The organism is Nocardia australiensis, assembly GCF_020733705.1.
In the GTDB taxonomy this organism is placed as follows: Bacteria; Actinomycetota; Actinomycetes; order Mycobacteriales; family Mycobacteriaceae; genus Nocardia; species Nocardia australiensis.
Genome location: NZ_JAJFZM010000001.1, coordinates 2,992,206 through 3,047,929 on the forward strand (window position 1 = coordinate 2,992,206; position 55,724 = coordinate 3,047,929).

General features: G+C 63.8%; 55 protein-coding genes, 1 tRNA gene and 2 pseudogenes (2 of these 58 cut by a window edge). 31 read left to right on the plus strand and 27 right to left on the minus strand.

Going from position 1 to position 55,724, the window contains the following annotated elements:
- Positions 1 to 314, plus strand: partial view of a GntR family transcriptional regulator gene (locus tag LKE06_RS13535; protein WP_227998984.1) — the 3' end only. It extends 358 nt beyond the left edge of the window; 314 of the gene's 672 nt are visible here — the last part of the coding sequence; its start codon lies beyond the left edge, outside the window; it ends in the stop codon at positions 312 to 314.
- A gap of 56 nt (positions 315 to 370) precedes the next feature.
- Here the strand turns inward: LKE06_RS13535 and LKE06_RS13540 are convergent.
- Positions 371 to 568: pseudogene (locus LKE06_RS13540) on the minus strand (IS30 family transposase); the annotation flags it as partial.
- A 91-nt stretch (positions 569 to 659) separates the two neighbouring features.
- Entirely contained in the window at positions 660 to 1,028 is a 369-nt protein-coding gene (locus tag LKE06_RS33445) for a helix-turn-helix domain-containing protein (protein WP_227999434.1), read from the minus strand.
- A gap of 211 nt (positions 1,029 to 1,239) precedes the next feature.
- Between LKE06_RS33445 and LKE06_RS33150 the strand changes: the two genes are divergently transcribed.
- A complete protein-coding gene (locus tag LKE06_RS33150) occupies positions 1,240 to 1,554 on the plus strand; it encodes an integrase core domain-containing protein (RefSeq protein WP_227998985.1) in 315 nt (104 codons plus the stop codon).
- A gap of 23 nt (positions 1,555 to 1,577) precedes the next feature.
- On the opposite strand, the gene LKE06_RS13555 is transcribed toward LKE06_RS33150, so the two are convergent.
- The gene (locus LKE06_RS13555; protein WP_227999435.1) at positions 1,578 to 2,225 is read right to left on the minus strand and encodes a TetR/AcrR family transcriptional regulator; all 648 of its coding nucleotides are present in this window, start codon (positions 2,223 to 2,225) and stop codon (positions 1,578 to 1,580) included.
- 712 nt (positions 2,226 to 2,937) lie between these two features.
- Here LKE06_RS13555 and LKE06_RS13560 point away from each other — a divergent pair.
- The 3 genes from LKE06_RS13560 to LKE06_RS13570 are packed head-to-tail and all read left to right on the plus strand — an operon-like array spanning position 2,938 to position 9,861.
- A complete protein-coding gene (locus LKE06_RS13560; RefSeq protein ID WP_227998986.1) occupies positions 2,938 to 3,252 on the plus strand; it encodes a hypothetical protein in 315 nt (104 codons plus the stop codon).
- 57 nt (positions 3,253 to 3,309) lie between these two features.
- Positions 3,310 to 3,843 carry a YbaB/EbfC family nucleoid-associated protein gene (locus tag LKE06_RS13565; protein ID WP_227998987.1) on the plus strand — a complete coding sequence of 178 codons (534 nt, stop codon included), beginning with the start codon at positions 3,310 to 3,312 and terminating at the stop codon, positions 3,841 to 3,843.
- Between the two features lie 30 nt (positions 3,844 to 3,873).
- The gene (locus LKE06_RS13570; RefSeq protein ID WP_227998988.1) at positions 3,874 to 9,861 is read left to right on the plus strand and encodes a nucleotidyl transferase AbiEii/AbiGii toxin family protein; all 5,988 of its coding nucleotides are present in this window, start codon (positions 3,874 to 3,876) and stop codon (positions 9,859 to 9,861) included.
- A gap of 11 nt (positions 9,862 to 9,872) precedes the next feature.
- Here LKE06_RS13570 and LKE06_RS13575 read toward each other — a convergent pair whose 3' ends face one another.
- Positions 9,873 to 10,715: a type IV toxin-antitoxin system AbiEi family antitoxin domain-containing protein gene (locus LKE06_RS13575; protein WP_227998989.1), complete on the minus strand. Its 843-nt coding sequence runs from the start codon at positions 10,713 to 10,715 to the stop codon at positions 9,873 to 9,875.
- Positions 10,716 to 10,838: 123 nt separating this feature from the next.
- Here LKE06_RS13575 and LKE06_RS13580 point away from each other — a divergent pair, with 123 nt between their 5' ends.
- The gene (locus LKE06_RS13580) at positions 10,839 to 11,393 is read left to right on the plus strand and encodes a hypothetical protein (protein WP_227998990.1); all 555 of its coding nucleotides are present in this window, start codon (positions 10,839 to 10,841) and stop codon (positions 11,391 to 11,393) included.
- Positions 11,394 to 11,409: 16 nt separating this feature from the next.
- On the opposite strand, the gene bcp is transcribed toward LKE06_RS13580, so the two are convergent.
- Positions 11,410 to 11,883: a thioredoxin-dependent thiol peroxidase gene (gene bcp / locus LKE06_RS13585; protein ID WP_227998991.1), complete on the minus strand. Its 474-nt coding sequence runs from the start codon at positions 11,881 to 11,883 to the stop codon at positions 11,410 to 11,412.
- 104 nt (positions 11,884 to 11,987) lie between these two features.
- On the opposite strand from bcp, the gene LKE06_RS13590 reads away from it, so the two are divergent.
- Complete coding sequence (locus LKE06_RS13590; protein WP_227998992.1) at positions 11,988 to 12,209, plus strand: DUF3618 domain-containing protein; 222 nt, start codon at positions 11,988 to 11,990, stop codon at positions 12,207 to 12,209.
- 75 nt (positions 12,210 to 12,284) lie between these two features.
- On the opposite strand, the gene LKE06_RS13595 is transcribed toward LKE06_RS13590, so the two are convergent.
- Together LKE06_RS13595 and LKE06_RS13600 are read right to left on the minus strand one after the other, a co-directional pair.
- Complete coding sequence (locus LKE06_RS13595) at positions 12,285 to 12,581, minus strand: excalibur calcium-binding domain-containing protein (protein WP_227998993.1); 297 nt, start codon at positions 12,579 to 12,581, stop codon at positions 12,285 to 12,287.
- A gap of 114 nt (positions 12,582 to 12,695) precedes the next feature.
- Entirely contained in the window at positions 12,696 to 13,673 is a 978-nt protein-coding gene (locus LKE06_RS13600; protein WP_227998994.1) for a pirin family protein, read from the minus strand.
- Positions 13,674 to 13,731: 58 nt separating this feature from the next.
- Between LKE06_RS13600 and LKE06_RS13605 the strand changes: the two genes are divergently transcribed.
- Positions 13,732 to 14,196, plus strand: coding sequence for a MarR family winged helix-turn-helix transcriptional regulator (locus tag LKE06_RS13605; RefSeq protein WP_227998995.1), 465 nt, complete (start codon positions 13,732 to 13,734; stop codon positions 14,194 to 14,196).
- A gap of 21 nt (positions 14,197 to 14,217) precedes the next feature.
- Here LKE06_RS13605 and LKE06_RS13610 read toward each other — a convergent pair whose 3' ends face one another.
- From LKE06_RS13610 to LKE06_RS13620, 3 genes are all read right to left on the minus strand, one after another.
- Positions 14,218 to 14,529 (minus strand): hypothetical protein, encoded by a 312-nt coding sequence (locus LKE06_RS13610; RefSeq protein ID WP_227998996.1) that lies wholly within the window; start codon positions 14,527 to 14,529, stop codon positions 14,218 to 14,220.
- Between the two features lie 136 nt (positions 14,530 to 14,665).
- A complete protein-coding gene (locus LKE06_RS13615) occupies positions 14,666 to 15,328 on the minus strand; it encodes a transglycosylase SLT domain-containing protein (RefSeq protein ID WP_227998997.1) in 663 nt (220 codons plus the stop codon).
- 532 nt (positions 15,329 to 15,860) lie between these two features.
- Entirely contained in the window at positions 15,861 to 16,331 is a 471-nt protein-coding gene (locus tag LKE06_RS13620; protein ID WP_227998998.1) for a MarR family winged helix-turn-helix transcriptional regulator, read from the minus strand.
- Between the two features lie 75 nt (positions 16,332 to 16,406).
- Between LKE06_RS13620 and LKE06_RS13625 the strand changes: the two genes are divergently transcribed.
- On the plus strand, positions 16,407 to 16,781 hold the full coding sequence (locus LKE06_RS13625; RefSeq protein ID WP_227998999.1) for a cupin domain-containing protein: 375 nt from the start codon (positions 16,407 to 16,409) through the stop codon (positions 16,779 to 16,781).
- Positions 16,782 to 17,240: 459 nt separating this feature from the next.
- Here LKE06_RS13625 and LKE06_RS13630 read toward each other — a convergent pair whose 3' ends face one another.
- The gene (locus LKE06_RS13630) at positions 17,241 to 17,681 is read right to left on the minus strand and encodes an NUDIX hydrolase (protein ID WP_227999000.1); all 441 of its coding nucleotides are present in this window, start codon (positions 17,679 to 17,681) and stop codon (positions 17,241 to 17,243) included.
- A 71-nt stretch (positions 17,682 to 17,752) separates the two neighbouring features.
- On the opposite strand from LKE06_RS13630, the pseudogene LKE06_RS13635 reads away from it, so the two are divergent.
- Positions 17,753 to 17,884, plus strand: a pseudogene (locus tag LKE06_RS13635) (SDR family oxidoreductase); the annotation flags it as partial.
- Between the two features lie 162 nt (positions 17,885 to 18,046).
- Here the strand turns inward: LKE06_RS13635 and LKE06_RS13640 are convergent.
- A complete protein-coding gene (locus LKE06_RS13640) occupies positions 18,047 to 18,937 on the minus strand; it encodes an alpha/beta fold hydrolase (protein ID WP_227999001.1) in 891 nt (296 codons plus the stop codon).
- A gap of 82 nt (positions 18,938 to 19,019) precedes the next feature.
- Here LKE06_RS13640 and LKE06_RS13645 point away from each other — a divergent pair, with 82 nt between their 5' ends.
- From LKE06_RS13645 to LKE06_RS13655, 3 genes are all read left to right on the plus strand, one after another.
- Entirely contained in the window at positions 19,020 to 19,505 is a 486-nt protein-coding gene (locus tag LKE06_RS13645; protein ID WP_227999002.1) for a CGNR zinc finger domain-containing protein, read from the plus strand.
- Between the two features lie 563 nt (positions 19,506 to 20,068).
- On the plus strand, positions 20,069 to 20,545 hold the full coding sequence (locus tag LKE06_RS13650; protein WP_227999003.1) for a DUF4232 domain-containing protein: 477 nt from the start codon (positions 20,069 to 20,071) through the stop codon (positions 20,543 to 20,545).
- Positions 20,546 to 21,097: 552 nt separating this feature from the next.
- Positions 21,098 to 22,720, plus strand: a complete 1,623-nt coding sequence (locus LKE06_RS13655; protein WP_227999004.1) for an FAD-dependent monooxygenase — start codon at positions 21,098 to 21,100, stop codon at positions 22,718 to 22,720.
- A 257-nt stretch (positions 22,721 to 22,977) separates the two neighbouring features.
- Here the strand turns inward: LKE06_RS13655 and LKE06_RS13660 are convergent, their stop codons facing one another.
- Positions 22,978 to 23,655 carry a methyltransferase family protein gene (locus LKE06_RS13660; protein WP_227999005.1) on the minus strand — a complete coding sequence of 226 codons (678 nt, stop codon included), beginning with the start codon at positions 23,653 to 23,655 and terminating at the stop codon, positions 22,978 to 22,980.
- 714 nt (positions 23,656 to 24,369) lie between these two features.
- Positions 24,370 to 24,442 (minus strand) — tRNA-Lys (locus tag LKE06_RS13665).
- A gap of 310 nt (positions 24,443 to 24,752) precedes the next feature.
- On the opposite strand from LKE06_RS13665, the gene LKE06_RS13670 reads away from it, so the two are divergent.
- Positions 24,753 to 25,967 (plus strand): L,D-transpeptidase, encoded by a 1,215-nt coding sequence (locus tag LKE06_RS13670; protein ID WP_372477333.1) that lies wholly within the window; start codon positions 24,753 to 24,755, stop codon positions 25,965 to 25,967.
- Between the two features lie 53 nt (positions 25,968 to 26,020).
- On the opposite strand, the gene LKE06_RS13675 is transcribed toward LKE06_RS13670, so the two are convergent.
- Together LKE06_RS13675 and LKE06_RS13685 are read right to left on the minus strand one after the other, a co-directional pair.
- Positions 26,021 to 26,293, minus strand: a complete 273-nt coding sequence (locus tag LKE06_RS13675) for a hypothetical protein (RefSeq protein WP_227999006.1) — start codon at positions 26,291 to 26,293, stop codon at positions 26,021 to 26,023.
- Between the two features lie 839 nt (positions 26,294 to 27,132).
- Positions 27,133 to 28,332, minus strand: coding sequence for a helix-turn-helix domain-containing protein (locus tag LKE06_RS13685; RefSeq protein ID WP_227999008.1), 1,200 nt, complete (start codon positions 28,330 to 28,332; stop codon positions 27,133 to 27,135).
- A gap of 886 nt (positions 28,333 to 29,218) precedes the next feature.
- On the opposite strand from LKE06_RS13685, the gene LKE06_RS13690 reads away from it, so the two are divergent.
- Complete coding sequence (locus LKE06_RS13690; RefSeq protein WP_227999009.1) at positions 29,219 to 30,472, plus strand: helix-turn-helix domain-containing protein; 1,254 nt, start codon at positions 29,219 to 29,221, stop codon at positions 30,470 to 30,472.
- Positions 30,473 to 30,547: 75 nt separating this feature from the next.
- Here LKE06_RS13690 and LKE06_RS13695 read toward each other — a convergent pair whose 3' ends face one another.
- Both LKE06_RS13695 and LKE06_RS13700 read right to left on the minus strand, forming a co-directional pair.
- Complete coding sequence (locus LKE06_RS13695; RefSeq protein ID WP_227999010.1) at positions 30,548 to 30,814, minus strand: hypothetical protein; 267 nt, start codon at positions 30,812 to 30,814, stop codon at positions 30,548 to 30,550.
- A 357-nt stretch (positions 30,815 to 31,171) separates the two neighbouring features.
- Complete coding sequence (locus tag LKE06_RS13700) at positions 31,172 to 31,339, minus strand: hypothetical protein (protein ID WP_227999011.1); 168 nt, start codon at positions 31,337 to 31,339, stop codon at positions 31,172 to 31,174.
- 34 nt (positions 31,340 to 31,373) lie between these two features.
- Here LKE06_RS13700 and LKE06_RS13705 point away from each other — a divergent pair, with 34 nt between their 5' ends.
- The 3 genes from LKE06_RS13705 (at position 31,374) to LKE06_RS13715 (ending at position 34,008) form a co-directional block, all read left to right on the plus strand.
- Entirely contained in the window at positions 31,374 to 31,934 is a 561-nt protein-coding gene (locus tag LKE06_RS13705) for a GNAT family N-acetyltransferase (protein ID WP_227999012.1), read from the plus strand.
- 459 nt (positions 31,935 to 32,393) lie between these two features.
- On the plus strand, positions 32,394 to 32,564 hold the full coding sequence (locus LKE06_RS33160) for a recombinase zinc ribbon domain-containing protein (protein ID WP_227999013.1): 171 nt from the start codon (positions 32,394 to 32,396) through the stop codon (positions 32,562 to 32,564).
- Positions 32,565 to 33,522: 958 nt separating this feature from the next.
- Positions 33,523 to 34,008, plus strand: a complete 486-nt coding sequence (locus LKE06_RS13715) for a hypothetical protein (RefSeq protein WP_227999014.1) — start codon at positions 33,523 to 33,525, stop codon at positions 34,006 to 34,008.
- Between the two features lie 222 nt (positions 34,009 to 34,230).
- On the opposite strand, the gene LKE06_RS13720 is transcribed toward LKE06_RS13715, so the two are convergent.
- Positions 34,231 to 35,313, minus strand: a complete 1,083-nt coding sequence (locus LKE06_RS13720; protein WP_227999015.1) for a serine hydrolase domain-containing protein — start codon at positions 35,311 to 35,313, stop codon at positions 34,231 to 34,233.
- Positions 35,314 to 35,578: 265 nt separating this feature from the next.
- On the opposite strand from LKE06_RS13720, the gene LKE06_RS13725 reads away from it, so the two are divergent.
- Both LKE06_RS13725 and LKE06_RS13730 read left to right on the plus strand, forming a co-directional pair.
- Positions 35,579 to 35,818 (plus strand): hypothetical protein, encoded by a 240-nt coding sequence (locus LKE06_RS13725; protein WP_227999016.1) that lies wholly within the window; start codon positions 35,579 to 35,581, stop codon positions 35,816 to 35,818.
- A gap of 227 nt (positions 35,819 to 36,045) precedes the next feature.
- Positions 36,046 to 36,213: a hypothetical protein gene (locus LKE06_RS13730; protein ID WP_227999017.1), complete on the plus strand. Its 168-nt coding sequence runs from the start codon at positions 36,046 to 36,048 to the stop codon at positions 36,211 to 36,213.
- 1,875 nt (positions 36,214 to 38,088) lie between these two features.
- On the opposite strand, the gene LKE06_RS13735 is transcribed toward LKE06_RS13730, so the two are convergent.
- The 5 genes from LKE06_RS13735 to LKE06_RS13755 all read right to left on the minus strand — a co-directional run bounded on the left by LKE06_RS13735 (position 38,089) and on the right by LKE06_RS13755 (position 43,150).
- Positions 38,089 to 38,766: an HXXEE domain-containing protein gene (locus LKE06_RS13735; RefSeq protein WP_227999018.1), complete on the minus strand. Its 678-nt coding sequence runs from the start codon at positions 38,764 to 38,766 to the stop codon at positions 38,089 to 38,091.
- 7 nt (positions 38,767 to 38,773) lie between these two features.
- Positions 38,774 to 40,360: an MFS transporter gene (locus tag LKE06_RS13740; protein ID WP_227999019.1), complete on the minus strand. Its 1,587-nt coding sequence runs from the start codon at positions 40,358 to 40,360 to the stop codon at positions 38,774 to 38,776.
- Positions 40,361 to 40,613: 253 nt separating this feature from the next.
- A complete protein-coding gene (locus LKE06_RS13745) occupies positions 40,614 to 41,471 on the minus strand; it encodes an ABC transporter permease (RefSeq protein WP_227999020.1) in 858 nt (285 codons plus the stop codon).
- The gene (locus LKE06_RS13750) at positions 41,468 to 42,499 is read right to left on the minus strand and encodes an ATP-binding cassette domain-containing protein (protein ID WP_227999021.1); all 1,032 of its coding nucleotides are present in this window, start codon (positions 42,497 to 42,499) and stop codon (positions 41,468 to 41,470) included. The genes LKE06_RS13745 and LKE06_RS13750 overlap by 4 nt, the downstream gene beginning before the upstream one ends.
- A gap of 12 nt (positions 42,500 to 42,511) precedes the next feature.
- The gene (locus LKE06_RS13755; protein WP_227999022.1) at positions 42,512 to 43,150 is read right to left on the minus strand and encodes a TetR/AcrR family transcriptional regulator; all 639 of its coding nucleotides are present in this window, start codon (positions 43,148 to 43,150) and stop codon (positions 42,512 to 42,514) included.
- A 145-nt stretch (positions 43,151 to 43,295) separates the two neighbouring features.
- On the opposite strand from LKE06_RS13755, the gene LKE06_RS13760 reads away from it, so the two are divergent.
- From LKE06_RS13760 to LKE06_RS32525, 3 genes are read left to right on the plus strand one after another with little or no spacing between them, the layout of a single operon-like run.
- A complete protein-coding gene (locus LKE06_RS13760) occupies positions 43,296 to 44,111 on the plus strand; it encodes an SDR family NAD(P)-dependent oxidoreductase (protein ID WP_227999023.1) in 816 nt (271 codons plus the stop codon).
- A gap of 40 nt (positions 44,112 to 44,151) precedes the next feature.
- The gene (locus LKE06_RS13765; protein WP_227999024.1) at positions 44,152 to 44,988 is read left to right on the plus strand and encodes an SDR family oxidoreductase; all 837 of its coding nucleotides are present in this window, start codon (positions 44,152 to 44,154) and stop codon (positions 44,986 to 44,988) included.
- Positions 44,989 to 45,043: 55 nt separating this feature from the next.
- Positions 45,044 to 45,178 carry a hypothetical protein gene (locus tag LKE06_RS32525; protein ID WP_255648578.1) on the plus strand — a complete coding sequence of 45 codons (135 nt, stop codon included), beginning with the start codon at positions 45,044 to 45,046 and terminating at the stop codon, positions 45,176 to 45,178.
- A gap of 67 nt (positions 45,179 to 45,245) precedes the next feature.
- Here LKE06_RS32525 and LKE06_RS13770 read toward each other — a convergent pair whose 3' ends face one another.
- Positions 45,246 to 46,403: an acyl-CoA dehydrogenase family protein gene (locus LKE06_RS13770; RefSeq protein WP_227999025.1), complete on the minus strand. Its 1,158-nt coding sequence runs from the start codon at positions 46,401 to 46,403 to the stop codon at positions 45,246 to 45,248.
- Positions 46,404 to 46,755: 352 nt separating this feature from the next.
- On the opposite strand from LKE06_RS13770, the gene LKE06_RS13775 reads away from it, so the two are divergent.
- The 6 genes from LKE06_RS13775 to LKE06_RS13800 all read left to right on the plus strand — a co-directional run bounded on the left by LKE06_RS13775 (position 46,756) and on the right by LKE06_RS13800 (position 53,423).
- Positions 46,756 to 47,514 carry an SDR family NAD(P)-dependent oxidoreductase gene (locus LKE06_RS13775; RefSeq protein ID WP_255649156.1) on the plus strand — a complete coding sequence of 253 codons (759 nt, stop codon included), beginning with the start codon at positions 46,756 to 46,758 and terminating at the stop codon, positions 47,512 to 47,514.
- A 744-nt stretch (positions 47,515 to 48,258) separates the two neighbouring features.
- On the plus strand, positions 48,259 to 48,711 hold the full coding sequence (locus LKE06_RS13780) for a MaoC family dehydratase (RefSeq protein WP_227999027.1): 453 nt from the start codon (positions 48,259 to 48,261) through the stop codon (positions 48,709 to 48,711).
- Positions 48,708 to 49,589 carry an HpcH/HpaI aldolase/citrate lyase family protein gene (locus LKE06_RS13785; RefSeq protein ID WP_227999028.1) on the plus strand — a complete coding sequence of 294 codons (882 nt, stop codon included), beginning with the start codon at positions 48,708 to 48,710 and terminating at the stop codon, positions 49,587 to 49,589. Before LKE06_RS13780 ends, LKE06_RS13785 begins: the two co-directional genes overlap by 4 nt.
- Positions 49,590 to 49,957: 368 nt before the next feature.
- Entirely contained in the window at positions 49,958 to 51,652 is a 1,695-nt protein-coding gene (locus LKE06_RS13790) for an AMP-binding protein (protein WP_227999029.1), read from the plus strand.
- Entirely contained in the window at positions 51,649 to 52,449 is an 801-nt protein-coding gene (locus LKE06_RS13795; protein ID WP_227999030.1) for a PaaI family thioesterase, read from the plus strand. The genes LKE06_RS13790 and LKE06_RS13795 overlap by 4 nt, the downstream gene beginning before the upstream one ends.
- Positions 52,446 to 53,423 carry a quinone oxidoreductase family protein gene (locus LKE06_RS13800; RefSeq protein WP_227999031.1) on the plus strand — a complete coding sequence of 326 codons (978 nt, stop codon included), beginning with the start codon at positions 52,446 to 52,448 and terminating at the stop codon, positions 53,421 to 53,423. Before LKE06_RS13795 ends, LKE06_RS13800 begins: the two co-directional genes overlap by 4 nt.
- A 112-nt stretch (positions 53,424 to 53,535) precedes the next feature.
- On the opposite strand, the gene LKE06_RS13805 is transcribed toward LKE06_RS13800, so the two are convergent.
- Together LKE06_RS13805 and LKE06_RS13810 are read right to left on the minus strand one after the other, a co-directional pair.
- A complete protein-coding gene (locus tag LKE06_RS13805) occupies positions 53,536 to 53,952 on the minus strand; it encodes a MaoC/PaaZ C-terminal domain-containing protein (protein ID WP_227999032.1) in 417 nt (138 codons plus the stop codon).
- Positions 53,949 to 54,398, minus strand: a complete 450-nt coding sequence (locus LKE06_RS13810; protein ID WP_372477365.1) for an FAS1-like dehydratase domain-containing protein — start codon at positions 54,396 to 54,398, stop codon at positions 53,949 to 53,951. Before LKE06_RS13810 ends, LKE06_RS13805 begins: the two co-directional genes overlap by 4 nt.
- Before the next feature lie 83 nt (positions 54,399 to 54,481).
- Here LKE06_RS13810 and LKE06_RS13815 point away from each other — a divergent pair, with 83 nt between their 5' ends.
- Complete coding sequence (locus LKE06_RS13815) at positions 54,482 to 55,669, plus strand: acyl-CoA dehydrogenase family protein (protein ID WP_227999034.1); 1,188 nt, start codon at positions 54,482 to 54,484, stop codon at positions 55,667 to 55,669.
- A 13-nt stretch (positions 55,670 to 55,682) separates the two neighbouring features.
- Positions 55,683 to 55,724 carry the 5' end (the start) of an AMP-binding protein gene (locus LKE06_RS13820; protein ID WP_227999035.1) on the plus strand. Its footprint extends 1,908 nt past the window's final position, so only the first 42 of its 1,950 coding nucleotides appear in the window; it begins with the start codon at positions 55,683 to 55,685; its stop codon lies off the right edge, out of view.

Genomic DNA, 55,724 nt, shown 5'->3' on the forward strand with positions numbered 1-55,724 from the left:
ACTCCTACAAGCGGTTCAGCGCCCACGACGCCCGACTGCACGCACTGATCCTGGAAATTGCAGGGAACAGCTTGATTTCGCAGGCAATCGAGCGCACGCACTTTCACCTTCATGCCTTCCGGCTGAGCTATGACGCCTCCGCCGGCACCCACACCTTGGACGAGCATTCTGCCGTGGTGCAAGCGATTGCTGCAGGCGACAACAAGGCTGCTGTTCGCGCTATGAGCAATCACCTCGAGAGCTCCAGAAACCGGCTGCTCCCAAGAGCTTCAGACGAATCCTCACCGCTCGACGACGCCGCAACGAGCAGGTAAACCGACAACGGTTACCCATTCGCCGGGACGGCGCGGCTCCACGGCGTCAAACCTCCGGCGATCGCGTCGAGTTCGGTCTGGCTGTAGGCGCTGAGGTTGGTGCCCTTCGGTAGGTATTGGCGTAGCAGCTTGTTCGTGTTCTCGTTCGTTCCGCGTTGCCAAGGACTGCGTGGCGCGGCGAAGAACACGTCGATACCTGTTGCAGCACTGAGTATTTGAAGATCCGCCAGTTCCATTCCGCGATCCCACGTCAGGTGCGACGCAGTGCCGGATCTGTCATCGCGAATCGATCGATGAGCGCCCCGACGACCGTTTCGGTGCGCCGGTCGGCCAGTTGCACGGCCGTCAGATAACGGGTCTTGCGATCGACGAGGGTGGCGATCTGGCTGGTGGTTCCACCGACCACCAACTCGCGCAGCACATCGTTGCGGTCCAGGAGAGGCTGTTTCGGGCGGCGGCGCTGATCGTCGGCACGCATCTGCGCCGCGAGCGCACGGTATTCGGTTCGGCCGCCGTACGTTCGACTTCCCGGCTGACGGTGGATGCCGGACGACCCAGGCTCGCGGCGATCGTGCGGAACGACTGACCAGCGCTGATGCCACGGGAAATCGTCTCGCGTTCTTGCCCTGTGAGCTGGCCCGCGCGAGCGACGCGCACCGCCGGTGCGATCCCGCCATGATGCTCGAGCACCGTGAACACCGACCCTGGCGGCATGCTCAGCGCACGAGAAATCACGCTGATCGATTCACCGGACCGCCACCGCCGCCACAATCGTCCTTCATCGCATCCGACATCCCCGGACGCCCAACCCTCGCCACGAACCCAAAGCCCTTCACCAGCACCGTTGCATTGACCCGTTGAACCTGCTCAATTCACATCCGGGGCCTTCACCGACAGGGCCCGCAAGTCCGGGCTGGTGCCGTCGATGGGCTCGATCGGCGACTGCTACGACAACGCCGTCATCGAATCCTTTTGGGGCAGAATGCAAACCGAGCTACTGAACCGGCAACGGTGGAGAACCAGAATCGAGCTGGCCAAGGCGATCTTCGAATACCTGGAGATCTTCCACAACCGTCGACGCCGTCATTCGGCCCTCGGTATGCGATCTCCGATCGAGTACGAGATGATGCAGTCATCCATCCAACCGTGGCCTGAAGTCCAGTATCCCGACCCTACGAAACCCGGGGAACATCACGCTCTCCGGTCAAGCGGGGGAACCTCAGCCGGCCCGCAACGCTGAATTTCGCGCCCCTGACTTGTCCGCTAACTACTCGGAGAGGCGGGGGAGGCGGGCGAGCCGCTTGCGCTGCGGGATTCTTTTTCGGCGACCAGCAGGTAGGCGACCATCAGTCGCTTCAGCTCGGCAACAGCCTCTTCGTGGCTCTGTTCGTCCTGGACCGAGAAGTTCAGCATCGAATACACGACGTGCACGAGCACCTCGGCCATCATGGAACGCCGCGCCCGTGGGGTGCGCGGGGTCAGCGGCCGCAGCATCCGCGAGATAACCTCGGCGAATTCCTTCTCATGGATCGCGCCGGTGGCCCGCGTCGACGGCGTGGACTGCATCGCCAGCCAGACCTCGCGCCGGGACGGGTCGGTCATCCAGAGGTTGGCCATATGGTCGACGAACTGGTTCATGTGCCGCAACCAGTCCAATGACGGGACTTCGCCGTGGAAGTCGGCCAGTTCCTGCGAAACGGCAACGAGATCTTGGCGATTCAGCTCGCAGACGATGACGTATTTGTTGGCGAAGAACTGGTAGAGCGTGCCGATCGGCACCTCGGCACGCGCCGCGACCTCTTCACAGGTGAACGATTCGAATCCGACCTCGACGAGCAGTTCGCGGGACGCCTGCAACAGTGCGTCGAACTTTCGTTTGCTGCGTTCCTGCGTCGGTCGACGCCGGGGCATGAGCTCCTGTGGGTCGTCCTGCAGGTCCAACGCAGGGTCCAGACGTCGGTTCGACCTGGCCTCCGTGCGTACATCCACGTATCCAGGCTAGCGGTATCGGCACGTACTCGATACGCGCACGGGGTTTGCGTGTTCTGGTTCTGTCACTTTTCATGACCCGCACCAATCGTTCGTGGTGCCGACCATAGCGCTGCGGCCAGTCACGACACGGCAGGTTCTCGGTTCTAAACCGTATATGACATAAACATTTTTCAGACAGTACGCAGTTTTAGAACGGGGGCCAAGAGGCAGCGACAGGCAGGATCGACACCGATGGAAACGCCGGACGCCGCCGCGGTGCCCAAGTCGTTCGCGCTGATGTGGAGGCTCGACGGAGCCGGACCCCGCGGGCCGAAGCGCGGACTGACGCTGGATCAGGTCATCGACGCGGCGCCATGTCCGAACAAGCCGTCGACCTCGACGAGGTCAGCTGGCGGGAGACCGACCTGCGATTCGGCCTCGACCGGCTGCTGGACGGTTGTGAACAGTTCATCCGATCATTCGAGAAGTAAGGATGTGCCGCAACGGATCCGCGCCACCGCACACGCAGGCCACCTGGCTGAAACCAGGTGTCACTGGTATTGAGGATAGGAGAAAGTCTTTGTCTATCCGTCGAGGATCGTTCGTGCGATGATCGGACAAAGCTCATCGGGATGGGATCGAGGACACGGGGATGGCTGACGAGGTGAAGGCGCTCGCGCCGAAATTGCGTAGTGTCGCCGGTGATCTGGACGATGCCGCCGGTCATGTGCAGGACATTCTGACAACGTTGCGCGCGGCGCGGGCCAAGCATTGGGGGAAGTGGGGTAGCGACGACTTCGGAAAGAACTTCGCCGGTGGCGAGGGTTACGAAAAGTCGGACGCGAACCTCATCTCCGCGGTCGAATCCAAAATCGCTCTGCTGAAGTCGTATTCGACCGGGCTGCACGATGCGGCCAAGGAGCTCGATCGGATGGAGGACGCGAACCGAACCGACTTCGAGACATAGCGCCCGGTCGCTCGGGAGGTCTCAGCACAGTGCGTCAGGGGAGTAGGGGACAACTATATGACGAACGACGCGGCGCGTGAGCGCTTGACGGACCTGATGGAATCCGTCCAGGCGGGCATCGCATCGATTGCGCAGGCGCAGCAGGAGCACGCCAAGCTGACCGCGACCGCCTCCGCGGCCGGCAAACGGGTGACCGTCGTCGTCAATGCCGACGGTGTCGTCATTCAGACTCGTTTCGGTTCCGGTATCGGAGACTTGACCTACGAGGAGATCGCGCGAGCTGTCACCACCGCCGCCCAGGACGCCGCCATACAGATGAAGCGCAAAACAACCGCGATCATCGATGGGCTGCGCAAGGACCAGTCGCGCCTGCCGCGGCTGTCGGAGTTCATTCCCGGCATGCCCGACGTGCAGGACAGCTTCCCGACACCCCCGGAAGCGTCGACCGCGCCGCCTGCCGCACGCACCAAGGTGGCGGTCGCGGACGCCGATGAGATCGATGGAGCCATGGAGTTCACCGACGTGGTACCGGTGGATCATGTCCAGCTGGGCGCGAATGCCGATTCCGATGTCACCGAGTCGGGTTGGTAGGGTGCGGAATTCGCGTGGCCGGGGTAGCTGATGTCGAAGATTACGGCACTATGGGAATGGATTCCGTCGGACATTCTCACGGCCCTCAATTTCGGCATGGCCTATCCGGATGGCGACGAGGATGACCTGTTCGATCTCGGCGACGCCTGGAAGGCGGCTGCGGATGCCCTGGTGAAGGCGGAGCCGCAGCTGCGGCAGGTCACCGACGCGACGCAGAAGTTCTATACCGGTGACGGAGCCGTCGAGGCAAAGCGAGAGTTCGATAAGCTGTTCAGCGGCGAGCATTCGATCCAGCAGACCGCGCAGGCGCTGCAAGAACTCGGCCGCTACGTCCGCAAGGGCGGAACCGATCTCGAGCACACCAAGATCATGGAAGCCACCTTCGCGGGCATCACGGTCTATGCCGTCTATCAATTGCTCGCGTCATTGCCGTGGGGGCCGGCGGCAGTGCCGCTGGCGCTCGGTACTGGGCGGGTCGCTGTCGGCCGCGCCGCCGAGGAGGGGCTCGGCAGGCTGGCACTGGAGGCAGGCAAGGTCGGCCTGAAAAATACGTTGAAGCCCTATCTCAAGCAGATCGCGATTGCCGGACTGAAAATGGGCGGGGCGGGGGCCGGGCTCGATTTCACGATTCAGGCCGGGCAGATCCTGGCCGGCCATCGGGACGACGGATTCGATCTCGCGCAGACCTTGAGCACCGGCGTCCAGTGGGCGGCGGGCGGGTTGGTCGGCGCGCCGGTCGGCATGGGTGTGCAGCGTCTGCTCGGATCGAGGCTGACTCCGGCGTTGCGGGGGCTGATCAGCGGCGTGACCGGTGGTGCCGCAGGCGGTTTCGGCATGTACGGAGCCGGTATCGGATACCAGATCGCCGATCAGTGGGTACGCACCGGGCACGTCGACATGAGCAAGGTCGATACGAAGCTGCAGTGGCAGATGATCGGCGCCGGTGCGGCCCTCGGCGGGATGCATGGCGTGCGCGCCGGTGCCCGGCCGCAACCGGCGCCGACGATGAGCGCGGAGTCGCCCGGTACTTCGACAGCCGGTGCCCACTCGAAGAATCCGGGGGTCGTCACACCGGACAGTATGAGCGAGGGTAAGCAGCTCTTCCGCGAAGTCAGCAAGAACGTCCACCCCGACAAGTTCGATCCGGGGCGCGAACATGATCGTGCGGAGGGCTTGTTCAAACGGGCTTCCGAGGTCAAGGCGGAGGCAAACCAGGGCGGCAAGGGCGACCAGTACAGCGACGTGCATGTTGCCGCGCTGAAGGGCATTCTTACGGAATGGCATGAGCGCACGCCGTTCGACGGCAGCACGGTGCGTCCCGACACCGGCACCACCGGAACTGGCGCGGAATCGTCTGCTCGGACCACCGATTCCGGTGCCAGGCCGGCACCCGCCGATCGCGGCACCGCAGTCGCTCCGGTCGACGGCGGCCCGAAGTCGGCGCCTCCCGTGGAAAAAGGACCGAGACCCGTAGGGCCGCAACGGGGTCCCGGGTTGCGGGGCACCTCGACCGACGTGCAGCCGAGCTCGGCTGCGAAGCCGGTGCCCCTGGCCGGGGTGAGCGGCGAAGCAGTTGGCAAAGGCGACTCGAATCTCGTTGCTGGACAACAAGATAAACCCGTACCGCTCAACCCGGCCGAGCTCGGAGCGCAGCAGCTCGGTACGCCCGTCGAGCCCGAATCCCATGGTGCGGGTCTTGCGCCCGAGCCGGGCTCCGAGCGTGACCTCGTCGGCGCCGGTGACCGAAATTCCGGTGCCGCGAGCAATGTCGATGAGTTTCGTGGTGACTCGCGCCGGGGTATCGAGGATCTCAACGACGCGACCGTGCGGCGCGAGATCGACAACAATCTGCAATTGATCACCGCCGACCGGATGCCGTGGGTTCCCGAGGAAAAAGCCTTCGTCATGGAAGACGGCCGCAGGATCAATATCCGGGTCGCCGAGCACGCACTGGAGAACAAGGTCGCCGAATTCGCGCAGCGCGAGGATGGCGGATATGACGTGCAGATCTCGCCGCGGGCGCGGGACGGGGATGTGGCACGGGCGGTCGCGCACGAGCTGGAAGAGATACGGCTGGCCGAGGATCCGTTGGTGCTGACCGACCCGACCACTGAGCGACCATCGGTGATGACATCGCACCTCGGTGGCCGCTTCGCGGAGTTGAGGGTGCTCGACGGGCAGCTCAGCCACGCCATGTTCGATTCGGCGCGGGCAGCCGAATTATTCGGGCGGCGTAGCGATCTCGCGGATCTGATGAGACGTCTGGGCCTGCGGCTCGGCCCGGAGTCCGCCGATCGATGGGCGTTGCTCGCCGGGCACAGTCCGGAACTGGCCGGTCGGCTGAAATCCGGGCTCGAGCGCGATCCGCTACTCAGTACGCCGGAGCAGTCCGGTGTCGACCCGCACTCGTTGGACCAGCAACCCATCGCTGAATTCGGTCTCGATGACGGCCGGGTGCCGACGGATTTCTCCGACACGCGTGCGGTGATCGGGTTCTACAATGAGCTGCTCGACGCGGCGAAGGTGGCGTGCGAAGGCACCGGCCGTGGCGCCCTCGAGGAGGTTCAGCAGTTCACGCTGCAGCGTGTGTTGTCGCGTATTTTCACCGACAACCCGGACGTCTGGGTACTCAAGGGCGGGCAATCGATGCTGGCCCGCATCCCTGATGCTCGTCCGAGCACGGATATCGATCTGGTCCGGATCGACGGCGGCGACCGGGAGACGATGGCCCGCGACTATTACGCGGCACTCGAGCGTGACCACGGCGACTACCTGAGATTCGAATTGGTCCCGGATGCCAGGTTGGATCTCGACAGCGGGGGCGTCCGCTTGTTCCATAAAGCCTTCATCGGTGACCGAGAAGTGATGACGTTCGGCATCGACCTCAACGGCGAGCGTGAAATCCCGATGCACGCCGCCCCGGAGATCCTGCCTTTTCCGGAGCAGATTTTCCGCACCGACAGCATGGGACTCGAACCGCGGCTGCGCCTGCTTTCGGTCCAGGATGCGTTGGCGCACAAGGTCGCCGGAATGTACACCTACGGATACCGGAACGAGAAGCCCCCGAACTGCAACGACTGTGTATTCAAGGAGTCTATCGGCAAGTGGGCCTGCCAGAAGGCCGGAAGCGAGCTGCCGTATCGTCCGCAGGACCTGGCCGATGTGCTTGTGCTTGCGCAACATTCGTCGTTCGACGGCGAAACGATGCAGAACTATCTGCGCAAGGAGATCGCCTGGCGGCAGAGCACTGGAGTCATGGTGCCGGTGCCCGAGCGGTTCGAACTGCCCAACCAGGATTGGGCGCACTGGTTCGGTGAGCATCTCAAAGCGACCGACGCGCTTCCGTTCCGCACGCTGCAGGAGGCTTTGCCCCTAGCGGACGAATTTCTCTCGCCGCTGTTCAGCCGCGAGCCGTTACACGGGCAGTGGGATCCCCAGCAGCGGCGCTGGGTCGTCGAAAATGACATGCCCGCAAGTGATTCGACCTCCAGCGTCGAGGCTCCTGGTGCACACTCGGAGGTACTCGCCGCAGATGTCGAGGCAACCAAGACCCCGGCGGAGCCGGAAGGTGTTCGCATCATCGAGGGCACTGGTGAAGGTCCGCCATCGCCGGTCGTCGTCGGACCGCGACGAATTGCGAAGCTGGACGCGCTTGCGGGACACGCGAACCCGGCCCGTAGCCTGGATGCCTTCCTCGACCGACTCGCGGCCGATAACACGAAGTCCGTCGAGGACAAGGTTTTCGCGGTAAAAAAAGAGCTGATAGCGGTCGGTGAGGCACCCGCGGAAATATCGAGCATGGATAACAAACACCTCCGCTTCTACTCGCACCAAAGCGGTGAGGAATACATCCATAGCTTGGCGCTGATCGCCGACCGGGGGACCACGGTCGAAATCGCCTACCAGTCCGTTCGATCGTTCGACGCGAACCGGTCCGACGCCCACCAATCCCACATCGGCTATCTCGGCGAGCTTCCCGAAGGTATGCGGGCCGATCAGGGCAATGCCGTGGCATTTTCGCGCTGGTCGCGTGGCCTGGAGACCCAGAACATCCCGCATGCCGAGATGGTCAGGGACCTGCTCGGACTGCAGGCCGAGCCACTGCGATCGGCGCTGCGGATCCGGGATCGCCTCATCGCGGACTACGGCATCGATCCCAGCCGTATCCAGGTGGTGCGCGGCGAGGAGGGCCGCGACCCCACCTACACCTCGTCGCGCTGGCAGCGCGCGCACCTGTTCACGCTCAGTGAGATCCGCGACCATCCCATCGAAACGCGTCAGGCCATCGTCGACGCCATACTCGGCGAGGGAGAGACTGCGGAAAGCCACAGTGCGCGTGTGAGATCGGTCCTCGATCGACTGTTCGACGCACACGAGGGCGGCAATGCGGGTGCGAAGAAGTACACGCTGGTGTGGGTCCGTGACTCGCGGCCGTTCGGGCAGCGCGGAGCCGAGCTGGATACCAGGCCGCAGCATGTTCGTCTGCTGGTCGAATATCTCGGTGCTAAGCAACCGGACCGGCGGATCGTGCTCGTCGGTGACAATCTCTTCGAAGGCAGGCCCGAACTGCGCGATGAGTGGGAAAACGCCGGGCTATTGGACGTTGTCGATACGAAAACACTCGTCAAGTTCTGGGAGCCGGAAGGTCTGACGCGTGCCGAGCAAGCACTGTTCTTCCACCGGCTGACCAGTGAGCGCAATGTGGTGCAGATCGGTATGGAGAGCGGGGCGTTGGAGACGCCGACGGTTCTCGGCGTCCCGACGGCGTACACCTCGGCGACGGAATACGGTGGCAACAAGGCGAACCGGTGGATGCACTACTCCGAACCTTGGGAGTACGGCCACCACGTCGCAGTGACCGACGGCCACGGCAACCCCGTCTACGATCGCGACACCGGCGCGCCGAGAACGCAGTTCCATCCCGAGGGTGAGCAACGGCGAGCGCCGCTCAACACGATCGAACGCGTCCCCGTCGGACCGGACCTGCCCGATCCGGCGAATCGGCGCGGTCAACCCGTCGCGGTCTATCGGCCTGCCAAGGTCTCGGTCACCGCAAGCCGAATCCTGAGCCTGATCGAGACCGGCGAGTTGGACCGCTGGTCGCAGCGGCTGGGGCGGTCCGCGGAACTCAAGAGTGAGCAGTGGCAGCCGTGGAGCGATCGGGACTGGAACAACAGCCGACGGTACGCGGACCAATTGAATCGCTGGCTGCACACCGAGGCGACCACGCCCGAACAGATCGCCACCAAGTGGGATGCCATCCGGTTGGCACTGAAAGGCGTTGTCGAGCCGGGATATACGGCCGACGAAACCTATCACGGCCCCTCGATCGTGCACCCTTACTTCACGTTGTACACCGAACACGAGGCGCCCGCCCATACCGCGAACCGGATTGCCACTGCCTACGCCGCCGACCCACCGGCGCGTGCCGGGGCCGTTGCCGATGCGCTCGCGGAGACCTTCGACGCCGCGGGATTGCGTGATCAGGCCGCGAAGGATCTGTCGGCCTTCCGGCTGGAGCCCTCGGAGCTCGAGCATCTGCACGAAGCGATCGACCGTGTGGTCGCGCGCAATCCGATCTTCCGGATCGAGCCGTACGACGCGCCGCCCGGCGGTTCGGCGTGGGAGGCGCCGGGAGCGGCGACGCATTCCAAATTCCCACAGCTGGACCGGCTTTCGGTGCCCGACTACTACCTCACGCACATCTTGGATGGTGATACCGGTGGTGGGCACCGCTACGGAACGGGCGCGCCGGGCAAGACGGAGTTCCCCGAGCGCTGGGACGACGACACCGTCGTTTCGTACATCAAGGAGATCGCCGCCGCGCCGGACCGGGCGCTGTTCCAGGCCAACGGGTATTGGAACGTCATCGGCGCGCGCGACGGTGTGACGATGACCGTGATCGTTCGGCCCGACGGCCGGGTTCGCGCGGCTTGGCCCGAATACGGCACCGGGGTGTTCCGGAATCCGCCACCCGGATCGTCGGCTGGGCGAAGTGAGGTACCAGGGCCTGCGTGACCGGCAGCGGGTCAGTGTCGGTGCGCTCCGCGGGCTCGCCCGATGATCTCGGCAGCGATATCCGCGCTGATCCGCTGATTGCCGGGTGCGGCCGAATCCGGTGAGCCGTCACGCAATTCGAGCAGAATTTGATCGACCTGTGGTCGGACCTCGGCAATCTTCTCGGGATACATCAGTTCGGCGTAGGTGCGCAGATTTCGCGGCGACAACGACTCCGGACGCAAATCCGGCATGAAATAGTCGACGAAATGCACCCCACCGGTCGGCAGGCCGTACTCGTCGGCGATATATGCCAGATCCTCGAACAGGGTGCGCAGATTCACCAGGTCTCGCCGGACGGCATCGCTGAAGACTCGGCTGATGTCGTCTCGCGCGGTCCATTCCGCGACGAGGTCGAGAATGATGCGGTGCGGTGTCGTAACCGGCACGCCTTCGTGAATCCCGACCTCGTCGGGGGTCAACGGCGCGACGGTGATACGCACCGCCCGTGGCGCGGTACGTTCCACCGGTGCGGTGAATCGGACGCCGGTTGATTTCACGGCACCGAGACCCATGAGGGCGCAAGCGGATTCGTGCGACAACACCGCGTCCTCGTGCAGGTTGGCCGATCGCTCCCAACGGTATGTCTCGGGTGAAATCGCGAGCCAAGCCGCGTAGGGATAGGCGAACCTCGGGCCGTAGGAGCTTCCCGAAATCTGGTAGACGGACCAGTCGAGCTCGCGGATGAGGCCGAATTCCGTGAAACGGCCGAGCATTACGTCATCCACGCCCGCCCGTTTGGCTTGCGCCGCGGTGATCAGACCGTTTTGGCGCGCTGCCGTAATCGACAATTGGTAGAAATGTTCCTCCCACATCGAATCCTCCAGGCACGCGAGCGATATCGGTAGCGCTGCCAACACTACTGTAGAGCCCGCCGAGTGGGCGCGTAGGCTGTGAACGAGGTCGAGCGTCCCGTTGTCGCAGGGGAGGATCGCACGATGTCGAATGGCTTGCCGCTGGCGCGCACGAATGCCGAAGCGCATTTGTTTCTGAAGCTACAACTGTGCAGGCAGTGTGGGGAAAGCCGGTGCGAGTTCCGTAGCTCGGTGGTCTACGTCGGTGACGTGCTCGCCAGTCGCTACACCGGCCGTTGCCCACGCTGCGACGTCGAGCGAGTCTACGAATTCCAGCTGCCCGACGAGGTACCGCCGCCCCATGGCGATGGCGTGCGGTTCGGCGGCGACGAGCCCTCGCAGCTCATGGATCCCGGTGTCTGGCTGTGGTATTCGGATGTCGCCGCGAAACAGGCACCGCTCGATACCAAGGGGCTCGACGAACAAGCCATACGTTCGGCCCGGCATGCCCTGGCTACCGCGCTGGCTGCCGTCGAGGAGGTGCTGAAGTTCATACCGCCGGGTGCGGACGCGGTAGCCGCTTCGGCCTTCACCTCACCCGACGGCCGGGCCGTATACGACAGTGAACCGGGCAGATTCTCGCGATCGAGACTGTCCGCGATCCGTGATTATTACGCCGACCAGCGCGCGAACGGTTGACACACCCGTCTCGGGCCTAGATCGACAGGTCGCGGCGCAGCTTGGCGACGTGACCGGTGGCACGCACGTTGTATTGGGCGACTTCGATCTTGCCCGCCTCGTCCACCAGGAAGGTGGAGCGGATGACGCCGACGACGGTCTTGCCGTACATCGTCTTCTCGCCGAACGCGCCCCACGCGGTCAGCGTAGTGCGGTCGGGATCCGACAGCAGCGGGAAGGTGAGCTTCTCCGCGTCACGGAATTTGGCGAGCTTGGCCGGTTTGTCCGGCGAGATGCCGACCACCTCGATGCCCGCCCCCGCCAGTTCGGCGAGGTTGTCGCGGAAATCGCAGGCCTGTTTGGTGCAGCCCGGGGTGCTTGCGGCAGGGTAGAAGTAGACGATCACCTTCCGGCCCCGATAGTCCGACAGCGATACGTCTTTGCCGTCCGCGTCGGGCAGAGTGAAGTCGGGGGCGGGATCACCGGGGGAGAGTCGATGTTTGTCGGTCACGTCTTGCACGGTAACCGAACGTCCCGACAGTAAGTAGCTCGTTAGACTCGTGCGCGAGCCCTGGGTGACTCGCGGCGCGGCACATCGGACACAGGAGGATATACGTGGCTAGGGATACCGAGCGGATCGAGCGGGAGATCGAGACCGCGCGCACGCGGTTGGCGAGCACGCTCGACGAACTCGCGGTGCGGGCAGATCCGCAGCGGATCGCTGAGGACACCAAGCACCTGGTGCTTGCGAAGCTGAACGAGCCGAAGGTGAAGTACAGCCTGATCGGTGCGGGCGCGGTGGCCGTCGGATTGGTGCTGTTCAAGATCTTCCGCTGATCGGAGACGAAAACACCCGGTGTGGTCTGGCCACACCGGGTGTTTTTCTTTTGCGCGAGTAACTCGGCCTGGCGATCAGACCGTCGGGCAGGCGAAACCATCGCCGTCGGGGTCCAGATAGGGTGCGTAACCCGGTTCCCCGCGGAACAGTGGAGCCCGACCGGCCGCGCGGGCGTCGTCACAGTTGGCGAAGGCGCCACCCGCCGACCCGGTCTGCGACATACCGGCCGAACCGGTCGCGGCCGAGCCGGTGTCGATGGCGGAAGAGCCGGTTCCTGCGGATCCGGTGGGGGCGGCGGCCAGAGCGGTGGGCGCCGCAAGGAGTGTCAGTCCCGCGGCGGCAGCGCTGACGATGAGCCGGCGAACGTTCATGTATTCCTCAATGTGTCTGCTGCGGTGGAGTGGCGCCCAAAGGATGAGACGCCGCACCCACTGTTGTGACGGCCCGCTCAAATGTCAACCGGGCCCCTGGGCGCAGCATCACGACTACTCGCCCAATCGCTTGCCTGCCACGTGTTCGGCCGGGATGTTGCCCATCCGCCCGGCCTGGAAATCCTCGACGGCTTGGATGATTTCGGCGCGCGTATTCATGACGAACGGTCCGTACTGTACGACGGGTTCGTTGATCTGCCGGCCACCGAGCAGCAGTACTTCCAGCTCGCCGGTTGGATTGTGTTGTCGCGCATCGGCGGAAACGGTGATCGCGTCGCCCGGGCCGAAGACCGCGAGCTGTCCCTCTGCGATCGGCCTGCGGTCGGCGCCGACCGTGCCGCTTCCGGACAGCACGTAGGCCATTGCTGTAAACTGTTGTGGCCAAGGGGTTTCCAGCTGCCCACCCGGACTGATCGACGCATGCGCGTAGGCGATCGGCGTGTGGGTCGAGCCGGGGCCCTCGAATCCGCCGATATCGCCCGCGATGATTCGTACCAGCGCACCGCCGTCATGCGAACTGACCAGGGTCAATTCGGTGCCACGCAAATCCTGATAGCGGGGCGTGGCCATTTTGAGCGCGCGCGGCAGGTTGACCCAGAGCTGAATGCCGTGGAACCAGCCACCGGAAATCACCAGCTCTTCCGGCGGCAATTCGTCGTGCAGGATGCCGGATCCGGCTGTCATCCACTGGGTGTCGCCCTCGCTGATGGTGCCGCCGCCGCCGTTGGAATCGTGGTGCACCATGGTGCCGTCGAGCATGTAGGTCACGGTCTCGAAGCCGCGATGGGGATGCCATGGAGCGCCCTTGGCCTCGTACGGCTCGTAGGCGACCGGTCCCATCTGGTCGAGCAGGATGAACGGGTCGGCCGACTGTAGATCCATGCTCGGGAACGGCCTGCGCACTTCGAAGCCCGCGCCCTCCTGCTGCTTGTGTGCGGTAATGATGCCGCGTGGCGGCCGGGTGCGCATTTGCTCGGTCGGCCGGGGCAGGCGGGGCAGAACCATGATGTCGGGGACGGTGATGGCGGCCATGTGATCCTCCTGAATCTTTGGTGTCCATGTCAACCAATGAGTCGCTAGGATCATTCCCGTGGTCCGATGGTTGAGCGATGACGAGCAAACTACCTGGCAAGCCTTTATTCGGCTGCGCCAGCGCGTGGACGCGGCGGTGGCCGCAGGTCTCGCCGGTGATGGCCTGTCCAGTGCGGATTACGAAATCCTCGTCCCGCTGTCCGCGGCGCCCGGCGGCTGCCTGCGGGCCAAGGAACTCGGCGCGGAGATCTGCTGGGAGAAGAGCAGGCTGTCCAAGCATTTGGCCAGGATGGCGGCCCGCGGCCTGGTCGAGCGACGTCCCGCGAAGGAGGACGCTCGCGGCATCCTGGTCGAACTCACCGCGGCCGGTCGTGCCGCGCTGGAGGACGCGGCGCCGAATCACGTCGACCTGGTGCGCCGCCTGTTCATTGACGTGATGACTCCGGCGGAGGCTCGAGCGCTACGATCACTGGCCGACAAGGTGGTAGCCGAGGCCGAAGGCGGTACCGATGTCAGCACCTGAGTGGCACCGAGTCGGTGATCGTCACCAGGGAGTAATCGGCGGCTTCACCCACAGCAACTTCTCGTCGGAGTGATTACGTTGTGCCGCAGGATGATTCGGATTTCGCGCGACCCAGGTGTCCTTCTCGTCGAGTAGTCGGGCGACACTTGCCCAAGTTTCGTCGGTGCTCGGGGGATTCGTGTCCGCCGCGCGTGCCAATTTGCGCCGGATGGCGCTCGGCATCTCGAGCAGCTCGATTCCGGTGATACCGCGATCCCAGATGTAGCCCGCGAGCCGCCGCGCCTTCTCGGCGCGGCTCTTGGACGCGGCGTCGGAATGTGCGTAATCGGTCATGGCGCAATCCGCATCGGTGGTGGTTGGTCCCGGTCGACCCTAGCGGACCGGCCGTGGCCGTCGGCAGGCCGTCGTAGATACGCCGAACGCCTCCCCGTCGGTGCGACGGAGAGGCGTTCGGAGACGGTGGACGAACTCAGTAGGCCGAGTTCACGTTGTCCATGCTGCCGTACCTGTGCGCGGCGTAGTTGCACGCGGCGACGATGTTGGCGACCGGGTCCCAGACGTCGTACGGGGTGCCTTCGACGTGGTAGGCGGCGAAGGTCGGGTCGATGACCTGGAGCAGGCCCTTGGAGGGGATGCCCGCGGCAGCGTTGGAGTCGTAGAGATTGATCGCAGTCGGGTTGCCGGTGGATTCGCGCATCACGTTGCGGTAGATGCCGTCGTAGCTGCCGGGGATGCCGTTGACGTGCATGATGTCGAGCGCCTGCAGGATCCAGCCGTTGAGGTTGTCCTCATAGACCGGCGGCGCGGGCTCGGGCAGGAGCTCGGGCATCGGTGCGGCGATCGCGGCGGCCTCGAGGGCAGGCGCGGGGGCTGCGGCGGCAGCAGGGGCCGTGGCGGCCTCGACTGCCGCGGGGGCCTCGACTGCTGAGGGGGCTGCGGCGGCTGAGGGGGCTGCGGCGGCCTCGACCGGCTGCTCGTCGGCGACCATGGCAATGCGAGACGAGACACTGTTGTCGGCGACCGAGACTGCGGACGAGGCCGCGACGGAAACAATGCCTGCCGCGGCAATGGCGAAGGTTATGCCTTCGCGCAGCGAACGGCGGCGGATGGAGGGGAAGCGTCTGTCAGGCATTTCGAATTCAGTCCCTTGATCGGTGTCGGTTCGGTCCGAGCCGCGTAGGCAGCAAGGATCCACGGCAGGCGACCAGTGCGGACGCTCGCCAAATTCGGCCGATATGCTGTTTTCGGGTTTTGTTGTGAATGACGGAATTCGGTTTTCCATCGGCGCGATGCGGATTGGTTCCCGGGGCAATTGGCCACGTGGGTGTCGCTATCGCATAGGGGTGGAGTATTGCGGTCACCTTCGGTGCCGCGCGGTACTCCATCGACCGCGATTGATTCTTTCCGTTGCGGTCGTTTTCCGAATGTGTGTGTGTTGCTCCTCGGTCTAACCAAACTGCTGGTCTGTTACGAACCGGGTCTCAGGATGGTCACGACTGGTTAACACAGGGTAAACGAAAAGCGAATGAAAGGTATTACCGATCTTGGTTCGCCAAGATCATGCAGGTCGAAACGACGCGTACGCGGGGAGTTTGCTCCTAAACTTGATGTGATGCAGGACACGTAAGTTTCTTGGTAACAATCGAAAAATTGCCGCTTTCTCGTTACCAAGAGGTCGGGCGGACCCTTCCCAAGGTCACGACACGGGTCAATGCATTGCGCAATTCGGTGACTGTGGATTCCCCGAGAATGGCTGCCCACTGGTTGGCGAAATCTGCGGCGGCGGCGTCGGCGGCACGTGTGCAGGACCACCCCTTCTCGCTCAATGTGATCAAGCGTGCACGGGCGTCGTTCGGATGCGCGTTGCGTTCGGCGTAGCCCTTGCGTACCAATTCCTCCACCAACTGACTGGCGGCCTGTTTGGTTACACCGAGGTAATCGGCGATCTCGCCGACGGTCGCTCCATGGGGCGCGAGGCGCGCGAACACGAACCCGTGTGTCGGCCGCAGGTCGGTGAATCCGGCCGCCTGGGTCCCGGCATGGATGGTGTCCGTGGCCGCGGCGCTCGCGGCGAGCAGTAGCACGGCCAGGTCGTGGTAGGGGCGCGGGCCGGTGGCGAACTCAGAGTCGCTCATGAATCCCATCTTGACACAGACGGGCAAGTGGATTGACTATATAGTCAAGTGACTTGACTACTTGAGGAGTGGAACATGCCCGTTATCCGTGCCGCCGACGCACAGATCCATGAAATGCACAACGCGCGATTCGTGGCCTACGTCCGGCCCGATGCCGGCAGTGCCGAACTGTGTCTATGGCAGACCCACATCTCGCCCGGCACCGAAGGCGTTGGGCACAAGATCCTGCGGGAGGAGGCGTTCCTACTCATTCAGGGGGTGGTGACGTTGTCGATCGACGGCGAGCCGTCGGAACTCGAGCCGGGGGATGCGGCCGTCGCACCCGCCGGCTCGGTCATCAGCCTGGGAAACCCCGGCGCGCAGCCCGCCATCGTTGTCGTGACCGCGCCGGTCGGCTTCGCGGCGGAACTCGCCGATGGAACTGTGATCACGCCACCCTGGGCGGGCTGAGGGGTCGAAGCCCTTCCGCTGGTTGCGGATTCGCGCGCACCGGCGCGGGTATCGACACCGAACCGGCCAGTCTTGCACTGCTCGGTCTGGCCGGAAAGTGCGGAGTACAGCGGAGTACATGTGTCAGGTACACCTGATGGAACTCACCCCTGAGCGCGCTCGGCAGCTCCTCGAGATCCACCGCTACCACTATCCGGATGACTGCGTCGTGCATGCGGAGGCGGCATATCTGTTTGTCTGCGAGGACGAATCCTGAACGATGCCAACGCTGTTCGACGCCATCCAGTGGGGCCGCTCAGTCGTCTTCACAGCCGTAACGCCGGTGGTCGAAGACGCCGCAGATGACCAGTGGCTCGAATATGCGCCATCAACCTAGCCCGCTCCGTTTCAGGAGCGGGCTGTTGGCGATATTCAGACTTCAGTTTCGGCCCTCTGCGCAGCCGAACTACCTGTGCCCGTTCAGATCTCCCGATACCGCGCCAGGACCTGCTGCACGGCATCCGTGACCGGTGGTTCCTCTGCCAGGCTGGTCCATGTGTACGCGTCGTGTTCAGCGAGCTGCACTGTGTCAGTATTCGCGACCTCGACAGTGAAGTTGAACTGACGGCTCTTCTTGCCGCTGCCGGACTGGTAGTCGAACTCGCCCAGGTAAGTTCGGACGGCGGTGACGTCGAGGCCGGTCTCTTCTTTGACTTCCCGAATCAGGGCTTGGTCGATGGCTTCACCAGGATCGACTTTGCCGCTGGGAAGTTCCCAGATCCCAGCCATGAAGTCGTCGGTGGGGCGTTGCAACAGTAGGACTTTGCCGCCATGGTGGACGACGGCGCCCACTACGAGTTGTTGCACCGCGTCACGGTCGGCGTCCCGCGTCAACTTCTCCAGCAGTGTGGTCTCGATCATCGAGTTCTACCCTTTCGAATCGGCGTGGTGGGTGCTGACTTTGTAGAGAGCTTCGATGTAGCGGTCGACCAGCGACAGGTCCTCTGGGTCGGCTCGGTCACCCGGAAGAGATCGCCGCCGCCGTGGCCTTCCTCGCCTCCGAGCAGAGCAGCTTCATTACTGGTTCGAGCCTTTACGTCGACGGCGGCCTGAACCAGATCTGAGTTCCGCCGACGTGACCGAGTATGGGCCCGATTCCTGCCAGCCTGATGCCGGAAGGGATTCGACACCGACTTCACCGCGGTAGGCAGCCACGCCTGACCGGCGCAACAGGTGCCGGTTCGGGCGTGGCTTGGTCCGGTGGTGCCTGGTTCGGTTCTGCGGGCTCAGCCCGGCTGTCCCTCGATGGCCGCAGCACGCAGCACGCGGGGGTGGAACTGGATGATGGCGGCGACCGCGTCGAGGTGGCTTTCCAGGAGGAAGTGTCCGCCGTCGAGCAGTACGATCTCCGCGTCCGGGACGTCGCGCCGGAACGCCTCCGCGCCGGCCGGTCCGAAGATCTCGTCGTTGCGGCCCCAAATGGCGAGGACGTGGACACGCCGCGATCGCAGCCAGTCGTGCACCGCCGGGTACAGGGCGCGGTTGCCGGCGTAATCGCCGAACAGGGCGAGTTGGGCGCGGTCGATGCCGGGGCGGGCAAGAAGCGCCAGGTCGTGCTCCCAGGAGTCGGGATCGATGAGGCTGGGGTCGGGTACGCCATGGGTGTATTGCCACTCGACGGCTTCCCGGCTCAGAGCGGGCCGTAACTGTGCCTCGTTCTCCGCGCTGCGCAACGCTCCATAGGCCCAGATGGGTTCCCAGAAGTCCGACACGAACCCTTCCTCGTAGGCATTGCCGTTCTGCGAGACGACGGCGAGGATCGATTCCGGGGACGCCAGCGCGAGTCGCCAGCCGATAGGTGCGCCGTAGTCCTGGACGTAGGTCGCGAAGCGGTGCACGCCGAGGACGGTCAGGAAGCTGCGGGTTACCTCGGCGAGAGCGTCGAAGGTGTAGGTGAAGTCCTGCACGCTGGGCGCCGATGAGCGGCCGAAGCCGATGTGGTCGGGCGCGATCACCCGGTACGGACCGGCCAGTGCCGGGATCAGATGACGGAACATGTGGGAACTCGTCGGATAGCCGTGTAGCAGCAGTAGGACGGGGGCGTCGGTTGGGCCCGCCTCCCGGTAGAAGACGGTCAAGCCGTCGACGTCCACGGTCCGATGATGAACGGCAACCATGATAACCTCTTAACTAGAGTTAACTGGTTAGGATATGGTGATCATTCACGGATCGGTATGTCATGTCAAGGAGAGTGGGGCCGTGGCCGAGGATGAGGAGCTGTTGCTCGCCTTGCTCAACAGTGCCCCGGTGATCGATGGGCATCCGACGGACGTATTGAACGCGGACTGGGCGCGCGCACTGGGCGGGAGCGGCACGAGGGAGGAATGCGAGCTGCTGCGCCGGGTGCGGGACGCGCTGCACCGGCTGATCCGGGGAAAGTCGTCAGATGTCAGCAGCCTCGCCTCCGCGCTCGACCGGGCACGACTCCGTCCTTCCGTCGCGCTCGCGGGCGTGTCCTGGCAGCTGGAGGTATCGCCCGGGGAAGAGCTCGCCGTCCGAGTTGTCGTCGCGTGGTCGCGCGTCACCACGGAACTGCCGGGACGATTGCGAGCCTGTGCCAACGAGGAATGCAACCTGTTCCTGATTGATCACAGCCGACCTGGGACCGCCCGGTGGTGTTCCATGGCAGCCTGCGGCAACCGGATGAAGGCGCGAACTTACGCACGCAGGCGGAGTCACGGGTAGTGATTGCCCGAGCGGAGGCCGAGGTCGAGCAGGAACAGCTGTAGCAGGGCCAGTTTCGCGAGGCTGCCGTGCGCGCGCCCAGCGTCTGCCATCGACCGGATCGGCGAGTGCGTCCCGTTTCTCGCCGTTGACCAGTGGCCTGCTGTCGAGTAGGTCCAGCAGCGCGTCCTTCGAGTGCCACCCCCTCGCTAACCAGTTCGAGTCCATTGACAGGTTAGTTGATCCGAGGTTAGCGTCCCTGTGGCCCGGCGCATGACCGGATGGGTTGTCCGGGCGGTCCGCGGTCATATATCGGAGCGGCCGGCACCGGGTGTCATTACGCAGGGTAAGGGGTACTTGTTTTCGTGCGAAAGATGACCGTGTGTGCGCTGGCAGCAGGATTGCTCGCCGCGCCGGCACTGGTACTGGCCGCCCCGGCGGGAGCCCAGGGGGCAGCGCCACTGACGATGTGATGGCAAATCGTCGCACCCCGGCGGGCGATTTACAGCCAGACGAAACCCCCCGATTGACAACATGCACGGAAAGGAGCCTCGACGGTCATGATGAGGCGAGCAATAGCAGTCGTGGCAGCAGCGGTACCGGCGATGTTCGTGGTCCCGGCGATCAGTTCGGCACAGCCGCCGATATGTTCTGCCGAGATGTTGAACGCGACCACCCAGCAGGACGGCCCCCCGTCCTCCAACGGGCAGAACATGCTGCGGATCGTGCTCACCAACACGTCCCCGCAGACCTGCCTGGTACAGGGCCACCCAGGGGTCGACCTGACCGGCCCCGACCACCCGACCTTCGGACCGACCTACTCGCTGCCTCGCCAGGAAGCAGGTTTCGCGCCCGTGACAGTCGCGCCGGGCGCCGCCGTGAGTAGCGAGCTCACCTATCTCGCGGACGGACCCCAGGGCTGGACCCCCACCATGATCGTTGTGACCCCACCCGACACCACCACCCAGTTGCAGGTGCCGTGGCCACAGGCCGGGAGCGTCTCGCGACAGGACGCCGCCACTCACCCGGGCACCTATATCGGCCCCCTGCGCCCAGCCTGACGAGCCGCCACCGGGCGGGCACCGATGACGGCAGTGGCGTAGAGCCCCTCCGATTCGCCACCCGCAGCGAGCGAGATTCGACAGCTCCAACCAAGGGCCGGTCAGCTCGGATCCGCTGAGAATGCAAAGTCGACCTGGAGAGGGCGGGCAACCAGAGCGATATTTCACTGCGTAACCCTGAGTTGCCTTGCGGAGTTCGGATTAGGGTTGCGTGTGGGGCAATATGAGAATGTCAGCGGCTCGAACTGCAGTTGGTACCCGAGGATGAGCCGAATCTGACTGCCAACGTGCGAATCTTCGATGCTGACGGGCAACCCGTGGCAGCGTTCTACGCCGGTGACGGTGTCGAGCAGCTGGCGACCGATGCGCAGAGACGGATCTGAATCAGCTACTTCGACGAGGTGAGTTATCGGGCGGCCGATCCGGATGGCGCGTTCCCCCAGGTGCCTGGTCGGTCCGGCTCGCTGGGACGACGTAAGCGGCACACCATGGCCGGCGAAGCAGCACACAGGCAAGGTGAGGTTGCAACTCGCACGATGCTGGAGGTGAATGATGTCGGAGCCTCGTTGGCCTGTCCTGATCGTGGGCGCTGGAGCTGGTGGTCTTGCTGCCTCGACACTGCTTGCCGACCAGGGCGTTCACTCGCTGGTGGTCGAAAAGCGCGGCCGGATCTCCGTGTATCCGAAGGCCCGTAACCTCACTTTCCGCAGTCTCGAGATCTTGCGGCGTCTGGGCCTGGAGTCCGTGGTCGACGCGGTCGCCGAACACATCTCGACCATGGTGGGCAAAGTGACGCTCAGCAGCGCCGAGCAGAAGGAGGTGCTCGATGTCGACTCGATTTTCCCCAGCGCCGAAGGGTTCAGCCCGGAAGCGTTCGGGAAGTACTGTCCGCAAAGCAGATTGGAACCTATTCTCCTCGCAGACACGCGGCGGCGGGGCAGCGAGGTGCGTTATGGCGTGGAACTGGTGTCGTTCAGCCAGGACGACACCGGTGTGGACGCCACGATAAAGGGCCTCGACAGCGGGGCGGTATCGAGGGTGCATGCCGACTATTTGCTCGCCGCGGACGGCACGCACAGCCCAATTCGCCGACAGCTGGGCATCAGCACGTCAGGTTTCGGCCAGCTTCCGATATTCGTTGTCTTCATCTATTTCCGGGCCCAATGGCGCCAATTCGTCCCGGACTTGGGCGACGGGGACGCTGTCCAGATCGACACCCCCGGGGCGAACGGGGTTTTCATGGAGGCCAAGGGTGACCTCGGCGTCTTTATGACCACCTACTTGCCCAGTCGGGGTGAATCCGTCGATCTGTTCACCCCCGAGCGCTCCCGCGAGATGCTGGTCAAAGCGATTGGTGCGCCAATCGATGTGAACATTGTGGATGTCGCACCGTGGCAGCCCTACGAACAGGTGGCCGACCAATTCCGATGCGGGCGAGTATTTCTTGTAGGTGACTCGGCGCACACGATGCCCCCGTTCAAAGGAGGCGGAGCCAACAGCGCGATACAGAGCGCACAAAATCTGGCGTGGAAGCTCGCGGCGGTGCTGAACGGAAGAGCCGGCGACGAACTCCTCGAGACCTACCGTGCCGAACGGCAACCGGTCGCACGGTTCTCGGCCCACCAGTCTCTCACCGGCCCGGCCGCCGCGCTGCTTCCGTTGGGAGAAGACAGCCCAGTGCTGCCCGCCGAGGAGGAGCGGCCGCTGTTCTATATGGTGGCAGGCTACAAGTACCGCTCCACAGCGGTGGTGACCGACGAGCCCGCTGCATCCGACCCCGATGCCGTACAGCTGGTCGACGGCGAGGCTTTGCGTGGGGAAGCCGGAACCCGCGTGCCGCATGCCTGGGTGCAACGCGACGGTATGCGCATGTCAACCCTCGATCTGCTCGGGAAGGGCTTCACGTTGTTCACCGGTTCTGCCGGCACTCCATGGGCCAGCGCGGCTGTCTCGGTTTCTGCATTGCTGGATGTGTCGATCGACGTGCACCGTATCGGCCCTGATGCGGATATAAGCGAGGTCGACGGCGGGTGGACGAAGCTCACCCGGCTGTCACCAGATGCGGCGCTGCTGGTGCGTCCCGACGATTTCGTCGCCTGGCGGTCCGACGCCCTCCCGGAATCGCCGCAGACAGAACTGCATCGAGTGCTTCGCCACATCCTCGCCCGACCGTGATTACCAGGTGTGGACAACTCTTCGGCTTGGGTGAGCGGTGCCCGGATCATCATGGCACTTCGCGCCTGTCTGAACGCCACCGCACGAGCACTCCCGGTCGCGACACCACTGGGGACTATCACGATTGGATATCGGGTCAACCTATAGATGGGAACGGGGACGACCAGCGGTTTCTCGTTGGACACTAGCTAGGTGCAGTCACCCTTGCGGCTCTTGTGCTTTCTCAACTGCCCGCGACCCCAGCGCATGAGGGTGTCCTACCAGAGGTGGGGTACGAGGCGGAAGCGGACCTGATCGGTGTACTCGCGGTAGCCCGGCAAGTCCGACTCGAGGAGCCGCTCCTCGTCGAGGATCCGCCAGACCAGGACGGGGACCATGAATGTGATCAGGGCGAGCCCCCACCAGGAGCCGAGCGCGAGCGGGATGCCCACGGACATGACCAGTACGCTGACGTACATGGGGTGGCGGACCTGGGCGTAGAGGCCGGTCGTGATGACCTGCTGATCGTCGAAGATCTCCACGGTCGATCCGCCGTAGGTGTTCTCCCGGAACACCACCAGCTGTACGAGCAGACCCAGCGCGACCAGCGCGTTGCCGATCACCGAAACGAACCAGGGCGTCGGCGACCAACCGAAACGGTGGTCCAGCGCGCAGAACACCAGGACTACAGCGCAGCCGATGATGGTCAGCGTCATGATGATCCGCTGCGCGGGGTTGGTCTCCGCCGCCGGCCCGAACTTCTTGCGCCGTTCCAGCAGCGCCGGGTCCTCGAGCGAGAGGTAGAGCCCGATAACGGATGTGCTTGCCAGAAAGACGGCCATAAAGACCCAGGCCTGCCAGTAGCCGAGGTCCCACGCTGGGAGGATGAGCAGTGTCGAGAACGCGACAACGCCGATGGCGAATGTCAGCGCGGTCTGCCCGATGAGCTTGATCATCTTATTGGGTTCCCTTCTCTCTCGCTGCCTCGCGCAGGGCGGTGACCCAGAAGCTCACGGCCTCGGCGGCGGTCCGGAGGAAGACGCCTGGCCGAGCGCCCAGCACTCGCTCGATCGCGTTCAGGTACGCCAAGTGGGTGGCGACGATCTCCGCGACCAGGCCCGGAATCCCGAGACTGGCCCAGGCCGCATGGTATCCGCGTGTCCGGTCGGTGTGTTGACGACGGCGATACCGAGTGAACTGGCGAACCCGACGGCGTCCTTGATGATGGACCGTCCGAACGGTTCAGGGATTCCGTCCCCAGCCGCCGAGGGCGCGCTTTCCAGGAGGCAAGGACCGTTCGAGAGCTGTGGTGTGGCGGGTGGTTGTTGATCGGCCAGGCTGCCTGGACAGCTGGGCCCCGATCGAGTCCCGCACGAGGCACTCTGTACAGCGATGTGACTCAGTACACATTCCGGACGGCAGTCGCAACGCTTATCGCTGAGGCGTCGGATTCGAAGACGGCCGCGAAGCAGTTGGGGCATTCTCGTGAGGGCATCACGGAGCGACATTACATCGCCTCGCCGGAGCAGACACCGGACTCATCGGCCGTGCTGGAGCTGGGGTTAGGCGCCGTCACCTGAGGAACCACCATTGGTGGCGATTTTTTGGTGACGGTCTGGTGGAGTGGAACAAGCCCGATCATAATATCGGGCCTGACCTGCTAATTTGTGTGCGCCATCAGGGACTCGAACCCCGAACCCGCTGATTAAGAGTCAGCTGCTCTGCCAATTGAGCTAATGGCGCTTGCTCCGTGTTCCGGTGCGGAACAGACATTAACAGGCCGAGGGCGCAGAAGTGAAATCGAGATCCGAGCGGTGCCGCGACGGTGGGCGCGCGCGGCCGTAACGACTGGTGGGGCCGTCCTGATCTAACCGGTGGAACTCGCCGGCGCCAATGTGGTGTCCGCATCGAGCTTGCCGAGGGTGTCGGACTGGCAGAATGTCAGGACGTGGTCTCGACCGATCCCGCCGGCCCGGTGGGTTGAGCTAGCGGTCGGTTGGATCCGAAGCGTCGGTGCGCTCTTGGCGCAGCGGGACTTGAAACGGGGTTTGAGATGAGCGTTGCGCAGGGTTGTCTTCGGTTGATGGGGAAAGTCACCGCGCCTGTTGTTGTTCTCGCCGTTGTGGCGTTGGTGTTGTCGGCATGCTCGTCGTCCGATGTCGTGGACGGCTCGTTGGCGGCCATCGAACGCAACCCGGTCGGCGAACTCATCAAGCCGAAGCTGGTGTCACCGGTCAGAGATGGTGCGGTCGGAGTCTCGCCAAGAATGCCGATGAGCTTCACGGTCGATGACGGCAAATTCACCAACGTGACGCTCGTCAATGCGGAGGGCACTCCGGTCGACGGGAAGTTGGCCGCCGACGGTCGGACCTGGGAGACCGCCGAGGTGCTCGGTTACGGCAAGACCTATCGGCTGCACACCGACGCGATCGGTCTCGGCGGGACCATCTCCACCGCTTTGAGCTTCAGCACCATGGCTCCCGAACGTCAGACCCATCCATACCTACTGCCCGGTGAGGGCGAGGTCGTCGGCATCGGCCAGCCGGTGGCGGTGCAGTTCGACGAGAACATCCCGGACCGTATGGCGGTTCAGAACGCCATCAAGGTCTCCACGGAGCCCGCTGTCGAGGGCGCGTTCTACTGGGTGAACAACCGCGAGGTTCGTTGGCGGCCGGAGCACTTCTGGGCACCGGGTACCAAGGTGAGCATCGACGTCGATGTGTACGGCAAGGATCTGGGCGACGGGCTGTTCGGCCAGGACAATATCCAGTCGTTCTTCACCGTCGGTGACCCGACGATCTTCACCGCTGACGACAACACCAAGGAAGTGACCGTCGAGCAGAACGGTCAGGTGGTGCGAACGATGCCAACTTCGATGGGTAAGGACAGCGCACCCACGGACAATGGCATCTATATCGTGAGCGATCGACTCGACCAGATCATCATGGATTCCTCTACCTACGGCGTACCGGTCAACTCTTCGGACGGCTACCGGATACCGGTCGACTACGCGACTCGAATCTCATACAGCGGCATCTTCTTTCACTCGGCACCGTGGTCGGTCGGGCAGCAGGGGTACTCGAACACCAGCCACGGCTGCCTGAACCTCAGTCCCGCCGACGCGCTGTGGGTCTACCAGAATGCCAAGCGCGGTGACATCACCATTATCAAGAACACCGTCGGCGGCACCCTGTCGGGCGTCGACGGTCTCGGCGACTGGAATATTCCGTGGCCGGAATGGAAAGCGGGCAACGCCGAGGTCCGCTGACAAGCAAACGAAACAGGCCCCCAGCGAGTGCTGGAGGCCTGTTTCGCGAGGCATCAGGGGATTACAGGCCCGGCCGTTCCCGGGCAGGTGACGTTCGCGTTGATCGCGCTGCCCACCGCGGCGCACAGCAGTGGGCCGTTGAACAGAATTTTCTCGAAGGCGGCAAGGGCCTCGCCCGAAGACCCGGTACCCGAAGATCCGGTGGTGGCGACCCCGCCCGCCGACCCACTGGTGCCCGTGGGGAATCCGTACTCCGCGGCCGCCGTACCGGAGGCACCGGCAATCAGGGTCGCACCGGCAAGAGCTGCGAAAACCGTGGAACGCATCACGTTCAGCTGTCTTTCTGATCAACCATGGCGATGCCTGGCGACACCTCCCTCGGCCGCAGTCTACGGAGTGAAACTGGCATATGTCACACATTTGGTGAAGTGCTTGCGGTGGGGCCGGCGGGACGCTGGGCGCTGAAACTATCTGGCGCACAGGGGAATCAGCACGTCGCCGGAGGGAGCCGGCAAAAAGCCCAGGCCGAGATTACTCCCGGCCTGGGCATCGATGGGGTGGCCGACATCCCGGCATACGAACCGCGAAATCTCAGTCAACGTCTCCTACCGACAAGCCGCCGTTCGACGACTTAGAGCTTCGAGTCGACTTTGACGCACAACGTTTCTCCTGGGACAAGGTGATCCATACTCCCTGGAGCGTCCCCCTCGGCAAAATTCCACCTATACAGATCTTGCATAGAAATTTTGTGCTTCTCGGCAACCGACCTCCCAGTGTCGCCGTCCTGGACGGTATATCCCTCGGCGCAGCTCGCGATGATGGCATTTGCGGGTGTGATTGTCAGAGCGGTAAGGGCGGTGGCCAGTGCTGCGGCGCCAACCAACCCGGCGATGCGACGGCCTATCCGGTTTCGGTTCATGACAAAGGAGTCCTTTCGCCGGGGGACACCGGTGTTTGCGCCGGTGTCCGAGGGGGGATGCCAGAGCCTTTTCCAAACACTTGCCCCGCAAAAGCTACCAAATATATGACCGAAAATTACGTCCTGTGGAATTTGAGCACAGCGGCATCGAAATGTCGTAGCGCAGTATCGAATAGCGCGCACGAGGCCAACTTCGGTTCGCGTATTGTTCGACTGGCCGGTGCTGTGTTGTCGCCGTCGTGGTTCTTACGGCACCATCGTGCGCAGAGCTGAGCGCAGCTCGGCGAAGTGTTCGGATGCTCCGGTGGAGGCGAGTTCTGCGGCCGCCTGCCTTACCTGGATTTCAGTGCGTACCGAACCGGTTTCGGTGGCGATAGCCAAGGCATGTCGGGCAGCGTCGAGGGCTTGGTCGGGTTGGTCGGTGCGGGCTCGGGCGCGAGCCAACACGGCCAGCCCACGGCCGAGGTCGCGCCGGTTTTCGGGCTTCCAGCGGGCGAGTCCGGCTTCGAGCCGGGCGATGGCGCGTTCCGGGCGGTTGAGCTGCACCCAGCAGTCGGCGGCTTCCATCGCGATGTATTCGGGGGTGCAGTATGCCGCAAGGTCGGTATCGTCGCCGCTTGCTGTGGCAGCGTATTCGTATGCGAGATCGAGCGCGCGGGCGCACTCGTCGGGTTGTCCCGATCTAGCATGGCTGCGGGCACGTTGGCGTAGTGCGAGCGCGCGCAGTCGTGGCGTCGATGGTTGGGCAAGTCGCAGCGCCGCTTCGGCGACGTTCAAGGTTGACCGCCCGGTGCCGACGTCGTCGGCGAGGTTGCTCTGGCGCATGAGGAAATAGGACCGTAGGCGATCGTCGCCCAACTCTCTAGCGAGGGCATATGCGACGTTTGAGCACTCGATCGCGGCCCGTAGGTTGCCCGCGTCTTGATTCAGCCAGCCGAGGAACTCGGCGAACCGGGCGTGCACCGCTCGAAATTTGTCGCGGGTGCGGCCATGGCTGGTGTCATGAAGCTCCTCGATGAAGCGTATCTGCTCGGCGACCACTGGAAGCAGAGCGCGTGGTCCGATGACCATATCGGTGCGAACGTACTGGGCGAGGTTTGTCAGGAGTGAGTCGGCGAGAATCGAATCCGAGGCCGGACCAGCGGCACTGACCGGTCTTCCATCGGACAGCTGCGGCATCTCCGTCGTCTGTCGCGATGTCGAGTCGTTTTCCATTTCGAACCACAGCAACGAAGGTGGTATCGCCAACACGCGGGCGTAGTGGGCCAATTTGTCGAGATCATTAATGCGACTGCGGCCGTTCTCGATGCGGCTCAACTGTCCTTGCGTGATCCCCAGCCAGCGCGCCGTCTCAGTCTGCGGTATAGCCCGGCTACCGTGTGCTGGGTTGTGTCGATAGGCCGACAGCACGGCCGCCATGTTTCGGGTCGACAGGGCTGCACGCATGTACTGGGTCCGCCACGCTTCGGCCGGTAGTTGTGGCGGACCGCTCTGACCACGGCTACACGGCAAACACACGGTTTCTTCGTTGTGGTAGCGGGCAATCCGGGAGCCGCACCGAACGCAGGTCGGTGGTGGTATTCGGTCGGCTGGTGCTGGAGTTGTGTGCATAGGTGACCATTCATCGGAGGCGGCTGGGCGGGCCGAGTACTGAGCGTGGTTCCTGAGGCAACGTCGTCTGCAATACAGCGCTGGATCTTCTCCATGGTGGTGGACGTTCTATGGGTTACCGCCGATCCTGGTTGCGATGGTCGGCCAAAGGACATTTGGGTCAATGGTTCTGGGGACAAGGAGAATTGACGATCTGTCGGCACGGACGGGTGTAAGGCGTACGCGGGGGTCCGGTCGTCGTCAGTAGGTCGAGATCATCGAGGACATCTGCCACGCGACCGTGGTGGCGGACCACGGTCGCGACTTCGGATTAACGGACCTTCTCGCCGGGATGCGGCGTGACAGCACGATAATGAGCTCGGGCTCGACAGCGGTGATCAGCCAGCGTGACCATCCGCGAGCCTCGCCGAAATCCCTGGCAGTGCAACGAGCCCGAACGCCAGTGGGGTCCGAGCTAATTAAAATGGCGACCGGTATGTTTGTTTAGGTGGCAAGCCGCGCATCGAGGCGTGACGGCCCTTGCGAATGTGCTTGCATTGTAACGATTTGTGTGAAATGTGTTCAGAATGCGACAAATTCGGGCAATACTGATCTTGTCGATCGGCGGTTGGCGTTGGCGGTTGGCGTAGGCGGTTGATGTTCACACAATTTGAGTTCCTCGGTAGGGTATTCGGACCGATTGGTGTCCGGTGTGTTCTGCTGGTTGACAAAAGGGGCATTAGTGCGCGCGATCGAATTATCGGGTCAGCAGAATTCAAAAGTGGGGCAGCGGATAGAAATGCGGCGAATCCAGCTCCGATTGTCTCGGAAAGCTGTTTCGGGCCTGGTGGGTCGTAGTGAGGAGTGGCTTCGCCTCGTTGAGAACGGGCAACAGCAATTGGACAATGTGCGTGTAATCGTACGGCTGGCTCAGGTGCTCGGATTCGGAGATTTTCGCGAACTGATAGATATTCCAGGGCCGGCAAGGCGGAGTTCCACAAACTCTGCTGCGAAGGTATCCGAAGTATTCGGGGCCGCGATTATCGAATATCCGGAGCTGCGGAATCTTCGATCCGGTCAGTCGTGTGTTTTGAATACTCCAAAAGATGATCTTCGGCCGCGCGACGAATGCAGTTCGGTTGTATCCGAAATGAATCTCTGTCGCATGATATGGCGAGAGTCGCCCTCTCGATTCTCGCAGCTTTCCCAGCGGCTTCCTCGTCTGATCAGGCGCTGCCGAGAGCTGTATTGGCAATCGAAGCGGCCGGAGATCTTGGATCTCCTCGCGCAATGCTATCATTTAACTGCGGAAATCATGATACGGATACGTTCGTATGATCTGGCGTGGACTGTATCTGACCGGGCTGTGGCGATCTCGTGTGATCAGGACAAAACCTTGATGGCCGCAGTGGGTGGATGGCATATCGCCAACACCTTACTGCATATCGACCAAGCCGCTGAATGTTACAAGATTGCGTTGGATACTGCAGAACAGATGTCGAATAATTCAACCGAGCATGAACAACTTCGAAATGCGCTTCGCCTCCTGGCCGCTAAAGCGGCCGCAGCGCGGGGGGAAATGGCCCGGTCCGAACAGCTGATGCTACAGTCTCAACACGCTGTGAATCGAGGCGAAGCCAGTAGGCAAGTGCTCGGGATCACCTTCGGGGCGCGCGAGGTGGCAATCGCGCGCATGGAAATCAGCTTGGCTCGCAATGACTTTGACCAGGCAATCCGGGACGCCGAACAGGTTGTCCTCGGTGACAACGCCCTGCCAGGGCGCGCCCGCTATTATATCGCCCTGGCACGCGCATTTATCGAACGTGGGGACGAAATGGCCTCGACTTTCGCGTTATCCAAAGCAGCCGACGCAAGCCCAGAAGACCTTTTATACGATCCAGATGCGCAAACTGCAGTGCATAAGTTGCAACGACGCAACAACCCGCTACTTCGGCGAGATCTTACCCGGATCACGGCATTGGCCGGGCTCGGCTGACGCGGCTTTATGACGCAACCCGTAAAAAGGATCCTGTGCCGCTGACAGCGGGCTGGGGAACACTGAAAACCCTTGTCACACCGTCAGATTGACCGTCTCGCTGATTATGGAGCAGGCCGTACCGTTGTTGGGATCTTCGACCACGGCGCTGAAGAAGAACTGCTGGTCGGGCAGTTCGGTTTGCGGCATGATTGTCTGGAGTGTGAACCTGTCTGCGATCTGCTCCTCGCCGCTCCAGACCGTCTCCATGAGCGTGGGTTCCGGCTCGTGCATTTGATAGAGGTCGACTTTGGTCAGGACGGAAGCATGCGCAGCCGAATCGCGTGTAATGGCGACCTTCACGGTCTCTCCACTCCGGAAGACGGAGCCCGCCCTGGGGGAGGTGATGGCAACGCCGAAACAATCGCGGGATACGGCGGGGTCCAGGCGCGTGGTGTGCTGGGTGAGGGCGGCGGCGGGAGTCGTGCTGAACAGTCCGGTTGTGAGGGCGGTTATGCCCAGTGTCGCTGTGGCGAATCGACGCATGCGCAAGGAGGATCCTTCCGAGATGGGTCTGAGTTCTGAGCCAGTTCGGGGTGGAACACCCAGCCAGTGGGTGCTGGGATCGCAGGGCTGCTTCTCCTGACGATAGCTGACGCATTGCTTGCTGTGGTGCCAGACGTATCATTGATGCGCCGAATTTCGATCGCTGGTGGTGTGTCAACTGCCACGGCTGCCGTCTCCGGTGCGCACGCATTCACGTTGCGGTACTTGGATATTGACGTTGCGGGTCCACTTACCCGGCCGCAAGGCCGGCACCGCGCCGAACGGGCCATCCGGGCGCTGCGCCAGCGACCGGTGCGTGCGCGCCGACCCGAAGGACCGCATAGTTGAACATCCACAACTCCGTCAGAATGACCTCATGACCCGACTACCCACGCTCTCTGCCCCCGAAATCACTTCGGATCGCCTCCGGCTGCGCAAGGCACACGACGACGACCGCGAGGGATTCATCGAGTTACAGACCGACCCCCAGGTGCGGGCATATCTTGGCGGCCCGCGTCCGCGCGCCGATGTCGAGGAGTATCTCGACACGGTCGGCACCACCAACGTGACAGCCAGCCCAGGCGTCTACGTCATCGCGGACAGGGAGACGAACCTGCTCATCGGAACGTTGATGCTCAACCACCGATCCGCCGACCAGCCCGGACACCTTACCAAGGACAGCGAAGAACTGGAACTGACCTACCTGCTGCGACGCGATGCCTGGGGCGCAGGTCTTGCATTCGAAGCCGCTACCGCCGCGCTGCACACTGCCGCCAACGAACTCCCCGATCAACCGGTCCTGGTCATCACCCAGACGGCAAACCAGCGTTCACTGAAACTTGCCACCCGCCTCCGGTTCCAGGCAGTCAGCACATTCGAAGCACATGGCGCGCGGCAGACCCTCGCCACCACCCGCCTGCACACATTCAAAACCTAACGATCTACCGCGCGAACTCCGCCACTCGCGAGGCGGCACAGCTCAGCAGCCGCGACACCTTCTGTTCACGCTCGGTCAGGTCCGAGAGTGCTGATGGCGGGGCCCAGGTACCGCCGTGTCCATCGGCCGCCGCGTAGCGGTGGAAACGAAGTCACCATCTGCATCACAGCACAACGGGTCACCGGGCTCGTCATACGAAATGATGACGTACGCACCGCCCTTACGGCCGATGAATCGCACCCGACGTGGCGGCAGGATTGCAGTATGCAGATACGATTTGCGGCCGGCTTCGGGATATTGCTCGTCCTCGCCGGGGCAGCATTGTGGCTCTTCGCGCGAGACACCGAATTCTTCTGGTTCCGAGGTGGGCCACTCGGCGCCGTTCTCGTAGTGGTCGGGGTGATCGACATCGTAAGCGCGCTCAGGACGGACCGGCGGAAGCTGTAACTGGACCGGAGGTTGAGGTGCCCGCGATGCGGGCAGTCGATGGTTGGGACGCGGGCGACGGGCCGCAATCGGTCGTATCGGTATTACACCTGTGGGAGCCGATCGCGGTATAGCTCGGCCGAATGTGATCAGCCTCGGCTGGACGCTGACTCGGTCGATCAGGCTGTGAATCGTCGACAGTGAAGAATCTGCTGGTCATAGTGATAGTGCGCGAACCGTCCCGGGGGGACGGTTCGCGCACTATCACGTTTGGGGTGGCTGACGCATCAGCGTACGAACCGCGACGTGCTGGTCGACGGCCCGGCGATCGTCATCCGGGCCGTGAGGCAACGATCAAGTGGGGCAAGTGCCGCGCCAGAGTGATCCGTTGCGGGATATGTGCGCGGGGGTTCAACTCGGGAGGGGGTATGACCACTACGCCCACGCGTTGCGGGCGGAAGAACTGCTCGTCATCGACGGTTGATTCCACCTGAGGAAAGCGCCGTGCACTGAGTCCGCTGCCGTCCGTCAAAGATCCTCGGAAGGAGGCTAGCAGGGATAAAGGCTTTGATACGTTTGCGGTGGGAGGATGAGTCTCGCACACTGTCCCTGTCTGGGGCTTTGGATTGAGAGCCGGTTCTGCAGTTACGCACCAACGCAACCGATTCGGCGGGCCGCCCCGTCCAAGAGACGCGAGTCCTCAGGTCGCGAGTCCTGTTACTTCTCGTCGCGTCTCCAGCGGCGGTCGTGTCACTTGCAGCGCTGCGACGCGGGCCCATGCGGGCGTTTGGGGAGGCACCGGACTCCGGATCTCACGTCCAGGTCGAGGTCTGTTGGGTCGGGGTGCCATGGCTGTTGGTCGGTGTTCCCTGCCAAATCGACGATCGCGACTACCAAGACCAGCGGGGATCGAGCCACTGCCCCGTTAGAATTGATGCCCGAGCACGGGTTTCGTGGCTTTGTGGTGCTGGTATGCGCGGCGATGTTGAGGATGTCGCTGGATGTTGGATGCGTGCTGCTCGTCGAGGTTGCGGGGTCTCTCGGGTCGGGTTGGTCCAGCTCGCCTTGTTGGATGCCTCGACGATGTCGGCTTGTTTCCTCCTGCGGTTTGGAAGCGTTGTAGCCGTTGGTTTTCGCCCATGAACCAGGCCACAGTGAGGGGATGAGGAACTGGTTCCTGGGAACTGCGGCCGCAGTTGTCGCGGCAGCGGCCGCGACAGCACTTGTGGTAGCGGTGGTCACCGAGACGCGCAGGCCCGACGACTGCCGGTCGGTCGACGGTGCCCTGGTCGCGACCATCACTGAGCGGGCCGGGCGCGGGCCTGTGGAGGCTCTCGTCGCGATGGCTGTCGAGGATCGGTTTGCTCGTGGACGGTCCTCGGTTCCCTATGACGCCTACTACTTGATCGGCATTCGTTTCCGAACTTTCGATGGGGCAACCCATTCCGGTGTGTGGGGGCTGGGAACCAACGCAGCCGATCGGGGACAGGACCGGCGGCTCGCGGTGGTCGGACCGATCGATGGGACGTCGAGTTCGCTGGCCGCCATCACCCCGGGCGCCGCAACGTGGACGGACTGGCCCAACCGCGATATCCCTGTCGGAGAAACCGATCCGACGGTCGTCAAGACGGTGCGATGCCTGAGCTGAACCGGACCCGTTGCAGTGGGGCATCGACGGCGTCCACAGGTACTCGGTCGCCCCGGTGAATTCATTGTGGCACCGTCTCGCCCCGGTTGTCGGCTTGCAACGTCCGAGGGCGGCCATCGCCGGGGCAGAGACCGTCGCCGTCACTAGGTTGTGTCTCCCAATCGAGGCTCTGTGGGTGGTTGGTCAAGCCAGGTGGTGGTCTACTGTGCGCATAGTCGTTGTTCAGGTCAGGTCGTGGTAGAGGGCATTGATGACGTGCTGGTCGCGGGTGAGTCTGTCGGTGGATCCGGCGTTGCCGAGGAAATAGAGTGCGGCGGTGAGTTCGGCGGCCGGGTCGCTGAAGACGAGGTTGGCGGTGCCGCCCAAGGCGCCGAAGGATTCGGTGGAGGCGGGGCCGAAGTTTTCGGCTGCCAGGACGATGCCGAGTCCCCATCGGCGTGTAGTGCCGGCTGATTCGTCGATCAGCGCTGGCGGTCGGTGATCGGTGATCAGTGTCCGGCAGGTGGTGGGCTGCAGGATCGGTGTGCCGGCGTGCCGCCCCGAGGTGCGCAGCATCTCACAGATTGTGGCGGCATCGGCGAACGGGCCTGCCATGCAGGCGCTGGGATACCCGGCTTTCGGGTCGTAGCGGCCGATCCGCTCGGCCAGTTCGGCTGGTCCGAACCACGGGACTTCCGCGATGTCGGCGCTGTGGGGGCCACCGAGTTCGGAGCGTAGCCGCAGCGCGACGGTGACCTGTTCCCGCTGAAAGATCGAGAACGGCTGGCCGCTGGCTCGTCGCACGATTTCGTCGAGTAGCAGATAACCGGCGTGGCCGAGGTAGGCCGCACGCGTGCCGGGCACCCAGTCCGGGTCGGCATCGCCGTGCAGGATCAGCTGGACCAATGTGTCCCTGCCGTCAGCGAACTGCCGACCTACTTCGCGGTCGATGGTCCGTAACGGGGCGGTATGGGTCAGCAGGTGCTCGATGCGGATGTCGTCTTTGCCGGGGCCGGTGAACTCCGGGCAGTATTGCACGACCTGATCACTGGGCTGGATCAGTCCGAGTTCCCAGGCGCGTGCCACTGCCACGGTCGCGGCCAGCTTCGATGCGGAAAACCACGGCACAACTGTGTCTGCTGTCAGCCCACGCCCGTCGCCGCAGTCCCCGACGGCAATATCGAGGATCTCCACACCACGGCGAAGCACTCGAAGCGTGGCACCGAGGCAGGTGCCCTGGGCTGCGACATCGGCCAGAGCCGATCGGACTGTGGGGAAAGCGTCTTCGGCACCGCGCGAGTTCTGTAACGAGGTGAGCGCACTCATACACGTGATGATCCATCGCGCTCGACGACTGCGGCAGACTTTACGCAGTCAGCGAACGCACCCGGGTTGTCGTTCCCATCGCTGTTGAAACATCCCGCGTTCCCGCAGAATTCGACGCAGTGAGAGAGGTGCTATCTCTGCTCACCAGTACATTTGCCGGATTCGCCCGATACGCCCGTGTCTCTAATCGCGGGTCCCGACGCGGGACGCTGATCGCAGCGTCCCGCAGGGTTACTACAAGCGCCACTGCAAGGAGATCTGACAGATGTCGGACGAGAAGAAGCTGTGGGAAATCCGTCTGGGCGTCATCGCCTCGGAGACGGAAGCACGAGAGGTCGCTGAGAAGATCGAGCGACTCCTGTGCCCCGATCCTGACCATGCTCCGCCGTACCCGATCCCGTGGAGTCTCAGCATCGACACCGAAGACGACATGTCCGCGGACCGTCGAGAGGCATACGACGATGTGGTGGAGCAGCATCGGATCGAGTCCAGAACAAGTCAGTAGTCCGGAGACTTGCCCGGACCTCGGTGCGCACCGGATTCGACGATCACCCTGTCCGTGGCGAGATGATCCGAAATCGCTGTGATGACAGCATCTTCACGATGGCGAGGCCCCGTCGGCTGATACCCGGCGGGGCCTCGCCGTCGCTGTAGGTGTCGCGACGAGATCGATCCGAGTGCCGAGATCCCAGCCCGGTGTCTGACCTCCGATAACGTCGACATTATTGACACGTGATCGACATCGGTGCCCTGGTCAAGACCACTCCCGCCAGCGATCGCACCTTCACCATCACCGAGATCGACGACACCGTTGCCCTTATCACCCCGGTCGGCGAGACCGCACCTGGCTCCTACCCCTACTGGTGGCCGCTGCGTTGGCTCCATCCCGTCGGCGTCTGACCTGCGATAGGCGCGTAGCCGGTCTCGTCGAGCGAGCTGCGGGCGCCCAAACGCGCGCTATCGCATTCTTGACCCAGGCCTGGGTCCACTCTCGACGACATCAGGGTGGGGAGTCTGCTCGCTCATACCGATACGACGTGGCCGTCGCGGCCGCCGTTTCACCGCTGCTACAGCCGCACCCCGTCCATGACCAGGCCACGAGAGCGGCGACAGTGCTCCGTGCACGAAGGGGTTCCGGTAGAACTCGCCGGATTTTGGGCAGATGTGGGCGGCGGCTTGGACTACTGACTGCCAGCAGAACCATCAGCGCTGGCCAGGCAGTAGCGAGGAAGCCCGGTTGGGGGTGTGGCACGGCTCTGGATGAGGTCGAAACCTACCGTCTGACCGGCAAATCCGATGATTTTTCGGCCGATGCTACGGCTACCCGACGAAGCGCCTATCCCGTCAGTGGCCGGTGTCACTATTGCTCCGCAGAGAAGTGTTGTGCGCTAACTGCTTTCAGGGGAGATGAACATGGTGGGACGCGGGAACTCGGTACCGGAGCGGTTCGTGGTCGACGACACGACCAGGACCAGGCTCGGGCCGATCGGGTTGGAAGACCTGTCGGGCGAACCTGTGGCCGCACGAGTGCCAGACGTGTGGAACAGCTTTCGGCGGGGTTCGGCCGGCGGTGTACGTCCCGTCGGGCACCGGATGACAAAGGACGATACGTGGTTCTCGACGAACGCGACTTGCCCTGTGTGCGAGACGCTTTCACCGCAGATCAGAGGGGTTGGAAGGTAGCTGTCGAGGCCGGAACAAGCTCGGCGCGACCGCCAAACTTTACGGACCGATCCGTCGGATTATCAGGATTCTCTCAGCTGAACCCGACACGCCCGCCCACGGCCCGCAAGCTGGGGGTTTCGTGTCGATCCAGACAAAAACGTCACCCGCCCCACGCTGCATAACTGCAGGTAGAGCGGGTGACGTGTAGTTACTGCCGTGTCCGGAGGGGGACTTGAAATCCCGCCGGACCCTCTTACAGCCGCTGGTGAAGACATCCGCCATGCGTCTGACCTGCGCCATCGTGAACCAGGGTGAATCAGCTCGGTTTGGACGGGTTCAGGGTAGCCATCGAATGTGGACGGCGTCCACAGCGATGTCCACGCGGCAAACCGCCACATCGAACATGTTGAAACCCTGCCTAATCGGCCCGTATCCGGTTGCTGGAGCAGAAGAACGAAGCACCGGCGGGCCGCGGCATACCTGTCGTAAGCGCAGTTACCAGGAAGCGGATCTACCCGTTCGTGAAAGAGCCTGCCGCCGAGGGATCCCCGCGGTGGCGATGTCCCGCACGACGCGATAACTGCGATCGAGATCGCCCTCGGCGGCGCGTCTGCTCGCCGGTTCGGTCTTGTTCGGCCCTGCCCCGGGAACTCAAGCTCCGAGCATTTCGGTGCCTAGTACACGACACCGTCGCCACGCATCGAAAGCCAGTGCGCCGTAGAGGAAATAGGCATTCGCAAGGAGAGGAATCGCCCGCCCTCACGCCACGTGAGATCCGTCGACAGTTCACCCGTTGAAACCCGCGAGACGTAGGGCTGTTTCCAGGTGATGTGCTCGCTCCTGGCGTGGTTGGGGGAATGTCCATGGTGTGGAAGTCGTCGGGTCGGGTTCGGGGGAGTACCGTGCCGCTGATGTCGCCGCGGGCGCTGTAGATCTGGTAGCGGACTTTGTGGCCGAGGATCACGCGGTTGTTGTCGTTGATGTCGCCGCGGTCGATGCCGGATGTGTTGATGGAATTGAGGTATCCGGGGATGTCTTGGCCTTGGACCCACCGGTTGACGAGTCAGCCCGCCCATCTCCTGCGGCAAGTTACGAGACAGTCGACCCCGATCAGGTACCGCTGCCGCCAGATAAGTCGACGGTTCGATCGGCCGCGTACGAACCCATCTGGTGATCGGTGAACTCGTACGGGCTGTTCCGGTCTTTGAGCGCCAGATTCGGGGCTGCGACGCCGAGAACGAGGAACGCGCCGAGAACGCCGAAGGACTTGATCCAGTCACTCTTCGAGATGCCGCCCTGGGCGCGCAACGCGCGGATGTAGGTGAGCCCGATGGGTACATGGAGCAACGCGGCGGTGAGGGCACCGGGACTGTAGGGGTACTTGGCCCCGCCGAGTTTTGGCATCAGTGTGGTGTGGCCGACACCTTGGATCAGCCCCAACATCGCTCCTGGAAGCCCGAGCCACGTGACGCGTGGGAAGAGCATCGGCGGGACGTAGAGTGCGCGGAAGAAGATGTTGGCGCACATGGCCGAGTTCGGGTTGTAAGGGTAATTGCGGGGCTGGTCGCTCTTGAAGATGCCCACATTCACCATCCCGGGGAAGTAGCCCGGATCGACGTACTCCTCGTACTGGTGCGCGCACATGGTCATGGCGTTCATCACCGCGAGTGCGCGCACGTTGGTCTGATTCTTGCGACTTGCCAGGATGCTCGCGCCGCCCAGTGCCATCGCCTGAATTGCGGCGACCCGTGGCCACTCCCGCCGGTATGTATCTACCCATTTACTCATCGATCTCTCACCTTTGTTTCGCCTTGCCGCTCGAACCAGGCTCCGGCGGTGTGGTCGGGTTGGTCGCTGAGTGTTGGCGCGGGGAGCGAAGGGCGGCGTACACCGCGCCGAGCAGAGCCACCGCGGTGGCGACGACGAGTGCGGTGCCGAATCCGTGGACGAAGGCGTTGGCTGCCGCGGTGGTCAGCGCCTGGCCGTTCGGGCCGATCTGCTTCGCGATGGCGTTCGCGGCAGCGATGGAAGCCTCGGCCTGTTCCGCGGGCCCGGCGGGCGCTCCGGCAGGGATTTTGTCGCTGAGGGAGTTGGAGTAGCCGGAGTTGAGGACCGCGCCGAGTAGTGCGACGCCGACGGCGCCGGCGATTTCACGCGACGTTTGGCTCACGGCAGAGGCAACGCCCTGCTTGCGGTCCGGGAGCGAACCCACGATGGCTGTCGTCGACGGCGTTGTTACCAGGGCAAGTCCCAGAGCGATCAAGACGAGCCCGATTGTGAGCACGAAGTAGTCGACGTCGACAGACAAGGTGGCACACAGCCCGAACCCGACTGCCGCAACGACAAAGCCGGCGGGCGTGACCCGATTCCCGCCGAACCGGGCGGCCAGTGCCGGGGTGAACCGTGATGCCGGGATCATCACCAGCGCGAACGGAATCATCGCGGCGACCACCTTCAGCGTCGACAGACCGCCGACGAACTGCAGGTATTGGGTCAGCATGTAGATGAACCCGTACGCGGCGAAGGAGAGGACGAATACCGAGACAGCGCCGGCCTCGACGCCGCGGATCGTGAAGATGCGAGGGTCGATCATCGGCTGATCGGTCCGGAACTCATGCCACACCAGCAGCGCCAACAAGCAGAGCCCGCCGATAAGGAGAACGAGGACAAGGGGATCCGACCAGCCACGGTCCGAGCCTTCGAGAAGTCCCACCACGATGGAGCCGATCCCCAGCAAGGAGAGCAACGCACCCAGGAGATCGAGCCGTTGTGCGTTGTCGGCCTTGTCTCGCGAAAGCATCGTGGCCGCGCCGATGATTGCCGCGACGGCGAGTATGACGGTCAGGACGAAGACCGAGTTCCAATCGAAGTACTCCAGCAGGATCGCAGAAGCCAGCAGGCCGACGACGGCCCCGCCACCGGCCAGACCCACCCACATACCGACGGCCGAGGCCCGCTGTTCACGCGGAAGCGTGGTGGTGATGATCGACAGCGTCGTAGGCATCACCATCGCACCGGAGATGCCCATGAGTGCGCGGCAGACGATGAGCGCCTCCGGTGCGGACACCACCGAAGCAACCAACGCGGCCGCACCGAACAACGAGAGTCCGCTGATCAGGATCAACCGCCGGCCGTAACGATCTCCGAGGGCACCGGCAGCGAGCAACAACGCGGACAGCGGCACCGAGTACGCATCCACGATCCACAGCAGCTGGGTCTGGTTCGCACCGGTATCCGAGGCGATCGATGGCAGCGCGAGGTTGAGGCTGCTGGCCGAGGAGGACACCATGATCACGGCGAGTGCGATGACCGGCATCACCCGTGACCTGCTCACATCTTGGCTTGTTGTGCCGTTCGGCAGCGATCTGGCGGTCTCGGACATCGTGGTCTCCTCAATCGGCTCAGCGATGGGTGCAGACGCGAGTGCAGATCCGTGCGACGTTCCCTTCCGACGAGAGCTACGGCTGACCGGATGCCCCGGTTTCCCGGACGGTGGGATGTGATGCTCACGCTGTCGCGTGAGCGGGAGTGCGGGGTTCGTTCGCACTCTATGGGCTGAGCATGCCGATCTTCGAATGCCGTCCGCGTGTGTCGGCGCTCTTCGAAAAGGCGGCTCACCGTGCCCTCCCCACCGGCTAGTGGCTGGTCTTGCGTGTGAAGGAGAGGATTGCCGCCGGTACCGCCACGACCATGATCACGATCGACCAGATGAGCGCGGCGGGAATCGGGTGTTGCATGGGCCAGGCATCGATGGTCCGAGATGGGTTGGGGTTGCCCCAGAGCGTGCGGGTTGCGGCCACGACCGAGCTGACCGGGTTCCAGTCGGTGATCGCTTGGAGCCAGCCGGGCATGTGCTGAGTGGGGACGATCGCGTTGGAGACGAAGGTCAGGGGAAGCAGCAGGATGAGCCCGAACGAGGCAGCCGTTTCGGGGTTGTCCGCGTTCAGGCCCAGGCAAGCCGACACCCAGGAGACCGCGTAGGCGAAGAACAGCATCAGCGCGAATCCCGCGATGACCGAGGCGATGCTCGTTTCGGTGCGCCATCCCAGGGCCAGGCCGGTCAGCGCGACGATGAGGGCACACAGGAGCGCGGTGAGCAGGTCGGCGAGTGATCGCCCGACCAGGATGGCCGAGCGCCACATGGGCAGTGTGCGGAAGCGGTCCATCATGCCTTCGTGCAGATCGGTGCTCAGGCCCACCGCGGTGCCGGTGGTGGAACTGACGAGATTCAGTACCAGAACACCGGCCAAGACGTAGTCGACGTAGCTTCCGCCGCCGGGGATCGGGATGCCGCTGCCGAAGATGTAGACGAACAGCAGGGTGAACACCAGTGGCTGGATGGTCACGTCCGAGAGCTGCATGGGCGCACGGGAGATGTGGATCAGATTGCGGCGGATCATGGCCCAGGTATGCCGCAGCGCACCGGCCGCACTCGAGGACGAGCGCCGCGGCTCGAGGCCGGTCTTCGGCGCAGTGGTGCTGATCGCGGTCATGCCCGTACCTCCAGGTCGTCGTCCGCACCGGCGTGGCGCGACTCCTCGCCGCCGTCGGCCTCGGCGGCATCTGGGACGTCGGTGGTGTGTGTGCCGGTGAGGGCGATGAATACGTCGTCGAGGGAGGGGCGCCGTACCTCGATGGTGTCCACGAGGGCTCCGGCGTCGTCGAGCGCACGCACCAGGGCGCTGGCCAGGCCCGAGGTGGCGTTCACGCTGGCGTTCAGATGCCGGGGGTCCGCGCCGGTGTGCACGGGCCCGGCCACCAGCGGGGCGATGACATCGACCGCGCCTGGGTGTGGTTCGGCGAGGGTGAGTTCGACGTGCGCGGTGCCGCTGGCCGCCTTGAGTTCCTGTGCGGTCCCCTCGGCGATCACGGTTCCGTGGTCGATGACGACGATACGGTCGGCCAGGGCGTCGGCTTCCTCGAGGTACTGCGTGGTCAGCAGGACCGTCACCCCTTCATCGCGCAGGGCCCCGACCACGTCCCATGTTCGCTGGCGACCGGTGGGATCCAGACCGGTGGTCGGTTCGTCGAGGAACAGCACCGGCGGTCGCGTCATCAGTGACGCCGCGAGGTCGAGGCGGCGGCGCATGCCGCCGGAGTAGCCCTTGGACACCCGGTCCGCGGCCTGGTTCAGGTCGAACTGTTCTAGCAGTTCGCCCGCCCGGGTGCGGGATGCGGCGCGTCCCATACCCGAGAGTTCGCCGATGATCTGCAGATTCTGGCGTCCGGTCAGCAGGGGATCAAGGGTGGCTTCCTGCCCGGCGACGCCGATGTGGCGGCGCACCTGCTCGGGATGGGTGACCACGTCGACACCGGCCACGGTGGCGCGTCCGGCGTCGGGACGGGCCAGGGTGGTCAGGATTCGCACCGCGGTGGTCTTACCGGCCCCGTTCGGGCCGAGCAGGCCCAGGATCGTCCCGGCGGGCACGGAGAAGTCGACACCGGCCAAAGCCTGCGTGCGACCGTACCGTTTGGCCAGTCCCTGGGCCTCGATCATCGTTCCTGCATGGTCCTTGTCCATGTGTGGATCACCTCATTCGGTGGTATCGGGGGCAGGTGGTGGTGCTGTGGCCAGGCAATAGACGACCTCGTCCATCAGCCGGCAGGCCAAGCGGGTATCGGGGAGCTCACCTGTGCTCACCAGCTCCTGCAAGGCCAGTGCCGGGAACAGTCCGGCCAGCAGGTCCAGATCATGACCCACGGGCATCTCGCCTCGGGCCACCGCACGCTCGAACACCGTCCGGAATCCCGTCATCCGCGGCGCGATGAACCTGTCCGCGAACACCTTTCGCAATTCGGTATCGCGGACCAGGGCATTGACCATGCCGATCGTGACCCGGGCCCCCAACTCGCCCTCCGCGCTGGTGATCGACTCCGCCAGCGCACGTAGGTCGTGGCGCAGCGATCCGGTGTCGGCGATATCGGGGTCGCCCTTGAGGCTGTTCAGCGCATCGACGACGAGTTCGGCCTTGCCCGGCCAGCGCCGGTAGATCGTGGTCTTGGCCGCGCCGGCCCGCACGGCCACCGCCTCCATCGTGAGCCGGTCGTAACCGACTTCGGCGAGCAGCGCCAGCGCCGCCTCACGAAAAACCGGATCACGCGAACTGTCCAACGGACGACCGCCCCGCGATCGGGTGCTCTCCGCCTCACCGCCTCGGTCGGCTCGACTCACCCTGACTTCCTTTCCGTCCTGCTCAACTACGCCTGCATTTCCGCTACGGCGTCGTTTCGCTACGTTAGTGTAGCGCTGTGTTCATCGCGGTATTCTCCCCTCAGGACCCCACACCATGAATGATCAACCGAGTCGAGGTCACACAATGACCGGTCACGATGAGTCAACTCGTCCGCTCGCTCTGATCACCGGCGGTAGCAGCGGCATCGGAGCCGCGTTGGCGCACACTTTCGCCGTCGCCGGGTACGACCTGGTGTTGCTGGCCCGGCACCGCGATCGTCTCGAGCAGATCGCCGCGCAGGTCGAGGAATCCGGTGCCGCGGTCGAGATCGTCTGCGCCGACTTGTCCACACCGGAAGGTTTGGCCACGGCCGCCCGACGGGCGGCGCAGGGGGACCTGCGGGTGCTGATCTCCAATGCCGGTACCAGCGGATACCTGCCGCTGCACGAGTTGACCGACAACGATCTCGACCGGTTGTGGAGACTCAACGCGACCGCGCCGCTCACCCTGGCCCACGCTGCCCTGCCCTCGCTGCTGAACCGTGGGCAGGGCGGGATCGTGACCGTGGCCTCCCTGCTGGCCTTCAGTGCGGGCCTGACCGAGTCCAGCGTCCCGCTGCCCCACCGGACGCTCTACGCCGCGGCGAAATCGGCGACCGTGGCATTCACCCGCACGCTGGCCTCCGAACTGGCCGGTACCGGCGTCACGGCCACCGTGGTCTGCCCCGGCCGGATCGCCACCTCATGGTCGGGTGGCTCATACCACGGTCAGCCGGGCGTCATGTCCGCCCCCGACGTCGCCACCGCGACCATACAGGCCCTCGACCGTGGCGAAACCATCTGCGTGCCAGGACTTTCCGACCCGGCGCCGCTCGACCGGCTGGTCACGGTCGAGCACACACTGCTCAGCGACGGGAACCGGTCCTCGCTCGCCCCGCGGTACCGGCCCGCAACCTCTTGATGCGCTACCCGACGTCTACGAAGCAGCAGAAAGGCATGGCATGATCGCGATCACCGCCGCGGCGGGCACCACAGGGCGTCACATACTGCGCGCGCTGTGTTCGGCAGGCTTTGCAGTGCGTGCGCTGGTCCATTCCGACGAACACTCGGACTCGATGCGCGCCGAAGGGGCCCATCAGGTCGTCGTGACCGATATGACCCGCCCGGACGAGTTGCCCGCCGTGCTCGAGGGTTGTAGCGCGGTCGTGCACATCGGCCCACCGATTCATCCCCGCGAAATCACCATGAGCCACAACGTCATCGACGCCGCCGTACGCGCCGGTGTCGAACAGTTCGTCCTGATGTCGGTGACACACCCCCAACTCGAGCCGCTGCTCAATCACCAATCCAAACTCGCCGCCGAGCGTCATCTGCTCGGCTCACGACTGCCGTTCACCATCCTGCAACCCATGCACTACATGCAGAACGTGCACGTGCGCGACTGCGTCGCGACCGGCAGATTCACCCAGCCGTTCTCCCTGGACCGGCCCTTGTCGTTCGTCGATCTCACCGACGTCGGCGCAGTGGCCGCCACGGTGCTGTCCGACCCGCAGCACCACCGCTGGGCCACCTACGAACTGTGCGGCACCGACACCCTCACCGGCCACGAGGTCGCCACAATTCTCACCGATGTCACCGGCACCGCGATCCACGCCGAGCAAGTCCCGGTCAGCAGCATGTTCGGCGAACAAGCACCTGACTACACCATCGACGGATTCACCCGCCTCATCAACCACTACGACCGCTACGGAATCCTCGGCAACCCCAACGTCCTGCGCTGGCTTCTGAACCGCGAACCGACGACGTTCGCCCAGTACGCACGCAATCAACTCGGCTGAACACGGATGGTCCTCGCCCCTGTGGCTCGTCAGAGAGGCGATAAATGTCGGCGAGGTGGAATCGGAGCCGGCCGAGATGTCGCAGATGGATGAACGGCTCGAGGACGACTTCGACGCAACGCCGGAGGAACTGGTGGACCACCTGCCGGCCTTGCTGCCCGAGTGGTACATCGGCCGCACCGCACAGTGATCACGCAGCCCGGCCGGTGCCCCAAACCCGCGCCCCGGGTATTTCATTCTTGCGCGGGACCGGTGAATCAGTATCCGACGGTTCCGCGTGTGTAGATGTCGCCCGCGATGATCCGCTTCTGAATCTCAGCGCTGCCGTCCGCGGCCACCAAATAGGCCATTACGTCGCGGTACCGGGCCTGATGCGGGAATTCCGCTGCGTAGCCGAGGTTTCCGTGGATTCGCATGGCGACTTCGATCGCTTGGCGAGCTACCTGAGGTGGCCACCATTTGCTCATCGAAGCGAGGGACGTATGGGGTTGGTCGGTCTCCCTCAGCCAGAGAGCTTTGTAGCAGAGCAGACGAGCCGCTTCGACGAGCGTGGCCTGTTCGGCGATCCCGAACGACACGCCTTGATAGGTCGAGATCGGGTGCCCGAAAGTCTCACGCTGTTGTGAATACGCGACGGCTTCGTCGAGGCTCTGGCGCGCCGCGCCGAGGCACATCAGTCCGATCGCGGCACGGCTGAAATCGAAGTGGCTCATGACCGATCGGAAGCCACGTCCTTCTTCTCCCACCAGATGCGAGTGAGGAATGAAGACGTTGTCGAGGTGGATCGATCCCCAGCCGATCGGCAGGCATCCCATGCCCAGCATCTGGCGTCGGCCGACTCCTGGTGCATCCATCGGGACCAGGAAGCAACTGACTCCCTGTGATCGGGTCGTGCCCGGTGTGCGCGCGTACACGAGAGTTGCCGCGGCATTCATTGCCCAGCTGATTGCGGTTTTCTCTCCGTTGAGACGCCACCCTCCCTCCACTGGCGTCGCGGTCGTTCGTAGTGCGCTCGCGTCCGAGCCGGAGCCCGGTTCCGTGAGCGCGATGGCGAGAGTTTCCTTGCCGGCGATCAGCGTCGGAAGATAGCGCTCCTGTACCTCATCGCTGGAATGAAGGAGCTGTGATCCGACAAGTCCGACTTGAATAGGAGCTGACGCCAGATTGATGTCGCCGGCCGCAAGAACCTCGGTGGCGAGTCCGAGGAGGACGGGATCTTCTTCGCCTGTGCCGCCGAACTTCTCCGGCAATCCGATGCCGAGCACGCCGAGGTCGCCCAACTTCCCGAACGCGTCGTACGGGAACTCGGTGCTGGCGGCCCGCGCGGTGTAGTGCGGTAAGAGCTCTTTCGTGCTGAAGTCCCGCAAGACCTTCGCGAACTGCTTCTGGTCTTGGGAGAACTCGAAGGAAATCACTTCTGCTCCTTATTGTTTGGTCGGGTCCGGTCCAGGCCCCCTCGGAGGGACCGGTTCCGCGCTGGTCCCCGCCGGCTGTCCGGGCCGTTCCGCTGCGGCACAGCCCGCGCGCGCCACGCACTTCCCTCTTCGTCCTTGCGTATGGTACGACCAATATACCTGTTAGGCAAACAGGGTGTCTGTACAGGGATCTTGCGTGAGCTTCCCGGGCCGGCCTCGCGTACGTGTCGGGTAGACCCTCGGTGGATGTGGTATTTTGGTCGAACCATTATAACTATTTAGCTGCCACCGCGGACCGAATGCGCTCAGGAAGGAGCACCGCAGCGTGAACGAGGCCATCAGAGTTCGAGAGATGAAGGACAGCGCCGCGTTGATCGTCGGAGGTACAGCGGGAATCGGCCTGCACAGTGCCCTGGCAATGGTCGACGCGGGGATCCGGACGATCACTATCGTCGGCCGCGGCGACGAGCGGGGAAAAGCCGCCCGTGATCAACTGATCGAACGTGGTGTCGAGGCCTACTTCATTCGCGCGGACGCGCGTGAGCAGGGACAGGCGCCCGAAATCGCCGGCCGAGCATCGGAATTGATGGGTCGAATCGACATCCTGATGTGCACCACTGCTGCGGACACGCGCCCGGAACTGTTCAAAGACATTCCTCCGGAATCCATTGCAACGATTCTCGATGATATGGCCCTACCGGCCATGTTCATGGCGGCGGCAGTCTTGCCGGCAATGCGGGAACAGCGTGGTGGAGTCGTCGTCAATGTCGCTTCGGATGCGGCCAAGACTGCCACGCCCGGAGAGTCGGTGATCGGAGCGGCGAAGGCCGCGATCGTCATGTTCACCCGCACACTGGCAATCGAAGAGAAGAGGCACGGGATCCGGGCGAACGCACTGACTCCCTCGCTGGTGACCGGTACCGCGTCCACAGAGAGAATTACGGAGGACGGATTCAGTGGAAAGCTGTTCGCCCGTGCCGCGCAGCAGGCGCACCTGGGGGTGGCCACGGCCGACGACATCGGCGCTCTCGCCGCGTTCCTCTGCACTCCTGCCGCCGCGAAGCTGACAGGTCAGGCGATCAGCGTAAACGGGGGGATCTCCGCAGCTTGATACCCCACGCAGGAAAGTTGTCGAGGATATGCGAGCCGAGTCCACAATGCGTTCCCGAACCGTGCTTGCTCAGCGAATTCGGCGATACCGACAAACTCGCGATCTACCGCGGCGCACCACCAAGGCGCCGCCGCCGTACGTTCGCAGCGAAGTGGACGAGATGATTCGATTGGCAGAAATGTGGTTGCCATTCGGCGGGCCGCCGGAAGAAGAGATCTTCATTCGGTTCGGCCTCACGAGACAGGCCTACCGAGCGAGGCTGGATCGGGTGCTGAAGGCCCCCTGACGGGAAGGGCGGCGCGGCGAGATCCCAGCGGTGTGTGACCCGGATTACTTGTTGATTCCCTATCCACCGTGGGGGCCGATGCATAGAGATGGGTGCAACGGAGGGCATTGATCGAGCTGATGCCGGTGCCGCCGGAGGCCGATGCGACCGAGTTACTCGGATACACAAGGAGCTTCGCCGACAGAACCTGGGGATAGGACGACCGTTGATCGGCTCGGGTGCTGCGACGACACCGAGGCGCGGCCCGGCCGAAGTGGTTGATGCGAGCGAGTGTAGCTCTCCCCTCCAGAGCGTTTCGGCGTGTGGTGCGCGGCACCGCGGCGTGCGCGAGCCGGCAGGCCATGGTGGCGCCTGCGGAATGTATACGGTCCGTCCAAAGGGTCGGACCGTTGACAGATTGACGTAGTTTAGAATTTGGTCGTACCATACGACAATATCTATCGCTATGGAGGTGCGACGTGGCTGGTGTGTGGTTCGACGAGTTGTCGGTAGGGCAGAGGTTCGAGCATCCGATTCGGCGTACGGTCACCGAGACCGACAATGTTCTCTTCACCGCGATGACGCACAATCCGGCGCTGCTGCATCTGGACGAGGAGTACATGAAGGACACGTCCTTCGGTCAGCGGATCGTGAACAGTGCGTTCACCCTGGGGCTCATGGTCGGCATCTCGGTCGGTGACACGACGCTGGGGACGGCTGTCGCAAATCTCGGCTGGGATGAGGTGCGCTTCCCCAAGCCGGTATTCCATGGCGACACACTGCATGTCGTGACGGAGGTTCTCGACTTGCGTGAATCGAAGTCGCGGCCGGATCAGGGCATCGTCACGTTCCTGCACCGAGCGTTCAATCAGAACGATGAACTGGTGGCCTCGTGTAAGCGGTCCGGTCTGCAGCGGAAGAAGCCACAGTGACCGCGCCGATCCGCTCATTTCTGTTCGTGCCCGGCGACAGCGAGAAGAAGATCGCCAAGATCGCCGGTTCGTCGGCGGATGCGGTGATCCTGGACCTCGAGGACGCCGTCAGTGACAGCCGGAAACCGATGGCGCGGCAACTCGTGGCGGAGTTCATCGCCGGAGAGTCGGTCGGCTCTCAGCTCTGGGTGCGGATGAATCCGATCGATTCCGGACATGCGCTCGCGGACCTGGCCGCCGTTGTCGCGTCACGGCCCGCGGGCATCATGATCCCGAAGATCGACGGCCCGGCCGACGTGACGCGCGTCCACCACTATCTCGAGGCGCTGGAGGCCGCGCACGGGCTCCCGGTCGGGAATATTCGCGTCCTTCCCGTCGCCACCGAAACGGCACGGGCGCCCTTCCGGCTGGGTGACTTCGCGAATGCCGGGATCGCGCGTTTGTACGGACTGACCTGGGGCGCAGAAGATCTGAGTGCCGCTTTGGGCGCCTCGACCAATCTGGGCCCGACGGGCGAATGGGCAACCACCTACCAGATCGTCCGATCGTTGGCATTGATGGCCGCGCGTGCCGCGAACGTCGAGGCCGTCGAGACGCTGTATGTGGACATCCGCGACGACCGCGGCCTCGCGGAGTCGTCTCGTCGTGCTCGCGCCGAGGGGTTCAGCGGACGGATCGCTGTCCACCCCGGACAGGTCGACACGATCAATGCGGCATTCACGCCGACGGCCGATGAGGTGGACTTCGCCGCGCGAGTCGTCGCGGCATTCTCGGCGAATGTGGGAACCGTTGCGCTGGACGGAAAGATGCTCGATCTGCCGCATCTGAAGCAGGCCGAGCGGGTTCTGGCGCTCGCGGGCCGCCGTCCGTCCGCGTAGCGTCCGGTCGTCGACGCACGGACTTTCGGGACCTTGTCGAGATCGGCGAAAACCGTTGTCTCCGTGAAGAATCCGGTATGCATACCCGGCGGCCCGCCGCAGCCTGCGCGCCGTGCGGTTCCCGGCACGTTGTCAACGACGCCGTCGGACGAAACAGGAAACCAGTGCGTATATAAAAATGGTTGATTGGTCATTCCAAATGTTGGTAACCTGCACGAATAGGCATGTCATCTGGTGTTATAGCCGACTTTCCGGGGATTTTCGGGCGTTCCGCAGGGATGGTTCGGCGCCGAATCCCTTGCGCTATTCGGTCTAACCATTCTAATATTTGGACTAAACGTGTGTTACACCGATAGAGGACGGGCACCATGACCAGCGAGCGAAACCTCGGCAGATACACGACCGCGCAGATCGATGAGTTCTATGCCGGCGGACAGTGGGCCGACGTCAACTTCACCGAACTGCTGCGATCACGGGCCGAGGCCAACCCGGACAAGGTGTTCGTTACCGATGGCACCTATGCCCTGACGTTCGCTGAGCTCTACGACACGTCGCAACGGCTTGCGCTGGGGCTGCACCGGCAGGGCTTGCGGCACGGTGATCGCGTGGCCGTCCAACTGCCCAACTGGGCCGCCTTCGTAGTGGTCGCTGCGGCGCTGTCGAGGATCGGCGCGGTGATGGTGCCGGTCATGCCGATCTATCGAAAGGACGAGGTATCGCACGTCGTGTCCGATGCCTCGATCCGGATGGCGATCGCACCGGCGGAGTTCAAAGGCTTCGACTACCTGTCGATGTTCGACGATATCCGTGGCGACTCGGAAACCTTGGAAGCAATCGTCGCGGTGCGTGCGCCCGAAGAGAGCCACGAGTCATTGTCCGAACGCGGGATCGTGGCACTGGAGACGCTGATCGTCGCCGATGCCGATCCGGCCGGCATCGATGCGGAGCTCGATGTTCGGGTTCATCCCGACGATCCGTTCGTCATCGTGTACACGTCCGGGACGACCTCACGCCCCAAGGGGTGTGTGCACACCTTCAACACGTATGCGTCCGGTGCGCGCGCGTTGACGGTTGCGTTCGGGCACAGCGAGTCCGACGTCCAATTCGGCCCGTCGCCGATCGCTCACACGACCGGCCTCGTGACCAGTGTGCTGATCCCGCTGCTGGCCGGTGCGGCCACGCATCTGATGGCGGAATGGAACCCGGTACGGGGGCTGACCGAGATTCAGAAGTTCGGCTGCACCGCGGCGGTCACCGCGACAACCTTCCTCCAGACGTTGATCACGGCAGCGGAGGAGAACCCCGGCGCTGATCTGTCGTCGCTTCGGGTCTGGATCTGCGCCGGTTCGCCGATCCCCGCGGCCGTGGTCGAGAACGCCAAGAAGAAGTTGCCGACGACGAATGTGCTGTCGCTGTACGGGCGCAGCGAGAACTTGTCGACCACCACGTGCCGCGTCAACGGAGACCCGTATCGGGCCATCACATCCGACGGCGCGGCCCTGCCGGGCGCAGAGGTGAGAATAGTCGGACCGGACGGAAACGAGGTGCCCCGTGGCGCCGAGGGCGATATCGCCTTCCGCGGCCCGTCGCACATGATCGAGTACCTGAATCGTCCGGAAGACACAGCCGAACTGTTCACTCCGGACGGGTTCTCACGCTCGGGTGATCTCGGGATCATGGATGAAACAGGGTTCGTCCGGGTGACCGGCCGCACCAAGGACATCGTGATTCGCGGCGGCATGAACATCAGCGTCCGCGAGGTCGAGGACAAACTGGCCGGCCACCCGGACCTGGTGGCACTGGCGGTGGTCGGTATGCCCGACGAAAAACTGGGGGAGAAGGTGTGCTGCTACCTGGTTGCCAAGGCCGGACATTCCGCACCCACGGTCGAAGAACTACGGGCCTACCTCACCGATCGGGGTGTCGCAGTGCAGAAGACACCGGAACGGGTCGTCGTGGTCGATGAGCTGCCGATGACCGCGACCGGAAAGATTCAGAAGCACATTCTGCGCATGCGGATCGCCGCCGAACTCAACCAGCCCGCAGCGGCGGGTGCCAATTGAGTGGCACAGCGGCGACCGCCCCATTTCTGATCTCCGGAGCTGAGGCTCTGATTCGGGTCGATCCGGTCGATCTCTCACCGGAACGGGCGGAGATGACCGTCGAATCCGGGCCCTGGCTGCGAGATTCGGTGGCGGGCGTCAGTCGAGGCGCACTGGCAGTGCCGCTCGACGACGTGACCGGATATATCGTTGCTTCCGGCTCGCCGCGGGAGAGATGGCCTGTGAGCCTTGGGATTCGGCTGGACCTGCTCGCGGATCCACCCATGGATGGATCCTCGCTCACCGTGACGGGCGAGCTGATCGCGCGCGACGATCGCGGGGGCACGACACGCGGCGTCGTGGTCGACGGCACCGGCGCGTTGATCGCGTTGATAACCCAGCGCTCGCACCTGATCTCGGTGGACGGACCGCCCATGGCGCCCGTGTTGCCATTCGTTGCGCCCGGAGACGACGTCTCCATCCGTGACGCGCTGGGCATTCGCGAACCGGTCCGTGGTGTCGTCGAACTGCCGGCTACGGCGTTGGCGGCCAACGGAAGTGGGAACGTGCATGGTGGAATCCTCATCTGCGGCTGCGAGTTCGCGGCCATGTCGGCGCTGGACGCGGACGGCGGCTTCCGCAGTACGAGCATTGACATCGCCTTCGTCCGGCCAGGGAATGCTGCCGGAACCACAACGTTTCGCGCCGACGTTGTCCACAGCGGCCGATCCCTGGCCGTGGTCCGAGTGACAGCGGTGAACTCTTCGGCCAAGACATGCGCGATCGCGACCGTCACCGCGCAGCGGGTTAGTTCATGAGGGCCATCGTGATGTCGGCGTACGGCGCCCCGGAAGAATTACGGCCGGGCCGGATCGACGAGCCGGTCCCACAACCCGGCTGGGTGACAGTCGAATTGCGGGCGAGCGCACTGAACTGGCACGACGTGCTGGTGCGTCGTGGGCAGTACAGGTCACCGCTGCCGCATACGCCTGGCGCGGACGGTGCCGGTGTACGCATCGATACCGGCGAAGAAGTGGTGATTCTGCCGTCGCTGTTCTGGGGCGACCGTACCTCCGCTCCGTCGCCGAACTTCGAGATCCTGGGCGATCGCACCCCCGGAACGTATGCGCAGCGCGTGTGTGTTCCGGAGCAATGCTTGGCTCCGAAACCGATCGGCTTCTCGTGGGAGGAGTCGGCGGCACTGCCGCTTGCCGGTGTCACCTCCTATCGGGCGCTCGTCACTCGCGCCGGCCTCTGTGCCGGCGAATCGCTGCTCATCGTCGGAGCGGGCGGTGGCATCTCGACGATGGCGCTGTCATTGGCGACTGCACTCGGTGCGCAGATATTCGTCACCGGGTCGTCGGAGGAGAAGTTGGAGCGAGCCCGGAACAGTGGTGCGGCCGGCACAGTACTGCACACCGACGACGACTGGCCCTTGCGGGCAAAGGAACTCGCACCCAGCGGTGACGGCTTCGATGTGATTCTGGATCCGGTGGGGCTGTGGGACCGTTCCGTGCAGGCTCTGCGGCCCGGTGGCCGAATAGTGGTCCTGGGTGCCAATGTCGCCGAACATGTGACGTTGGATGTCCGAGGGTTCTTCTTCGGCCAGTACAGCTTGCTGGGCACGACAATGGGTGGGCCGGGAGATTTCGGTGGCCTGCTCGATCTCGTCGCAACAGGTGCGGTGGCCCCACCGACCATCGCCGACACATTTCCGTTGGACGATGCGGCCGAGGCGCATCGTCGGCTCGAGTCGGGTGGCCAGTTCGGCAAACTCGTCCTCGTCCCGTAGCACTGCGCGTCACTCGAGGCGGCTTCCCGCTGTGGTGAGCGAGGTGTGCCGTGCAGTGGCACGCCTCGCCCACCCGAGACCCTCCGCTGAGCCGGAGGTCGCGCGCGGAACGTCAGTCGGACAAGGACACTCGGACCCGGGCACTACCGGTGATCACCACTCGATCGGCGGATTTCGCGTGCACCGACAACGTTGCCGTGCCGGTAGTAGCGTCCACCAACTCGACCTGTCCGCCGAGTTCGAGTACTTCTCCGACGCTCAGCGGTGAAGCGAACCGGACCGAATACGAGAGCAGATGCTCCACATGCACCAGGTCGGTGATCCATGCGGCGAGCATGCCGGCCTGCATCTGTCCCATCGAGATGACGCCGGTGAGTCCGGCTCGGGCCGCGTAGGCGCTGTCGTGGTGCAGTGGATTGAAATCTCCACCGGCGCCGGCGAATCGGACGATGTCGGTCTGGGTGATCGGCCCGATCTGCTTGGTGTCGAACTGTTCGCCGGCGGTCAGGGCGACAGGGGTTCGGTTCATCGTTCGCCTCTTTCGATCAGGACCTCGCGTTGGGTGACGGCGCTGTCGCCCGTGGCATCGACCCACTCGGTTTCCAGAGTGAGCAGCCGCATGGTGCCGCCACGCTTGCCCTCTCGCGTGCTGTCGTCCACGACCCGCCTGGTTCCGGTCAGACGATCGCCGACCAGCAGCGGGCGGGAGTAGTGCCATTCCACCGAGCCGACCACCACACGTTCGATCGCGAGCCCCAGTGTCTCGACGAATTGCTTTTGATCCCTGTGGTGTCCGGCGACGACCACATGAGTCGGGGTGGCGGGAATACTCGAGTATCCGGCGGCGGCAGCGGCTCCCGCGTCGGTGTGTACGACGTCGGCTGTCTGCGTCGCCTTGCTGAATTCCCTTACCTTTCCGGCCTCTACCTCGAACGACACAACGTCGAGGACGGTGCCGACGGCCGGCGGCCGGATCGTGGAACTCGTCACGGGTTACCTCCCTGGATTTTTTGGTCAGACCTATTGTAACGTTGGTCCGTAAACATGTGGAGGTTCAGATGGATCTGAGCGATTCGCCGGACGAGGCGCGATTCCGTACGCGCATTCGTGAGTGGCTGACCGTGACCCTGCCGACGTTGCCGTGGCCGGAACCGGCTCGACTGGAGGACAAGCGCGCCTTCTGGTCGGTATGGCAGCGCACGCTCTTCGACGCCGGTTTCGCCGGCTTGTCGTGGCCGGCCGAATTCGGTGGCGCCGGTGCCGACGCCAAGATCAAAGCCATCTTCAACGAGGAGATGGACCTGGCGGGCGCACCTGAGCGGCTCAACATCATCGGGGAGGACTTCGCCGGCCCCACCATCGTCGCCTTCGGCAGCGAGAACCAGAAACAGCGCTATCTGGAGCCGATCCTCACCGGCGAGGAAATCTGGTGCCAGCTGTTCTCCGAACCCGAATCGGGATCCGACCTGGCCTCGCTGCGCACCAAGGCGACGAAGGTCGACGGGGGCTGGAAGATTCAGGGCCAGAAGATCTGGACGTCCCGAGCGCAGATCGCCGACAACGCGATCCTGTTGGCCCGCACCGGCGGGGGAGATCGGCACAGGGGCATCACCTACTTCCTGCTGCCGATGTCGTCGCAGGGTGTGACCGTTCGCCCGCTACCGCACATGCTCGGCGAGGCCGAGTTCAACGAGGTGTTCCTCGATGATGTCTTCCTGCCCGACGACGCGGTCGTCGGTGTCGTCGACGGCGGGTGGAAGGTCGCGATGGGCACGCTGGCCTTCGAGCGGGTCGGCATCGCCACCGGCCGGGTGAACACCACCGGCGCGGTCAACGATCTCATCGAGCAGGTCAGACGCAAGACCGACGACGAGGGTGAGCCCCTCAGCGGCAAGCCCGAGATCAGGCACCGCATCGCTGATCTCTACGGCCGTGCCCTGACCCACTACCTCATCGGACAGCGCGTCATCACCGGCGCGGCATCCGGGCAACCTCCGGGGCCTGTCACCTCCATCGGGAAGCTCTACTTCTGTCCGCTGGTCGAGGACATCGCGGACTTCGGGCTCGAATTGACCGAATTCGGCGGGCAGTTCGGCCTCGCGGAGGACGATGCGTCCGCCGATGCGGACCAGCAGCGCTGGCTGCGGCTCGCCTATCAAGCGCGCGGAACCGCCATCGCCGGCGGATCGACCTTCATCCAACGCAACATCGCTGCCGAGCGTGTGCTCGGAATGCCCCGCACCTGAGAAAGGCGGCGTGATGAGCACCTACGTGTGGAATCCGACACCCGGCTACATCGAG

What these genes read in the sequence shown, in the direction of transcription:
- LKE06_RS13620 (WP_227998998.1), bottom strand. Translation starts at nt 16,331, where the DNA reads ATGAGCGACTCTGAGTTCGCCACCGGCCCGCGCCCCTACCACGACCTG.
- LKE06_RS13715 (WP_227999014.1), top strand. Translation starts at nt 33,523, where the DNA reads ATGAGGAACTGGTTCCTGGGAACTGCGGCCGCAGTTGTCGCGGCAGCG.
- LKE06_RS13600 (WP_227998994.1), bottom strand. Translation starts at nt 13,673, where the DNA reads ATGGCCGCCATCACCGTCCCCGACATCATGGTTCTGCCCCGCCTGCCC.
- LKE06_RS13670 (WP_372477333.1), top strand. Translation starts at nt 24,753, where the DNA reads ATGAGCGTTGCGCAGGGTTGTCTTCGGTTGATGGGGAAAGTCACCGCG.
- LKE06_RS13700 (WP_227999011.1), bottom strand. Translation starts at nt 31,339, where the DNA reads ATGCGGTCCTTCGGGTCGGCGCGCACGCACCGGTCGCTGGCGCAGCGC.
- LKE06_RS13640 (WP_227999001.1), bottom strand. Translation starts at nt 18,937, where the DNA reads ATGGTTGCCGTTCATCATCGGACCGTGGACGTCGACGGCTTGACCGTC.
- LKE06_RS13570 (WP_227998988.1), top strand. Translation starts at nt 3,874, where the DNA reads ATGTCGAAGATTACGGCACTATGGGAATGGATTCCGTCGGACATTCTC.
- LKE06_RS13560 (WP_227998986.1), top strand. Translation starts at nt 2,938, where the DNA reads ATGGCTGACGAGGTGAAGGCGCTCGCGCCGAAATTGCGTAGTGTCGCC.
- LKE06_RS13705 (WP_227999012.1), top strand. Translation starts at nt 31,374, where the DNA reads ATGACCCGACTACCCACGCTCTCTGCCCCCGAAATCACTTCGGATCGC.
- LKE06_RS13800 (WP_227999031.1), top strand. Translation starts at nt 52,446, where the DNA reads ATGAGGGCCATCGTGATGTCGGCGTACGGCGCCCCGGAAGAATTACGG.
- LKE06_RS13660 (WP_227999005.1), bottom strand. Translation starts at nt 23,655, where the DNA reads ATGATCAAGCTCATCGGGCAGACCGCGCTGACATTCGCCATCGGCGTT.
- LKE06_RS13630 (WP_227999000.1), bottom strand. Translation starts at nt 17,681, where the DNA reads ATGATCGAGACCACACTGCTGGAGAAGTTGACGCGGGACGCCGACCGT.
- LKE06_RS33150 (WP_227998985.1), top strand. Translation starts at nt 1,240, where the DNA reads ATGGGCTCGATCGGCGACTGCTACGACAACGCCGTCATCGAATCCTTT.
- LKE06_RS13565 (WP_227998987.1), top strand. Translation starts at nt 3,310, where the DNA reads ATGACGAACGACGCGGCGCGTGAGCGCTTGACGGACCTGATGGAATCC.
- LKE06_RS13740 (WP_227999019.1), bottom strand. Translation starts at nt 40,360, where the DNA reads ATGTCCGAGACCGCCAGATCGCTGCCGAACGGCACAACAAGCCAAGAT.
- LKE06_RS13815 (WP_227999034.1), top strand. Translation starts at nt 54,482, where the DNA reads ATGGATCTGAGCGATTCGCCGGACGAGGCGCGATTCCGTACGCGCATT.
- LKE06_RS13685 (WP_227999008.1), bottom strand. Translation starts at nt 28,332, where the DNA reads ATGCGTGCAGCCCTGTCGACCCGAAACATGGCGGCCGTGCTGTCGGCC.
- LKE06_RS13625 (WP_227998999.1), top strand. Translation starts at nt 16,407, where the DNA reads ATGCCCGTTATCCGTGCCGCCGACGCACAGATCCATGAAATGCACAAC.
- LKE06_RS13750 (WP_227999021.1), bottom strand. Translation starts at nt 42,499, where the DNA reads ATGGACAAGGACCATGCAGGAACGATGATCGAGGCCCAGGGACTGGCC.
- LKE06_RS13675 (WP_227999006.1), bottom strand. Translation starts at nt 26,293, where the DNA reads ATGCGTTCCACGGTTTTCGCAGCTCTTGCCGGTGCGACCCTGATTGCC.
- LKE06_RS13745 (WP_227999020.1), bottom strand. Translation starts at nt 41,471, where the DNA reads ATGACCGCGATCAGCACCACTGCGCCGAAGACCGGCCTCGAGCCGCGG.
- LKE06_RS13575 (WP_227998989.1), bottom strand. Translation starts at nt 10,715, where the DNA reads ATGTGGGAGGAACATTTCTACCAATTGTCGATTACGGCAGCGCGCCAA.
- LKE06_RS13555 (WP_227999435.1), bottom strand. Translation starts at nt 2,225, where the DNA reads ATGCCCCGGCGTCGACCGACGCAGGAACGCAGCAAACGAAAGTTCGAC.
- LKE06_RS13580 (WP_227998990.1), top strand. Translation starts at nt 10,839, where the DNA reads ATGTCGAATGGCTTGCCGCTGGCGCGCACGAATGCCGAAGCGCATTTG.
- LKE06_RS33445 (WP_227999434.1), bottom strand. Translation starts at nt 1,028, where the DNA reads ATGCCGCCAGGGTCGGTGTTCACGGTGCTCGAGCATCATGGCGGGATC.
- LKE06_RS13720 (WP_227999015.1), bottom strand. Translation starts at nt 35,313, where the DNA reads ATGAGTGCGCTCACCTCGTTACAGAACTCGCGCGGTGCCGAAGACGCT.
- LKE06_RS13790 (WP_227999029.1), top strand. Translation starts at nt 49,958, where the DNA reads ATGACCAGCGAGCGAAACCTCGGCAGATACACGACCGCGCAGATCGAT.
- LKE06_RS13610 (WP_227998996.1), bottom strand. Translation starts at nt 14,529, where the DNA reads ATGACCGATTACGCACATTCCGACGCCGCGTCCAAGAGCCGCGCCGAG.
- LKE06_RS13615 (WP_227998997.1), bottom strand. Translation starts at nt 15,328, where the DNA reads ATGCCTGACAGACGCTTCCCCTCCATCCGCCGCCGTTCGCTGCGCGAA.
- LKE06_RS13595 (WP_227998993.1), bottom strand. Translation starts at nt 12,581, where the DNA reads ATGAACGTTCGCCGGCTCATCGTCAGCGCTGCCGCCGCGGGACTGACA.
- LKE06_RS13725 (WP_227999016.1), top strand. Translation starts at nt 35,579, where the DNA reads ATGTCGGACGAGAAGAAGCTGTGGGAAATCCGTCTGGGCGTCATCGCC.
- LKE06_RS13775 (WP_255649156.1), top strand. Translation starts at nt 46,756, where the DNA reads ATGAAGGACAGCGCCGCGTTGATCGTCGGAGGTACAGCGGGAATCGGC.
- LKE06_RS13655 (WP_227999004.1), top strand. Translation starts at nt 21,098, where the DNA reads ATGTCGGAGCCTCGTTGGCCTGTCCTGATCGTGGGCGCTGGAGCTGGT.
- LKE06_RS13765 (WP_227999024.1), top strand. Translation starts at nt 44,152, where the DNA reads ATGATCGCGATCACCGCCGCGGCGGGCACCACAGGGCGTCACATACTG.
- LKE06_RS13760 (WP_227999023.1), top strand. Translation starts at nt 43,296, where the DNA reads ATGACCGGTCACGATGAGTCAACTCGTCCGCTCGCTCTGATCACCGGC.
- LKE06_RS13805 (WP_227999032.1), bottom strand. Translation starts at nt 53,952, where the DNA reads ATGAACCGAACCCCTGTCGCCCTGACCGCCGGCGAACAGTTCGACACC.
- LKE06_RS13735 (WP_227999018.1), bottom strand. Translation starts at nt 38,766, where the DNA reads ATGAGTAAATGGGTAGATACATACCGGCGGGAGTGGCCACGGGTCGCC.